This window comes from Kribbella sp. CCNWLW201 (assembly GCF_037203805.1).
In the GTDB taxonomy this organism is placed as follows: domain Bacteria; phylum Actinomycetota; class Actinomycetes; order Propionibacteriales; family Kribbellaceae; genus Kribbella.
The window spans coordinates 1,295,940-1,349,715 of the sequence record NZ_JBBCBQ010000001.1 but is presented as its reverse complement, the minus strand read 5'-3'; the positions used below and the strand labels follow the sequence as shown (position 1 = coordinate 1,349,715).

Annotated in this window: 65 protein-coding genes and 1 tRNA gene (2 of these 66 only partly in view); 32 read left to right on the top strand and 34 right to left on the bottom strand. The window is 65.5% G+C overall.

Annotation, left to right across the window (positions count from 1 at the left end):
- Both obgE and proB read left to right on the top strand, forming a co-directional pair.
- Positions 1-578 carry the final stretch of a GTPase ObgE gene (gene obgE / locus V9K99_RS06565; RefSeq protein ID WP_337323300.1) on the top strand. It extends 997 nt beyond the left edge of the window, so only the last 578 of its 1,575 coding nucleotides appear in the window; the start codon falls outside the window, past its left edge; it ends in the stop codon at positions 576-578.
- Between the two features lie 6 nt (positions 579-584).
- Entirely contained in the window at positions 585-1,700 is a 1,116-nt protein-coding gene (gene proB, locus V9K99_RS06560; RefSeq protein ID WP_337323301.1) for a glutamate 5-kinase, read from the top strand.
- On the opposite strand, the gene V9K99_RS06555 is transcribed toward proB, so the two are convergent.
- From V9K99_RS06555 to V9K99_RS06540, 4 genes are read right to left on the bottom strand one after another with little or no spacing between them, the layout of a single operon-like run.
- Positions 1,697-2,086, bottom strand: coding sequence for a universal stress protein (locus V9K99_RS06555; protein ID WP_337323302.1), 390 nt, complete (start codon positions 2,084-2,086; stop codon positions 1,697-1,699). The genes proB and V9K99_RS06555 overlap by 4 nt on opposite strands.
- A 2-nt stretch (positions 2,087-2,088) precedes the next feature.
- Positions 2,089-3,621 carry a tripartite tricarboxylate transporter permease gene (locus tag V9K99_RS06550; RefSeq protein ID WP_337323303.1) on the bottom strand — a complete coding sequence of 511 codons (1,533 nt, stop codon included), beginning with the start codon at positions 3,619-3,621 and terminating at the stop codon, positions 2,089-2,091.
- Positions 3,621-4,124 (bottom strand): tripartite tricarboxylate transporter TctB family protein, encoded by a 504-nt coding sequence (locus tag V9K99_RS06545; protein WP_337323304.1) that lies wholly within the window; start codon positions 4,122-4,124, stop codon positions 3,621-3,623. The genes V9K99_RS06550 and V9K99_RS06545 overlap by 1 nt, the downstream gene beginning before the upstream one ends.
- A complete protein-coding gene (locus V9K99_RS06540) occupies positions 4,124-5,128 on the bottom strand; it encodes a Bug family tripartite tricarboxylate transporter substrate binding protein (protein ID WP_337323305.1) in 1,005 nt (334 codons plus the stop codon). Before V9K99_RS06540 ends, V9K99_RS06545 begins: the two co-directional genes overlap by 1 nt.
- 149 nt (positions 5,129-5,277) lie before the next feature.
- Between V9K99_RS06540 and V9K99_RS06535 the strand changes: the two genes are divergently transcribed.
- Together V9K99_RS06535 and V9K99_RS06530 are read left to right on the top strand one after the other, a co-directional pair.
- Positions 5,278-6,894, top strand: a complete 1,617-nt coding sequence (locus V9K99_RS06535; protein WP_337323306.1) for a sensor histidine kinase — start codon at positions 5,278-5,280, stop codon at positions 6,892-6,894.
- Positions 6,891-7,574 (top strand): response regulator, encoded by a 684-nt coding sequence (locus tag V9K99_RS06530; protein WP_337323307.1) that lies wholly within the window; start codon positions 6,891-6,893, stop codon positions 7,572-7,574. The genes V9K99_RS06535 and V9K99_RS06530 overlap by 4 nt, the downstream gene beginning before the upstream one ends.
- Here V9K99_RS06530 and V9K99_RS06525 read toward each other — a convergent pair.
- Positions 7,571-8,227: a GntR family transcriptional regulator gene (locus V9K99_RS06525; RefSeq protein WP_337323308.1), complete on the bottom strand. Its 657-nt coding sequence runs from the start codon at positions 8,225-8,227 to the stop codon at positions 7,571-7,573. The two genes, V9K99_RS06530 and V9K99_RS06525, sit on opposite strands and share 4 nt — an antisense overlap.
- A gap of 80 nt (positions 8,228-8,307) precedes the next feature.
- Here V9K99_RS06525 and V9K99_RS06520 point away from each other — a divergent pair, with 80 nt between their 5' ends.
- From V9K99_RS06520 to V9K99_RS06500, 5 genes are read left to right on the top strand one after another with little or no spacing between them, the layout of a single operon-like run.
- Entirely contained in the window at positions 8,308-9,375 is a 1,068-nt protein-coding gene (locus V9K99_RS06520) for an Ldh family oxidoreductase (RefSeq protein WP_337323309.1), read from the top strand.
- Entirely contained in the window at positions 9,372-9,683 is a 312-nt protein-coding gene (locus V9K99_RS06515) for a putative quinol monooxygenase (RefSeq protein ID WP_337323310.1), read from the top strand. The genes V9K99_RS06520 and V9K99_RS06515 overlap by 4 nt, the downstream gene beginning before the upstream one ends.
- The gene (locus tag V9K99_RS06510) at positions 9,680-10,093 is read left to right on the top strand and encodes a cupin domain-containing protein (protein ID WP_337323311.1); all 414 of its coding nucleotides are present in this window, start codon (positions 9,680-9,682) and stop codon (positions 10,091-10,093) included. The genes V9K99_RS06515 and V9K99_RS06510 overlap by 4 nt, the downstream gene beginning before the upstream one ends.
- Positions 10,090-11,463: an aldehyde dehydrogenase family protein gene (locus V9K99_RS06505; RefSeq protein WP_337323312.1), complete on the top strand. Its 1,374-nt coding sequence runs from the start codon at positions 10,090-10,092 to the stop codon at positions 11,461-11,463. Before V9K99_RS06510 ends, V9K99_RS06505 begins: the two co-directional genes overlap by 4 nt.
- Positions 11,464-11,506: 43 nt before the next feature.
- On the top strand, positions 11,507-12,751 hold the full coding sequence (locus V9K99_RS06500; protein WP_337323313.1) for a glutamate-5-semialdehyde dehydrogenase: 1,245 nt from the start codon (positions 11,507-11,509) through the stop codon (positions 12,749-12,751).
- On the opposite strand, the gene V9K99_RS06495 is transcribed toward V9K99_RS06500, so the two are convergent.
- Entirely contained in the window at positions 12,748-13,317 is a 570-nt protein-coding gene (locus V9K99_RS06495) for a PadR family transcriptional regulator (RefSeq protein WP_337323314.1), read from the bottom strand. The two genes, V9K99_RS06500 and V9K99_RS06495, sit on opposite strands and share 4 nt — an antisense overlap.
- Before the next feature lie 66 nt (positions 13,318-13,383).
- Here V9K99_RS06495 and V9K99_RS06490 point away from each other — a divergent pair, with 66 nt between their 5' ends.
- Positions 13,384-14,259 (top strand): alpha/beta fold hydrolase, encoded by an 876-nt coding sequence (locus V9K99_RS06490; RefSeq protein ID WP_337323315.1) that lies wholly within the window; start codon positions 13,384-13,386, stop codon positions 14,257-14,259.
- Here the strand turns inward: V9K99_RS06490 and V9K99_RS06485 are convergent.
- Entirely contained in the window at positions 14,243-15,109 is an 867-nt protein-coding gene (locus V9K99_RS06485) for a winged helix-turn-helix transcriptional regulator (protein ID WP_337323316.1), read from the bottom strand. The genes V9K99_RS06490 and V9K99_RS06485 overlap by 17 nt on opposite strands.
- Before the next feature lie 83 nt (positions 15,110-15,192).
- On the opposite strand from V9K99_RS06485, the gene V9K99_RS06480 reads away from it, so the two are divergent.
- Positions 15,193-16,416: an MFS transporter gene (locus V9K99_RS06480; protein ID WP_337323400.1), complete on the top strand. Its 1,224-nt coding sequence runs from the start codon at positions 15,193-15,195 to the stop codon at positions 16,414-16,416.
- On the opposite strand, the gene V9K99_RS06475 is transcribed toward V9K99_RS06480, so the two are convergent.
- The gene (locus V9K99_RS06475) at positions 16,318-16,773 is read right to left on the bottom strand and encodes an Lrp/AsnC family transcriptional regulator (RefSeq protein WP_337323317.1); all 456 of its coding nucleotides are present in this window, start codon (positions 16,771-16,773) and stop codon (positions 16,318-16,320) included. The genes V9K99_RS06480 and V9K99_RS06475 overlap by 99 nt on opposite strands.
- Before the next feature lie 149 nt (positions 16,774-16,922).
- Here V9K99_RS06475 and V9K99_RS06470 point away from each other — a divergent pair, with 149 nt between their 5' ends.
- The 6 genes from V9K99_RS06470 (at position 16,923) to V9K99_RS06445 (ending at position 19,727) form a co-directional block, all read left to right on the top strand.
- Entirely contained in the window at positions 16,923-17,051 is a 129-nt protein-coding gene (locus V9K99_RS06470) for a hypothetical protein (protein ID WP_337323318.1), read from the top strand.
- Positions 17,052-17,106: 55 nt separating this feature from the next.
- Positions 17,107-17,265 (top strand): hypothetical protein, encoded by a 159-nt coding sequence (locus V9K99_RS06465; protein ID WP_337323319.1) that lies wholly within the window; start codon positions 17,107-17,109, stop codon positions 17,263-17,265.
- A gap of 5 nt (positions 17,266-17,270) precedes the next feature.
- Positions 17,271-17,894: a nicotinate-nucleotide adenylyltransferase gene (gene nadD, locus V9K99_RS06460; RefSeq protein WP_337323320.1), complete on the top strand. Its 624-nt coding sequence runs from the start codon at positions 17,271-17,273 to the stop codon at positions 17,892-17,894.
- A 10-nt stretch (positions 17,895-17,904) separates the two neighbouring features.
- Entirely contained in the window at positions 17,905-18,303 is a 399-nt protein-coding gene (gene rsfS / locus V9K99_RS06455; protein WP_337323321.1) for a ribosome silencing factor, read from the top strand.
- Entirely contained in the window at positions 18,300-18,947 is a 648-nt protein-coding gene (locus V9K99_RS06450; RefSeq protein WP_337323322.1) for a histidine phosphatase family protein, read from the top strand. Before rsfS ends, V9K99_RS06450 begins: the two co-directional genes overlap by 4 nt.
- Before the next feature lie 707 nt (positions 18,948-19,654).
- Positions 19,655-19,727, top strand: a tRNA-Ala gene (locus tag V9K99_RS06445).
- A 17-nt stretch (positions 19,728-19,744) separates the two neighbouring features.
- On the opposite strand, the gene V9K99_RS06440 is transcribed toward V9K99_RS06445, so the two are convergent.
- From V9K99_RS06440 to V9K99_RS06385, 12 genes are all read right to left on the bottom strand, one after another.
- Entirely contained in the window at positions 19,745-21,145 is a 1,401-nt protein-coding gene (locus V9K99_RS06440) for a tyrosine-type recombinase/integrase (RefSeq protein WP_337323323.1), read from the bottom strand.
- Positions 21,146-21,155: 10 nt separating this feature from the next.
- A complete protein-coding gene (locus V9K99_RS06435) occupies positions 21,156-21,458 on the bottom strand; it encodes a helix-turn-helix domain-containing protein (RefSeq protein ID WP_337323324.1) in 303 nt (100 codons plus the stop codon).
- Positions 21,459-21,487: 29 nt separating this feature from the next.
- Positions 21,488-23,050, bottom strand: a complete 1,563-nt coding sequence (locus tag V9K99_RS06430; protein WP_337323325.1) for a replication initiator — start codon at positions 23,048-23,050, stop codon at positions 21,488-21,490.
- Between the two features lie 64 nt (positions 23,051-23,114).
- Positions 23,115-23,537 carry a hypothetical protein gene (locus V9K99_RS06425; RefSeq protein WP_337323326.1) on the bottom strand — a complete coding sequence of 141 codons (423 nt, stop codon included), beginning with the start codon at positions 23,535-23,537 and terminating at the stop codon, positions 23,115-23,117.
- Positions 23,538-23,601: 64 nt separating this feature from the next.
- Positions 23,602-23,892, bottom strand: coding sequence for a hypothetical protein (locus tag V9K99_RS06420; RefSeq protein WP_337323327.1), 291 nt, complete (start codon positions 23,890-23,892; stop codon positions 23,602-23,604).
- A 91-nt stretch (positions 23,893-23,983) separates the two neighbouring features.
- A complete protein-coding gene (locus V9K99_RS06415; RefSeq protein ID WP_337323328.1) occupies positions 23,984-24,988 on the bottom strand; it encodes a hypothetical protein in 1,005 nt (334 codons plus the stop codon).
- Positions 24,988-25,254: a hypothetical protein gene (locus V9K99_RS06410; RefSeq protein ID WP_337323329.1), complete on the bottom strand. Its 267-nt coding sequence runs from the start codon at positions 25,252-25,254 to the stop codon at positions 24,988-24,990. The genes V9K99_RS06415 and V9K99_RS06410 overlap by 1 nt, the downstream gene beginning before the upstream one ends.
- On the bottom strand, positions 25,251-25,568 hold the full coding sequence (locus tag V9K99_RS06405; protein WP_337323330.1) for a hypothetical protein: 318 nt from the start codon (positions 25,566-25,568) through the stop codon (positions 25,251-25,253). Before V9K99_RS06405 ends, V9K99_RS06410 begins: the two co-directional genes overlap by 4 nt.
- Positions 25,569-25,758: 190 nt before the next feature.
- Entirely contained in the window at positions 25,759-26,601 is an 843-nt protein-coding gene (locus V9K99_RS06400) for an FtsK/SpoIIIE domain-containing protein (protein WP_337323331.1), read from the bottom strand.
- The gene (locus V9K99_RS06395; protein WP_337323332.1) at positions 26,594-27,421 is read right to left on the bottom strand and encodes a hypothetical protein; all 828 of its coding nucleotides are present in this window, start codon (positions 27,419-27,421) and stop codon (positions 26,594-26,596) included. The genes V9K99_RS06400 and V9K99_RS06395 overlap by 8 nt, the downstream gene beginning before the upstream one ends.
- 127 nt (positions 27,422-27,548) lie before the next feature.
- Positions 27,549-27,884 carry a hypothetical protein gene (locus V9K99_RS06390; RefSeq protein ID WP_337323333.1) on the bottom strand — a complete coding sequence of 112 codons (336 nt, stop codon included), beginning with the start codon at positions 27,882-27,884 and terminating at the stop codon, positions 27,549-27,551.
- A 60-nt stretch (positions 27,885-27,944) separates the two neighbouring features.
- Complete coding sequence (locus tag V9K99_RS06385; protein WP_337323334.1) at positions 27,945-28,262, bottom strand: hypothetical protein; 318 nt, start codon at positions 28,260-28,262, stop codon at positions 27,945-27,947.
- 127 nt (positions 28,263-28,389) lie between these two features.
- On the opposite strand from V9K99_RS06385, the gene V9K99_RS06380 reads away from it, so the two are divergent.
- Together V9K99_RS06380 and V9K99_RS06375 are read left to right on the top strand one after the other, a co-directional pair.
- Positions 28,390-29,166 carry a GntR family transcriptional regulator gene (locus tag V9K99_RS06380; protein ID WP_337323335.1) on the top strand — a complete coding sequence of 259 codons (777 nt, stop codon included), beginning with the start codon at positions 28,390-28,392 and terminating at the stop codon, positions 29,164-29,166.
- An 8-nt stretch (positions 29,167-29,174) separates the two neighbouring features.
- Positions 29,175-29,831, top strand: a complete 657-nt coding sequence (locus V9K99_RS06375; RefSeq protein ID WP_337323336.1) for a 2'-5' RNA ligase family protein — start codon at positions 29,175-29,177, stop codon at positions 29,829-29,831.
- A gap of 61 nt (positions 29,832-29,892) precedes the next feature.
- On the opposite strand, the gene V9K99_RS06370 is transcribed toward V9K99_RS06375, so the two are convergent.
- Entirely contained in the window at positions 29,893-30,525 is a 633-nt protein-coding gene (locus V9K99_RS06370) for a hypothetical protein (RefSeq protein ID WP_337323337.1), read from the bottom strand.
- A 221-nt stretch (positions 30,526-30,746) separates the two neighbouring features.
- The gene (locus V9K99_RS06365) at positions 30,747-31,898 is read right to left on the bottom strand and encodes a hypothetical protein (protein ID WP_337323338.1); all 1,152 of its coding nucleotides are present in this window, start codon (positions 31,896-31,898) and stop codon (positions 30,747-30,749) included.
- Between the two features lie 691 nt (positions 31,899-32,589).
- On the opposite strand from V9K99_RS06365, the gene V9K99_RS06360 reads away from it, so the two are divergent.
- A complete protein-coding gene (locus V9K99_RS06360) occupies positions 32,590-34,005 on the top strand; it encodes a HEPN domain-containing protein (RefSeq protein ID WP_337323339.1) in 1,416 nt (471 codons plus the stop codon).
- Between the two features lie 972 nt (positions 34,006-34,977).
- On the opposite strand, the gene V9K99_RS06355 is transcribed toward V9K99_RS06360, so the two are convergent.
- Together V9K99_RS06355 and V9K99_RS06350 are read right to left on the bottom strand one after the other, a co-directional pair.
- Complete coding sequence (locus V9K99_RS06355; RefSeq protein WP_337336371.1) at positions 34,978-35,838, bottom strand: phosphotransferase family protein; 861 nt, start codon at positions 35,836-35,838, stop codon at positions 34,978-34,980.
- 1,279 nt (positions 35,839-37,117) lie between these two features.
- Positions 37,118-37,573 carry a hypothetical protein gene (locus tag V9K99_RS06350; RefSeq protein ID WP_337323341.1) on the bottom strand — a complete coding sequence of 152 codons (456 nt, stop codon included), beginning with the start codon at positions 37,571-37,573 and terminating at the stop codon, positions 37,118-37,120.
- 732 nt (positions 37,574-38,305) lie between these two features.
- Here V9K99_RS06350 and V9K99_RS06345 point away from each other — a divergent pair.
- The 4 genes from V9K99_RS06345 to V9K99_RS06330 all read left to right on the top strand — a co-directional run bounded on the left by V9K99_RS06345 (position 38,306) and on the right by V9K99_RS06330 (position 40,424).
- A complete protein-coding gene (locus V9K99_RS06345; protein ID WP_337323342.1) occupies positions 38,306-38,551 on the top strand; it encodes a sigma factor in 246 nt (81 codons plus the stop codon).
- 11 nt (positions 38,552-38,562) lie between these two features.
- On the top strand, positions 38,563-38,715 hold the full coding sequence (locus tag V9K99_RS06340) for a sigma factor-like helix-turn-helix DNA-binding protein (RefSeq protein ID WP_337323343.1): 153 nt from the start codon (positions 38,563-38,565) through the stop codon (positions 38,713-38,715).
- Entirely contained in the window at positions 38,712-39,560 is an 849-nt protein-coding gene (locus V9K99_RS06335) for a PASTA domain-containing protein (RefSeq protein ID WP_337323344.1), read from the top strand. The genes V9K99_RS06340 and V9K99_RS06335 overlap by 4 nt, the downstream gene beginning before the upstream one ends.
- 369 nt (positions 39,561-39,929) lie before the next feature.
- The gene (locus tag V9K99_RS06330; protein WP_337323345.1) at positions 39,930-40,424 is read left to right on the top strand and encodes a hypothetical protein; all 495 of its coding nucleotides are present in this window, start codon (positions 39,930-39,932) and stop codon (positions 40,422-40,424) included.
- 3 nt (positions 40,425-40,427) lie between these two features.
- Here the strand turns inward: V9K99_RS06330 and V9K99_RS06325 are convergent, their stop codons facing one another.
- The 6 genes from V9K99_RS06325 to V9K99_RS06300 form a co-directional block, all read right to left on the bottom strand.
- Positions 40,428-41,048 (bottom strand): hypothetical protein, encoded by a 621-nt coding sequence (locus V9K99_RS06325; protein WP_337323346.1) that lies wholly within the window; start codon positions 41,046-41,048, stop codon positions 40,428-40,430.
- Positions 41,049-41,447: 399 nt separating this feature from the next.
- A complete protein-coding gene (locus tag V9K99_RS06320; protein WP_337323347.1) occupies positions 41,448-41,894 on the bottom strand; it encodes an Imm1 family immunity protein in 447 nt (148 codons plus the stop codon).
- 11 nt (positions 41,895-41,905) lie between these two features.
- Positions 41,906-42,760 carry a DddA-like double-stranded DNA deaminase toxin gene (locus tag V9K99_RS06315; protein ID WP_337323348.1) on the bottom strand — a complete coding sequence of 285 codons (855 nt, stop codon included), beginning with the start codon at positions 42,758-42,760 and terminating at the stop codon, positions 41,906-41,908.
- Between the two features lie 18 nt (positions 42,761-42,778).
- Positions 42,779-43,039 carry a hypothetical protein gene (locus V9K99_RS06310; RefSeq protein WP_337323349.1) on the bottom strand — a complete coding sequence of 87 codons (261 nt, stop codon included), beginning with the start codon at positions 43,037-43,039 and terminating at the stop codon, positions 42,779-42,781.
- Positions 43,040-43,266: 227 nt separating this feature from the next.
- Positions 43,267-43,695, bottom strand: coding sequence for a hypothetical protein (locus V9K99_RS06305; protein ID WP_337323350.1), 429 nt, complete (start codon positions 43,693-43,695; stop codon positions 43,267-43,269).
- Positions 43,679-43,867 (bottom strand): hypothetical protein, encoded by a 189-nt coding sequence (locus tag V9K99_RS06300; protein ID WP_337323351.1) that lies wholly within the window; start codon positions 43,865-43,867, stop codon positions 43,679-43,681. Before V9K99_RS06300 ends, V9K99_RS06305 begins: the two co-directional genes overlap by 17 nt.
- A gap of 188 nt (positions 43,868-44,055) precedes the next feature.
- Between V9K99_RS06300 and V9K99_RS06295 the strand changes: the two genes are divergently transcribed.
- The 3 genes from V9K99_RS06295 to V9K99_RS06285 are packed head-to-tail and all read left to right on the top strand — an operon-like array spanning position 44,056 to position 46,922.
- Positions 44,056-45,315, top strand: a complete 1,260-nt coding sequence (locus tag V9K99_RS06295) for a hypothetical protein (protein ID WP_337323352.1) — start codon at positions 44,056-44,058, stop codon at positions 45,313-45,315.
- Positions 45,312-45,767, top strand: a complete 456-nt coding sequence (locus tag V9K99_RS06290) for a GNAT family N-acetyltransferase (protein WP_337323353.1) — start codon at positions 45,312-45,314, stop codon at positions 45,765-45,767. Before V9K99_RS06295 ends, V9K99_RS06290 begins: the two co-directional genes overlap by 4 nt.
- Before the next feature lie 18 nt (positions 45,768-45,785).
- On the top strand, positions 45,786-46,922 hold the full coding sequence (locus tag V9K99_RS06285; RefSeq protein ID WP_337323354.1) for a hypothetical protein: 1,137 nt from the start codon (positions 45,786-45,788) through the stop codon (positions 46,920-46,922).
- Here the strand turns inward: V9K99_RS06285 and V9K99_RS06280 are convergent.
- Positions 46,893-47,303, bottom strand: coding sequence for an NUDIX hydrolase (locus tag V9K99_RS06280; protein WP_337323355.1), 411 nt, complete (start codon positions 47,301-47,303; stop codon positions 46,893-46,895). The genes V9K99_RS06285 and V9K99_RS06280 overlap by 30 nt on opposite strands.
- Before the next feature lie 717 nt (positions 47,304-48,020).
- On the opposite strand from V9K99_RS06280, the gene V9K99_RS06275 reads away from it, so the two are divergent.
- The gene (locus tag V9K99_RS06275) at positions 48,021-48,887 is read left to right on the top strand and encodes a phosphotransferase family protein (protein WP_337323356.1); all 867 of its coding nucleotides are present in this window, start codon (positions 48,021-48,023) and stop codon (positions 48,885-48,887) included.
- Between the two features lie 398 nt (positions 48,888-49,285).
- On the opposite strand, the gene V9K99_RS06270 is transcribed toward V9K99_RS06275, so the two are convergent.
- Positions 49,286-49,696, bottom strand: a complete 411-nt coding sequence (locus V9K99_RS06270; RefSeq protein WP_337323357.1) for a hypothetical protein — start codon at positions 49,694-49,696, stop codon at positions 49,286-49,288.
- A 414-nt stretch (positions 49,697-50,110) separates the two neighbouring features.
- On the opposite strand from V9K99_RS06270, the gene V9K99_RS06265 reads away from it, so the two are divergent.
- Entirely contained in the window at positions 50,111-50,413 is a 303-nt protein-coding gene (locus V9K99_RS06265) for a hypothetical protein (protein WP_337323358.1), read from the top strand.
- A 58-nt stretch (positions 50,414-50,471) separates the two neighbouring features.
- Here the strand turns inward: V9K99_RS06265 and V9K99_RS06260 are convergent, their stop codons facing one another.
- Positions 50,472-51,116, bottom strand: coding sequence for a GNAT family N-acetyltransferase (locus V9K99_RS06260; RefSeq protein ID WP_337323359.1), 645 nt, complete (start codon positions 51,114-51,116; stop codon positions 50,472-50,474).
- A gap of 224 nt (positions 51,117-51,340) precedes the next feature.
- On the opposite strand from V9K99_RS06260, the gene V9K99_RS06255 reads away from it, so the two are divergent.
- The 3 genes from V9K99_RS06255 to V9K99_RS06245 all read left to right on the top strand — a co-directional run bounded on the left by V9K99_RS06255 (position 51,341) and on the right by V9K99_RS06245 (position 53,384).
- Positions 51,341-51,670 carry a hypothetical protein gene (locus V9K99_RS06255; protein WP_337323360.1) on the top strand — a complete coding sequence of 110 codons (330 nt, stop codon included), beginning with the start codon at positions 51,341-51,343 and terminating at the stop codon, positions 51,668-51,670.
- 68 nt (positions 51,671-51,738) lie between these two features.
- Complete coding sequence (locus V9K99_RS06250; protein ID WP_337323361.1) at positions 51,739-52,746, top strand: hypothetical protein; 1,008 nt, start codon at positions 51,739-51,741, stop codon at positions 52,744-52,746.
- A gap of 122 nt (positions 52,747-52,868) precedes the next feature.
- Entirely contained in the window at positions 52,869-53,384 is a 516-nt protein-coding gene (locus tag V9K99_RS06245) for a CbrC family protein (protein ID WP_337323362.1), read from the top strand.
- A gap of 56 nt (positions 53,385-53,440) precedes the next feature.
- On the opposite strand, the gene V9K99_RS06240 is transcribed toward V9K99_RS06245, so the two are convergent.
- Positions 53,441-53,776: the final stretch of a glutathione synthase gene (locus V9K99_RS06240; RefSeq protein WP_337323363.1), read on the bottom strand. Its footprint extends 666 nt past the window's final position; the window shows 336 of its 1,002 coding nt (coding positions 667-1,002); its start codon lies beyond the right edge, outside the window — the gene reads right to left on this strand; the stop codon is at positions 53,441-53,443.

Here is a 53,776-nt window from a genome sequence, read left to right as displayed (position 1 = left end):
AGCGGCGGGCAGCGGCGGAGAAGCCTGAGACCACGCGGATCGTGATCCGGCCGCAGGTGCAGGGCGGGCCCGAGTTCAAGGTGAAGAAGCTGCCGGAGGACGGCGGCTGGCTGGTGCAGGGTGAGAAGCCCGAGCGCTGGGTCCGGCAGACCGACTTCGCGAACGCGGAGGCCACCGGCTACCTGGCCGACCGGCTGAACCGGCTCGGGGTGGAGAAGGAACTGCTGGAGCTGGGTGCGATGGAGGGCGACGCGGTTGTCATCGGCGACGGGCCGAACGCGATCGTGTTCGACTTCGCGCCCGAGGTCCAGGCCGGTGCGGAGATCCTGGCCCGGCGCGGCGAGGACCATCGGCTGGAGGAGATCCGTCCGGCCGAGAAGCGGCGCCGGCTCAAGGACACCGAGTACCACGAGCAGCGGGCGTCGACGGACCGGTCCGAGTACAAGCAAGGCTGGGTCGAGGACGAGGTGGACATGTCCCCGGCCGAGGCGAAGCGAGCTGCAGAGAAGGCCGAGAAGCTGGCGCGCAAGGAAGCGCGGGAGCTCGAGGCTCAGAAGGAACTCGACCAGAACGGTTGACCCTTGATGAAACATCGCGCGGAGGTCGTCAGGGCCTCGCGGATCGTGGTGAAGGTCGGTTCGTCGTCGCTGACCCAGCGCGGCAAGATCGACCTGGAACGGCTCCGGCTGCTCGTCGACGCCATCGCGGCGCGACGGGTGCAGGGTACCGAGGTCGTGCTCGTCTCCTCGGGGGCGATCGCGGCCGGCCTGGCCCCGATGGGCCTGCGCTCGCGACCGCGCGACCTGGCCACGCAGCAGGCGGCCGCGTCGGTCGGGCAGGGCCTGTTGATGGCGCGGTACAGCGACGCGTTCGCGGCCCACGGTCTGCGCGTCGGCCAGGTGTTGCTGACCGTCGACGACGTGACCCGGCGCAGCCACTACCGCAACGCGTACCGGACGTTCGCGCGGCTGCTCGAGTTGGGCGTCGTACCGATCGTGAACGAGAACGACACGGTGGCCACGACCGAGATCCGGTTCGGTGACAACGATCGGCTGGCCGCGCTGACGGGGCACCTGGTGCATGCCGAGTTGTTGCTGCTGCTGTCGGATGTCGACGGTCTGTACGACGGGGACCCGCGCAAACCGGGTACGTCGATGGTCGCGGACGTCCGTGGAGCCACGGATCTGGAGAGGCTCAAGATCGGCCGGACCGGCTCGTCGGGGGTCGGAACCGGCGGCATGCAGACGAAGGTCGAAGCGGCCGCAATCGCTACCGAGGCAGGGATTCCGGTCGTCCTGACGTCGGCCGCCCGGGTCGGTGAAGCACTGAAGGGATTGCCGGTCGGCACTCTCTTCCACCCGACCGGCCGTCGCCGCAAGACCCGCCTGCTCTGGCTCGCCCACGCGACTTCGGGCCAGGGCCGGCTCTGGCTCGACGAAGGCGCCGTACGCGCGGTGACAGAGCGCCGTACGTCGCTTCTTCCGGCTGGGATCTCGAAGGTCGAGGGCACCTTCTCGGCCGGGGATCCCGTCGACCTGGTGTCACCCGAGGGTGTCGTCGTCGCGCGCGGCCTGGTGAACTACGACGCCACCGAACTCCCTGACCTGCTGGGTCGATCGACCCGTGATCTGGCCAAGGAGCTCGGAGCCGCCTACGAACGTGAAGTCGTCCACCGAGACGACCTGGTTGTGCTCACCTAGGGCTTGACCGCAAGGACCGGGCAGTCGGCCTGGAGCAGGATGGTCTGGGCCTGGCTGCCGAGGAGGAGCTTGCCGACCGGGGTACGGCGGCGGAGGCCGATCACGATCAGCTCGGCGTTCAGTTCGTGCGCCAGCTTGAGGATCTGGTCGCCCGCGTCCTTGCTCTCGACGAGCTGGGTCAGCTCGTGCTCGACGCCGGATTCGGACAGCCGGTGCTCGACCGACTCCCACTCGGTCCCGGACGCGAACCGCTTGTCCACCAGCGACTCGCCGCGGCTGGAGTTCACCACCACCAGCCGTTGCCTGCGGAGCTTGGCCTCCTCGATCGCGCCCTCCAGCGCCGCGACGCCTTCGGGCGTCGGTACGTAGCCGACGATGATCGCCACGATCAGTCTCCTGTCTTGTCGGAGTGCTGGGGTACGGCCTCTTCCTTCGGTGTACGGCGCTTGCGGATCACGTCGACCAGTGGCGGAACCACCAGGACCAGCAGGATCACGACGTACACGATCTTGGAAAACCAGGTGTTGTAGAGCCCGCTGACGTCGCCGTCGCTGATCTGCAGGGCGCGCCGCATCTGCTCCTCGGCGGTCGGGCCGAGGATGATGCCGATGATCGCCGGCACCACCGGCAGACCGTAGCGACGCATCGCGAAGCCGAGCCCGCCGAAGACCAGCAGCAGCCACAGGTCGAAGGTGGACAGGTTCGCGGCGTAGGCGCCGATGCTGGCGAAGAACAGGATGCCGGCATACAGGTACGGCCGCGGGATCCGCAGCAGCTTGGCCCACATCGGGGCCAGCGGCAAGTTCAGCCCGAGCAGGATCGCGTTGCCGATGAACAGGCTGGCGACGAGGCCCCAGACCAGCTCGGGCTGCGTCTGCAGCAGCCGCGGACCGGGCTGGATCCCGTACCCCTGGAAGGCGCCGAGCATCACCGCGGCGGTCGCGGTGGTCGGGATCCCCAACGTGAGCAGGGGAACCAGACCGCCCGCGGCCGACGCGTTGTTCGTCGCCTCGGGACCGGCGACGCCCTCGATCGCACCCTTGCCGAACTCCTCGGGGTGCTTGCTCAGCTTCTTCTCGGTGACGTACGACAGGAACGTCGGGATCTCGGCACCGCCGGCCGGGATCGCGCCGAACGGGAAGCCGATCGCGGTACCGCGCAACCAGGGCTTCCAGGACCGGCCCCAGTCCGCCCGGCTCATCCGCGCGGCGCCGACCGGGATGATCTCTGCCGGGGTACGACGCAGGTGGGCGGCGATCCACAACGCCTCGCCGACCGCGAACAGGCCGACCGCGACCACGACCACATCGATGCCGTCGGCAAGTTCCGGCAGACCCAGCGTGAGCCGTTGCTGCCCCGAGGTCGGGTCGATCCCGACGATCCCGATCAGCAGCCCGATCCCGAGGGCGGCCAGGCCGCGGACCTTCGACGAGCCGAGCACGGTGGTGACGGCGATGAACGCCAGCACCATCACGGCGAAGTAGTCCGGCGCGCCCATCTTGATGGCCAGTCTGACCACCACGGGCGCCAGCAGGGCCAGGCCTAGTGTGCCGATCGTGCCGGCGACGAACGATCCGATCGCCGCAGTCGCCAGCGCCGCGGCGGCCCGGCCTCTTCGGGCCATCTTGTTGCCCTCGATCGCCGTGATCACCGAGGCGCTCTCACCTGGGGTGTTCAGCAGGATCGAGGTGGTCGAACCGCCGTACATGCCACCGTAGTAGATACCGGCGAACATGATGAAGGCCTGGGTCGGCTCCAGCGAGTAGGTCAGCGGCAGCAGCAGCGCGATCGTCATCGCCGGGCCGATACCGGGCAGCACGCCGATCGCCGTACCCAGCAGGACGCCGAGGAAGGCGTACATCAGGTTCGTCGGATGAGCCGCGGTGGCGAATCCGTTCATCAGTTCGGTGAACGCGTCCATCAGAGGATTCCCTTGAGGATGCCGACCGGCAGGGCGATGCCCAGCGCGAGGTTGAACAGGTACCAGGTGCCGACCGACAAGACGATCGAGATGATCGCGTTGCGGATCAGGTGCCGGCTGCCCAGCGCGAACGTGGTGCCGAAGAACAGCACCGCCCCGGACACCGGCCAGCCGAGCCGGTCGATCAGCAGGATGTTGGCCAGGAACGCCGCGACCAGCAGCCCGATGGTCTTCCAGTCACTGCCGTGACCGAGATCGATGTCCTCGCCGGCCTCCTGCTCGCCGCGACCGCCCCGGAGGACGTCGACGGCGAGCAGTACGGCGGTCAGGATCAGCAGCCCGCCGACGAACAGCGGAACCGTCTTGGCGTCGATCGGGCCCCGGGACTGGGCCTCGGGGAGCCGTAGTGCGTCGACCACGGCCCAGCCGCCCAGGACCAGGAGCCCGAGGGCCACTCCGAATTCGGAGCGGCCCTGCTTCGTGCTCGTGGACGTGGTGCTCATCAGACCTCGATACCGAGGTCCCGCAGCACGCCGGCGACCCGGTCGTTCTCCGAGTTCAGGAAGTTCTTGAACTCGTCACCGGTCTGGAATGCGTCGGTCCAGCCCTGGTCGGCCAGCGTCTGCTTCCACTGCGGCGAGTCATGCATCTTCGTCACCAGGTCGATGAACTGCTGCTTCTTCGCATCCGGCAGTTCCGGAGGCGCGACGATGCCACGCCAGTTGCTGAAGACCAGGTCGATGCCGAGGCTCTTCAGCGTCGGTGCGTCGATCCCCTCGACCGGGTTCGCCGTGGTGACCGCGAGGATCTTCACGTCACCGGTCTTGGCCTGCTCGGCGACCTCGCCGATACCGGTGGCCGCGAACGCCACCTTCTTGCCCAGTACCGCGGTCAGCAGTTCGCCGCCGCCGTCGTACGGCACGTAGTTGACGGACTTCGGCTCGAGGCCGACCGCCTTCGCCAGCAGCATCGGGGTCAGGTGGTCCGGGCCGCCCTGGTTCGACGCGCCGCCGACCGGCACCTTGCCCGGGTCGGCCTTCCAGGCCGTGACCAACTGGTCCAGGCTGGTGTACGGCGAGCCCTTCGGTACGACGATCGCCTCGGCCTCCTCGATCAGCTTGGCGATCGGGACGGTGTCCTGCAGGGTGGCCTTCGACTTGTTGGTGTAGACGGCCCCGACGACGCCGAGTCCCATCTGCATCAGGATGTCTTCCTTGCCCTTCTCGTTCACCAGCCGCTGCAGGCCGACGGTGCCGCCGGCACCCGCGGTGTTGAACACCTCGACGGTGTCGGTGAGCTTCGCGTCCTGCATCGCCTTCGCGGCGGCGCGGGCGGTGGTGTCGTAGCCGCTGCCGGGGGAGTTCGGCACGAGGATGCGCAGGCCCTTCACCGGCCCGGTGTCGGTGCCGCCCGAGGCGTTGTCGTCGGCGCTGACACCGCAGCCGGTGGCCGCGACGCCGAGTGCCAGGACGGCGGTGATACTGGTGAACCACGTCCGTGCTTTCACGGCGGTCTCCTTGGTCTGCAGGGGTCCGGTCGCCGTCAGCGTGCCGCGTGCCTGGTAGCGGTGTCACCGTTGTGAACGCAAACTCCGTTGTGTTCATTGTGCTCACGCCAAGGATGGCGCGATTCGGCCGTCGGCAGCACAATCAAGCCGTGACTGCGAGGTGGCGACCACGACTGGCCCGGCGTCGATGGACGCTGGCCGGGCGGATGCTGGCCATGCAGTTGCTGATCGTCTTCGTCGTACTGGTCGGCGTCGCCGCGGCCTCGGTGGCCCAGTCCAACGCGCGCTTCCGCGAGACCGAGGGCAGGCGTGCGCTCGCCATCGCCGACTACCTGGCCGTGACGTCGGGCGTGCGGGGTGCGGCGGCCACGAACGGTACCGATTTCCTCGGTCAGGCGCAGTCCCAGGTGGATTCCGTCCGGACGTACTCCGGTTCGACGTACGTCATGGTCGCGCTACGCGACGGGCGCGTCATCGCCTCCACCGATCCGTTGCCGAAGAACTCGGTCGTGCGGGTGCAGGCGACCGACGCGTTCCTCGGCCGCGGCTGGATTGGGCAGGACGAGACGACCGGTGCCGCGCTCGCCATGGCGCCGATCCTCAATCAGGTCACCGGGAAGACCGACGGCGTGGTGGCGGTCGGCCGACAGTACCCCTCCCTGATGGACAACCTGCGGGAGGCAGTACCCAATCTGCTGACGTATCTGGGCATCGCGAGCCTACTCGGCGTACTCGGGTCGTTGCTGCTGGCAAGAACCGTGAAACGCCAGACGCTCGGTCTGGAGCCACGCGAGATCACCGGCTTGGTGGAGCAGCGGGAAGCCCTGCTGCACGGCATCAAGGAAGGCGTGCTCGCGGTCGACCTGCACCGGCGGATCACCATGGTGAACGACCAGGCGGCCCACCTGCTCGGCATCCCGCTCGCCTCGGCCGGTCAGCAGCTGAGGGAGGTGGACGACACCGGCCGGTTGCTGGAGATCTTCGAGCGGCCCGAGCCGACCACCGACCAGATCCTGCCGCTGCACGGCCGCGTCCTCACCCTGAGCCGGATGCCGGTCCGCAGCCACGGCCGGCAGATCGGGTGGGTCGCCACCTTCCGCGACCGCACCGAGTTGCTCGAACTGCAGCGTGAGCTCGACCTGACCCGCAACACCACTGACACGCTGCGTGCGCAGGCACACGAGTTCAGCAACCGGATGCACATCGTCAGCGGGCTCGTCGAGCTGGGGGAGTACGAGGAGGTACTGCGCTACATCCAGCAGATCGCCGCCGACCAGACTGAGCTGACGGCCGGCGTCACCGCGCGGGTGGCTGATCCGGCCGTCGCAGCACTGCTGATCGCCAAGTCCTCGCAGGCAGTCGAGCGTGGGGTCGTCTTCGAGATCGAGCCCGGCAGTCTGCTGCCGCGGCTGGACGAGCGGCTCGCGACCGACGTCTCGACCGTGCTCGGCAACCTGGTCGACAACGCGCTCGACGCCGCCGCGGGAGCACCCGACCCGTTCGTCGCCGTCGAGGTGCTCGAGCGCGATGGCGTCGTACGGATTCAGGTCCGGGACTCGGGGCCAGGCGTGGACAGTGCGATGCAGCACAGGGTTTTCGCGCATGGTTTCAGTACGAAGAACGGCGAGTCCGGCGATCACGGGATCGGGCTGGCGCTGGTGCGGGTAATCTGCCGGAAGCGCGGCGGCGATGTCACCGTGCACAACGACGCAGGGGCGGTGTTCGTGGCGACCCTGCCGATGCTTGCTCCGGTGGTGCGGACATGATCCAGGTACTGGTCGTCGACGACGACTTCATGGTGGCGCGGCTGCACTCGAGCGTGGTCGCCCGGCAGCCAGGGTTCGAGGTGATAGGTGCCGCGCGCAACGGTGCCGAGGCGCTGGCCGCCGTACGCTCGTTGCGGCCCGACCTGGTCCTGCTCGACATCCATCTGCCGGACATGAGCGGTCTCGAAGTACTGCGGCGATTCCGCGAGTCGGCGGCCGACTATCCGGTCGATGTCATCGTCATCAGCGCGGCGCGTGACCTCGACAGCGTGCGTACGGCGTTGCGCGGCGGAGTCTTTCAGTACCTGGTCAAGCCGTTCGAGATCGAGTCGCTGCGCAGCAAGCTGACGGAGTACGCCGAACATCGCGAAGAGCTCCAGCGGTTGACCGATATCGACCAGGCGGAAGTCGACCGGGTGTTCCGCGCGCAGGGGAGCCGGGCTCCGTCCACCGCGCCGAAGGGGATCAGTCCGGAGACGACGGATCTCGTGGTCCAGGCGCTGGGAGATGCGCCGGACGACGGGATGTCCGCGAGCGACTGCGCAGCGGTGACCGGCCTGTCTCGCAGCAGCACGCGTCGCTATCTCGAACACCTGGTGACCATCGGCAAGGCGGAGATGCGGCCCAGGTACGGCGTGGCCGGCCGACCGGAGCGTCGATACCGGCTGCTCCGGCGCTAGGGGAGTCTTTCGCCGATCGCGGTCAGCGCGGTGTCGCGGGCGGTCAGGACGTGGGCCTCGGCGAGCTCACGGGCCCTTGCGGCGTCGCGGGTGATCAGCGCGTCGAGGATGCCGCGGTGTTCCTCCAGCGCGGCGGTCCGGCGCAGCTGCGACTGGTTCGTGAAGGCTCGGTACCGCGCCATCTGACCGTCGACCTGCTGGTGCAGCCTCGCGGCCCAACCGTGCCCCGCGATCTCGGCGATCTCGAGGTGGAAGTCGTGACCGGCGTTCATCGCGTCGTCGGCGAACTCGACCAAGCGCTCGTTCCGCGCCACCAGCCGGGTGAGCGCGGCCGCTGAGTCGTCGGTCATCCGCTCCGCCGCCTCCGCGGCCATCAGCCCCTCCAGCGCCGCCCGGACGGTGTAGAGCTCATCGATCTCCTGGGCCGAGAGCGACCGCACCACCATCCCGCCGGTCGGCAGCTGGTCCACCAGGTCCTCGGCGAGCAACAGGCGGAGGGCCTCACGCAGCGGGGTGCGGCTCACCTGCAGCTGCTGGGAGAGCTCCGGCTCGAACAGCCGCCGGCCCGGTGGCAGCTCCAACGAGAGGATCTGCCGCTTCAGCTCGGCGTACACGACTTGGCCGCCGGAGGCGCGCCGCAGTTTGTCCGTCATCTGGCCTCTCCCTTTGCATACTTGTATACAAGTATGCTTCCGTAGGTACCGTCATCGTAACCACCCGATCGGAGCAGCGGATGGCATCTGCCCAGCGGACCCGCCCGGAGGCGCTGCTGTCGTTCACCGAGGCCGTCCTGCGCGCCGAAGGTGTACCCGAGTCCGACGCACACCTCTTGGCCGACACTCTGGTGACCGCGGAGCTGTGGGGGCACGCGTCCCACGGCATGCTCCGGCTGCCCTGGTACGTCGCCCGCCTCCGCAGCGGCGCGATGGAACGGGTCACCCGGATCGAACGCGTCCGCGACACCGGTGCCCTGGTCGTGCTCGACGGTGGCAACGGCATCGGCCAGGTGATCACCGACCATGCGATCTCGCTGGGCGTCGACCGGGCTCGCGAGTACGGCGTGAGCGCGATCGGCGTCCGGAACTCGGGCCACTTCGGCACGGCGGCGTACTTCACCCGCAAGGCCGCCGCTCAGGGCTGCGTCGCCCTCCTCTGCACGAACGCCAGCCCGGCGATGGCGCCGTGGGGCGGCCGGCAGAAGAGCATCGGCACCAATCCCTGGTCGATCGCGGCGCCGGCCGGACGGCACGGGACCGTGGTGATGGATCTGGCCAACACGGCCGTTGCCCGCGGCAAGGTCTACCTCGCGGCCGAACGCGGAACCGAGATCCCCGAGGGCTGGGCGGCCGATGCCGAGGGCAACCCGACCACCGACCCGCGCCGCGCGATCGAGGGCCTGATCCTGCCGATGGCCGGGCCCAAGGGATACGTGATGTCGTTCATGTTCGACGTACTCGCCGGAGTTCTGACCGGCAGTGCCTTCGGCGCCGACGTGGCCGGGCCGTACCAGCCGGATGCGCCGAGCGGGGTCGGACACCTGTTGCTCACCATCGACATCGCGGCGATGGACGACCCGGCGTCGTACGCCGAACGCGTCGAAGCCCTGGTCGACGCGACCCGATCGGCCGAGACCGCAGCCTGGGCGGACCGGATCCTCGTTCCAGGCGAGTTGGAGGACCAGAACCTCGCCGAGCACACCGTCACCGGTATCACCCTGACCGCCACCACCTGGACCAGCCTGGTCACGCTCGGCGCCGAGACCCAGGTCGACCTACCGCCCACGGAGGAACTCGCCGCATGATCAGCCTCAGTGTTTCCCTGCAGGTGGTCCCTGGGCATCTCGACGACTTCGTCGAGGCGATCCGGACCAACGCCGAGCGGTCGTTCACCGACGAGCCGGGCTGCCTGTTCTTCGACGTCAGCCAGGACCTGGCCGACGATCACCACTTCACCCTGTATGAGCTGTACGCCGACGAGGCCGCGGTCGACGCCCACCGATCCGCACCGCACTTCAAGGTCTGGCGGGAAGCCGTCGCCGAGCACGTCGTCCCCGGCAGCCAGGTCAACACCCTGGCCGGCCGCCTCTTCCACTTCGAGGGCAAATCATGAACCTGCTGATCCGTCCTGGCGAGATCGTCCCGTTCGACCGCGGCAACGGGGTCGTCACCCTGCCGTACGTCGGCCGCTGGAACTCCGAGATCAACCGCATCACCACCGGGCAGACCGTCTTCGCCCCGGGCACCGGACTTCCGCTGCACAGCCACAACGTGGAGGAGTCGGTCCTGATCCTCGAAGGCGACGCGATCGCCGAGATCGACGGCGAGCAGTTCGACCTGGTCGCCGGTGACGCGACCTGGGTCCCGGCCGGCGTCCCGCACCGGTTCCTCAACCGCGGCGCGACTCCGATGCGGATCTACTGGGTGTACGGCGGGCGCGACGTCACCCGCACCATGACCGCGACGGGCGAGACCTTCGAGCACCTGTCGGAGAACGACCGTGGCGGGTTGAGCGCCCGATGATCACCACGATCAATCCCACTGACGGGACCACGCTGGCGACGTACGACGCGATGACTCCGGCTGAGCTCGAGCAGGTCGTCGTACAGGCTGCGCAGGCGGCCGCCTCGTGGGGATCAGTTCCGGTCGTCGCGCGCCTCGATGCACTGACTCGGCTGGCTCGCGAGCTTCGGGCCTCGTCTGAGGGCCTCGCGGGGCTGATCACGGCCGAGATGGGGAAGCCGATCGGTGAGGCTGAAGGCGAGGTCGAGAAGTCCGCGGTCACGGCCGAGTACTACGCGGCTCAGGGTGCCGCGATTCTTGCCGATGAGCCGGTAGCGATCGACGGTGTGCAGGCCTGGGTGTCGTACGAGCCGATCGGGCTGGTGCTCGCGGTGATGCCATGGAACTTCCCGGTCTGGCAGGTGTTGCGGTTCGCCGTACCGACCCTTGCCGCGGGCAACGGAGTGCTGCTGAAGCACTCGCCCAATGTGACCGGGTCCGCGCTGGCGATCGAGCAGGTGTTCCGGGACGCGGGGTTCCCCGAGCATCTGGTCCGCACGCTGGTGGTGGACGAGCCCGACGTACCGGCGACGATCGAGCGGCTGATCGTGGACGACCGGGTCGCGGCGGTCACGTTGACCGGCAGCAATCGCGCGGGTGCCGCGGTCGGAGCGGCCGCCGGGCGGGCGTCGAAGCGGTCCGTGCTCGAGCTGGGCGGCTCGGACGCATTCGTCGTACTCGCTGATGCGGATATCGAAGCGGCTGCCGCGGCGGCGGTCCGGGCCCGGTTCACGAACTCCGGGCAGAGTTGTGTGTGCGCGAAGCGGTTCATCGTCGAGGCGGCGGTGGCCGACGAGTTCATCGATCGGTTCGTCGTGGGCGTCAAGGGTCTCGTGATCGGCGATCCCACCGATCGTGGGGTCGCGGTCGGTCCGCTGGCTCGCGACGATCTGCGGGCCGCTCTCCAGCGGCAGGTGGACGCATCGGTTGCGGCCGGTGCGGTCCTGGCGACTGGTGGCGGGAGCATCGACGGGTCTGGGTACTTCTTCGAGCCCACGGTGTTGACCGGGACTGCTCCGGGGATGCCGGCGTTCGACGAGGAGACGTTCGGCCCAGTCGCCGCGGTGGCCGTGGCTCGCGATGCCGATCATGCGGCCGAGCTGGCCGATGCCACGCAGTACGGGCTCGGGTTGAGCATCTGGACCGGTGATCCTGGCCGAGGCGTGGAGCTCGCCCGGAGGATCACGTCCGGCGCGGTCTTCGTCAACGCAGTCGTGGCGTCTGATCCGCGGGTGCCCTTCGGCGGGACCAAGAAGAGCGGCTACGGGCGCGAACTGGCTGCTACCGGGCTTCGCGAGTTCACCAACACCCGCACCTACTGGGTGGCTTGAGACGGCTGAGCGGGCCGGCAGCGGCGCAGCCTACGATGGGAGGGTGAGCGAGATCATCGAGCTGGCCCGCCGGGCGCGCGAGGCGTCGTACGCGCTGGCGGAGGCCTCCCGGGCGACCAAGGACGCGGCGCTGCACGCGATGGCGGCGGCGTTGCGGGCCAACACGGACACGATCGTCGCGGCGAACGCGAAGGACGTGGCATCCGCGCGGGATGCCGGTACGCCGGAGTCCACGGTGGACCGGCTGGCGCTGAACCCGGACCGGGTGGACGCGATGGCCGCCGGTCTCGAGCAGCTCGCCGGGTTGACCGACCCGGTCGGTGAGGTCGTTCGCGGGTACACCCTGCCGAACGGGCTGGAGCTTCGTCAGGTCCGCGTGCCGTTCGGCGTGGTCGGGATCATCTACGAGGCCCGCCCGAACGTGACCGCCGACGCGGCCGGCATCTGCCTGAAGTCCGGCAACGCGGTCCTGCTGCGCGGTTCGTCCTCGGCTGCCGCTTCCAACGAAGCGATCATCGCCGTACTGCGGGAAGCCGTCACGTCAGCCGGGCTGCCTTCGGATGTGATCCAGGGCGTGCCGACCGATCGGGCCGCGGTGAAGGAGTTGATGCAGGCGCGCGGGCTGGTCGACGTACTGATCCCGCGGGGTGGTGCCGGGCTGATCCAGACCGTCGTGAGCGAGTCGAGCGTGCCGGTGATCGAGACCGGGGTCGGCAACTGCCACGTCTATGTCGACGCCGACGCGGATCTGGATCTCGCGCTCACGATCCTGCTGAACGCGAAGACCCAGCGTCCGAGCGTCTGCAACGCGGCCGAGTCCTTGCTGGTGCACTCCTCGGTCGCCGACGACTTCCTGTCCCGGGCGCTGCCGGCGCTGGCCGAGGCCGGCGTGACTGTCCACGGTGATCCGGCAGTGGTTGCCGCTGGCAATAACGTGGTCGCCGCGACGGATGAGGACTTCGGGATCGAGTACAACTCGCTCGACCTGTCGGCGGCGGTGGTCGACTCGCTGGAATCCGCCGTACAGCACATCCGGCGCTACAGCTCCGGTCACACCGACGCGATCATCACCCGCTCGCAGGCCGCGGCCCGCCGTTTCGTCGCCGCGGTCGACTCGGCGGCGGTGGTGGTCAACGCCAGCACGCGGTTCACCGACGGCGGGGAGTTCGGGTTCGGCGCGGAGATCGGCATCTCCACCCAGAAGCTGCACGCCCGCGGCCCGATGGGCCTGCCGGAGATGACGTCGACCAAGTACGTCGTCACCGGCGAGGGCCAGATCCGGACCTAGACCGGTCCCGGTTTCCAGGTCAGGGAGCCGCGCTGCAGATCGTCGACAATCGTGTCTATCCAGCGGACCTCGGCCTCGGCGACCGCTTTCTGATACTCGGTCTCGAGCAAAGCCCACCGGGGAATGTCGTGCTCCCCGGTCAGTTCGGCGTCGAACTCGGCGATCCGTTGCTTCACGCGTTCCCGTCGTTCCTCGAGAACCTCGCCCGCGGCCTCCGGCGTCAGCAGCATCACGAATGACAGCGCGGCCGGGAACTCCGGGAACTCGTTGCGCGGCGTGCTGAGCATCTCGGTGAGCCACTGCCGGCAGACGGTCCGCCCTTCCTCGGTCAGGTGGTACGTCGTCCGCTCGGGGTAGCGCTCGTCCCGCTCGGTCGACCCGACCGCGATCAGCCTGGCGTCCTCCAGTCGGTCGATCATCCGGTACAGGCTGGTGCGCTGGCCGACGTTGACGACCTGGTCCTTGCCCCACTGCTTGATCAGCCGCTGCATCCCGTACGGGTGCAGCGGCCCATTCTCGAGCAGGCCGAGGATCGCGAGTGCCAAGGGGGAGCGGCGAAGGGTCATGCCCGTCAGCTTACGTGTTTCCGAAACTAGTTGCAATGAAACTAGACCCTGTGTGACTATCGATTCATGATGACTACCGAACTGACGCAAGGTGCGGCGGAATCCCGCGACGGCACCCGGATCGGGTACTGGAAGACCGGGCGCGGTCCCGCTGTCGTCTTCGTGCACGGCAGCATGGAGTCGAGCCGCAGTCACACGTTGCTCGCTCAGGCGCTGGCCGACGACTTCACCGTCTACTTGATGGATCGGCGCGGGCGCGGGTTGTCCGGTCCGCATCGACCGGACCACTGCGTCCGTACCGAGGTGGAGGACGTCTCAGCCGTGCTGACGGAGGCCGGCGCTTCGGTGGCGTTCGGGGTGAGCGCTGGAGGAGCTGTTGTGATGGAGGCGGCGCGCACACTGCCGGTCCTTCGCAAGGTGGCGGTTTATGAGCCCGCGCTCGTCATGGAAGGCGAGAGTCACCGGGTCTGGTTGGCGCGCTTCGATGAGGAGATCGCCCGTGGGGACGTTGCCGGCGCGATGGTGACGAGCATGTTCGGGCTGCAATTGGCGCCGTCGTTCCTGAAGGTGTTGCCGCGGCGGGCGCTGAGGGGGATCACCGAGCGGATGCTGGTCAAGGAGGAGCGTCAGCTCGGCGCCGACGCGATCACCATGCGCAAGCTCGCGCCGACCATTCACCAGGAGGGTGCGCTGATCGCGGAGCTGGCCGGTCTCGACAAGTTCGGCGAGGTGCCCGCGGAGGTGCTGCTGATGGGTGGCAGCAAGGGGCTTGCAGCGCTCAAGCCGGGGCGGGACATCTTGGAGAAGGCGCTGCCGCACTGTCGGCGGATCGAGTTCGACGGGCTCGACCACGGTTCGTCGAGTGATCCGGGTGGGACCAATCCGCGCGGCAGTGCGAAGGCGGTCGGCCGGATCGCCGCGGAGGTCAAGGCCTTCTTGTGAGTGCCCATTCGACGGCTTCCGCGATGTCCGTCACGGGATACCGGACCGCTTGTACGAAGCGATCCGGCCCGATCACGAGCACGACCCGCTTCAACCGTTCGTACCCACCGGCCCGGAAGGTCGGCAGCCGGAGTGCGGCGGCCAGCTCCAGATCCAGGTCGGACAGCAGCGTGTGTGGTATCTCCTCGGCGGCCGCGAACGCTCGCTGTTCGTCCGGGCGCTGCGTGCTGACACCGCGCACCACGATCCGTTCGGCGGCGAACTCGTCGTACCGCGCGGCGAAGAGCCGGTTCTCCAGGGTGCAGCCGCTGGCGCCGGCGATCTCGCTCCAGCCGTCCGGCAGCGGGGTCGGTCGGCCGGTCGCCGGGTAGCCGAACAGCACGGTTGCCTTGGCGTCCGCGTCGACCACGTCGAGCGTCGTACCGGCTGTGGAGGGCAGTGCGATCTCGGGGACCCGGTGGCCGGTCAGCTGATGGATCCGGTGCGCGGGCGGTTCGTCGTCCTCGTTGGTGCCGGTGAGTGAGCCGTCGCCGAGGAGCCAGCGGTCGCCCCAGTCCTGGAGCGCGACCAGCACGGGCAGCAACGCGCGGCCGCGCGGGGTGAGGCGGTAGGTGTAGCGGGTCGGACGGTCCTGGTACGCCGATCGTTCGACGATCCCGCTGTCGATCAGGCCGGTCAGTCGCTCGGTCAGGACCTTGCGGGAGATGTGCAGCGACTCGGCGAGATGGTCGAAGCGATCGAGGCCGCGAGCCAGGTCGCGGACGATCAGCAGTTCCCAGCCGTCGCCGATCACGCCGAGGGACTGCGCGATCGCACAGTCCGCCTCGGGCTCGAAACTGCTCCGCCGCACTCTTCTGCCCCCAATCCCGGTTGCCACCACGCTAGCCGTGTTAGTAAGTTCCTATTGGGAACTCACTCTACCTGGGGGTGCGCATGTACTGGCGGCGGATCGCGGAACTGCCGGGGTGGCTCAAGGCGGTGATGATCGGTCAGTTGGTCAGCTCCGCGGGCGCACTCGCATGGATCTATCTGACGCTCTACCTGGTCGAGGACCGCGGGATGTCCGCGCAACAGGCCGGCTTCGCGGCTGCGGCGTACGGCGTCGGTCTGCTCGGCGGGAACCTCGGCGGTGGGTGGTTCGGGGACCGCTTCGGATTGCGAAGCGCCGCAGTGGCCAGTCAACTCCTGTGGGCCTTGGCGTGCATGGCGATGCCTGTTGTGTCTACGTCCGGTCTTGGGCTTGTCGCCGCGGTGGCTGGGCTCTTCGGGGGTGCGAGCAGGCCGAATCTCAGTGCGCTGGTCGCCACCGCGCTGCCGGATGAGCGTCGGCGGGAGGGGATCGCGTTGTCGCGTACGGCGAGCAACGCGGGCTTCACCATTGGACCTCCGCTCGGCGGGCTCCTGGCGGCGTACGACTTCTCGCTGGTCTTCGTGCTGGATGCGGTGTCGAGTCTGGTGCTTGCGGCGATCGTGTGGCGGTTCGTGCCTGCTGGTCGTCGTACCGTCGCTGTCGCGTCAACCGGGATGTGGCGTGCGCTGCTGCGGGACCGGTCGGTGTTGGTGCTGTTGGCAACGATCGTGGTGGTGGACACGGTGTATCGGCAGGTGTTCGCCACGATGCCGTTGCTGCTGCGCGATGCCGGGTCGCCTGCGGTCGCGTACGGCGTACTGATCGGGGTGAGCTCGGTGGTGATCGTGTGTTGCGAGGCGCCGCTCGCCGTACGGTTGCGCGGTCATCGTTCGACCCGGGTGATCGCGGTCGGATTCGCGTTGGTGGGGCCGGGGTTGGCGGCGCTGGGTGTCTGGCCTTCGCTGGTTGGGGCGACGGTTGCGATCGTGGTGATCACGGCGGGGGAGATGCTCTACAAGCCGACCGCGACCGCTCATGTGGCCGACGCGGCGCCGGTCGGGATGGTCGGCCGGTATTCGAGTTTGTACGCCGCCGCGTCGATCAGCGGGATGTTCCTCGCGCCGGCGCTTGGTGGATCTGCTTACGAGCACGCGCCGGGGTTGCTCTTTCCGGTCGCTGCCGCGCTCGCTCTTGCGGCAGGCGTCGTACTAGTCCTCGTCGGGGAGCGGCGCCGGGCGGCTCTCCCAGCGGGTCGAGAGGACGACCGTCGTCCGGGTGCGGACCACGCCGTTGACGCGGCGCAGTGAGCCCACGACGGCTTCGAGTTGGGTGACGTCGGGTACGCGGACCTTCACCACGAGTTCCTGATCGCCGGCCACGAACCAGCAGTCCTCGACCGCGGCGATCTCGCGGACCTGGTCGACGATGTCGTCGGTCTCCACGTCGTCGCGCTGGAACAACCCGATCAGGGCACTCGTGCCGAGGCCGACGTGCTCCGGCGCGACGACCGCGCGGTATCCGAGCAGTACGCCGCGTTCCTCGAGCCGGCGGACCCGTTCCTGGACGCTCGGGCCGGACAGGCCGACCACGCGACCGAGCTCGGCCCAGCTGGAACGGCCGTTCACCCGGAGTGCCTCGATCAGCTGCCGGTCGATTGCGTCCATCGGCGTCAACCTCCCCGTTCACCAAAGATTCGTAGGTCTGTGGCCTAGTCTACCTTTAATTCGTTTGTTCATGCGGTGCCTGCGACGTAGAATGTGTGGTGTCGGGATCGTCCGTCCCGAGCCCGTCGTACCAACCCAGTGAAGGAATCATGATCACCCCCGAAGTCGCCCGTGCCCATATCGACGAGCTGCACCGCGTCGCCGCGCAGTACCAGCGCGCCCACGCCGTACCGTCCGTCTGGCGCCGGCTGCTGACCCGTTACATCCGCCACAGCTGACCCATTTGTGCCCACCGGCGCCTGAGCCCGGTGGGCACGAGATAGGCTCTGCGTCATGCACACGCACCTTCTGCCGCTGTTGGCGGCTGCCGAAGAGGCCGGCTCCGAGGCCGCGCACATCTCGCCGTGGTGGTACGGCGGGTTCTCCCTGTTCGTGCTCGTCCTGCTGCTTCTTGTCACGCTCATCATGGGCAAGGGCCGGCCGCACAGCTGAGCGGCGTGAAGGCTGACGTGGCTTCGGTGGAGCGGGTACGGCGCATTGGCGTGATGGGCGGCACGTTCGACCCGATCCACCACGGCCACCTGGTCGCGGCCAGCGAGGTGCAGTCGTACTTCGACCTGGACGAGGTGATCTTCGTCCCGACCGGCCAGCCGTGGCAGAAGTCCGAGCGGAAGGTCTCGCCGGCCGAGGACCGCTATCTGATGACGGTCATCGCCACCGCGTCGAACCCGCGGTTCACGGTCAGCCGGGTCGACATCGACCGGCCGGGGCCGACGTACACGATCGACACCCTGCGCGACCTGTCCAGGCTGTACCCCGAAGCCGAGCTGTTCTTCATCACCGGCGCCGACGCGCTCGCCCAGATCCTGACCTGGCGCGACGTGGACGAGATGTTCAAACTGGCCCAGTTCGTCGGCTGTACCCGGCCCGGCACGGAGAGCCTCGAACTGCCGCTCGACAAACTGCCGATGGACCGGATCACCCTGCTCGAAGTGCCCGCACTGGCGATCTCGTCGACCGAGTGCCGTGAGCGGGTCGCGAAGGGGAATCCGACCTGGTATCTGGTGCCGGACGGCATCGTCCAGTACATCGCCAAGCGTGAGCTCTACACCAACCGTTAGAAGGAACTACATGCCAGCCAGCGAACGTGCCATCGAGCTGCTCACCGCGGCCGCCGAGGCGGCCCACGACAAGAAGGCGGAGAACGTCCTCGCCTTCGACGTCTCCGAGCAGCTCGCCATCACCGACGCCTTCCTGGTCGCGTCCGCCTCGAACGACCGCCAGGTCCGCGCCATCGTCGACGCGGTCGAGGAGAAGCTCCGGGTCGACTTCGACGCCAAGCCGGTCCGCCGCGAAGGCGCCCGCGAAGGCCGCTGGGTGCTGCTCGACTACCTCGAGATCGTCATCCACGTCCAGCACTCCGAGGAGCGCAGCTTCTACTCCCTCGAGCGGCTCTGGCGCGACTGCCCGACCATCGCCCTACCGTCGCCCGTCCCTGGTTCCGCCGCTCCTGGTTCCGCCGCCGAATGACCGCGGGACGACTGATCGTCTGGCGCCACGGCCGGACCGAGTGGAACCTGCAGGACAAGATCCAGGGCCAAGCCGATATTCCGTTGGATGACGTCGGTCTGGCACAGGCCCGCGAGGCCGCTGCGCGGTTGGCGTCTCTCGCACCCACCCGGCTGTTCGCCAGCGACCTTCAACGCGCCGCCGCGACCGCCGCCGAACTGGCCGCGCTGACCGGCCTCAAAATCGAGTACGACGAAGCCCTCCGCGAGATCGACGTCGACGACTGGGCCGGCATGACCATGGCCGAACTCGCCGCCATCCACCCCGAGGCCGCCGCCCGCATCAAAGCCGGCGAACCCCAACGCCGCGGCACCGCCGGCGAAACCGTCGAAGAAGTCGCCGCCCGCTTCTCCGAAGCCCTCGGCCGGGTCGCCACCCAAGGCACCTCCGAAGACACCATCGTCATCGCCACCCACGGCCTCGCCGCCCGCGTCGGCATCTGCCTCTTCCTCGGCATCCCCGACGCCCACTGGCCCGCCTTCGGCGGCCTCTCCAACTGCAACTGGGTCTCCCTCCTCCCCAGCCGCAACCACCGCTGGCGCATCGAAGAATGGAACGCCGGCTCCCTCCCCGAACCCGTAATGAGCGACGACCCCCAACGCTGACCCCGGACGCCCGCAAAGGACGCCGCTCCGCGGCGGCTGTTCCTTCGGCGCCTCCGGCGCAGCCGCGAGCCGGCTGCCGGCACACCGCCCTCGGCCAACAGCTGGGGAGAGCTACCGAGGGCCAAACGACGCCGCTGCGCGGCGGCTGTTCTTCTGTCCGCCTCCGGCGGCTGCCGCGAACCGCTCTCCGGCGCACCGCGTTCGGCGGAGAACAAGCTTGTGGGAGCAGCCCCAAAGGACACCGCTCCGCGGCGACAGCCCTTCTGGCGCCTCCGGGCGCGCCGCGAACCGTGGCCAGGCGTACTCCTCTAAGGGGGACCACCGTCTACGGCGACCCCGGGGCAGAAGGGCACCGCCTCGCGGCGACAGTTTCCGGCGCGCGACCCCAGGGGTGCTGTCCGGCGCACTGTCTCAGCGGACGGCTGGACAGCCTCTGCAGGCCGGAGGACACAGCGCTCGGCCGCGGACCTACTCCTCCGTCCGCCTCTGACAGCGCCGCGGATGGGCGTCCGGCGAGCTGTGATCGGGTCGGTCTACGGGGGCCGCGTGCGAGGGGAGTGGGCGGGCTGGCAGACGGTGACTGACGGCAACGTTGCGCCTCGTGGACGGTCCTCCGGCCGCCTTGGGCGGATACTGTCGAGAGGGTCCCACCCGATTTTTCTTTGACGCCAGGTATCCGCTAAACTTCCGGAGTCGCAAGACACCGCGGGGCTTTGGCGCAGTTGGTAGCGCGCTTCCATGGCATGGAAGAGGTCAGGGGTTCGAATCCCCTAAGCTCCACCCAGAGAGTTCGCAGGTCAGGAGGCATTTCGGCCTCCTGACAGGTCCCCTTCAGGTGCTCCCATGGGAGCGATTTGGGAGCGAACATCGACTCCCACCACCTTGGCCGCGAGCTTCTCGGCCTCCAGGCGAGCCTGCTCGACGGTGTCCTTGATCACGGGCACCCAAGTGAGCAGCTTCTCCTGCTCGGCATCGTCCAGGGCGAGGACGGAGGTCACGAAGCGAACCTCTAACGCCTCTAGAATCTGGCGCTCCATCTCGGGCGTCACGTGGTCGTAAACGCGTCCCATACCCTTCATCTTGTGGCCGAGTCGTGCACGTCGGGCGACCTCCACGATGCCGTCCTCGGTCAACCAGGTGGAGTGCGTGTGCCGACCTTCGTGGAAGGTGAAGCCAGGCAGGATCGCCGGGACATGCAGCTTCGATGCGGAGTTGTCCGCGTCGACGCCGTCCCACGCCGGTCGCCAAAACCGCTGCCGGAAGTTCGACCGGTACCAGGGCTTGCCGTGCAATGAAGTGAACACAATCGAAAATCCGGCTGGTCTGGTCGCGAGAAGCAGCTCGTACATCATCGCGAGAGTGGGTGGAAGTTGAACCCAACGCTCACCGGCCGGGGACTTCGTACGGGCGTTCCGCTTAACCCGTCGAGGGCGACGGGCTCCGGGGTCGAAACTTGGCGCCACTCGGTCCGTAACGTCAGCACCGCTCTTGAGCAACCGGCCGTCGACTTCCTTGAGCGGTTCGAACACTGCGATGGCTTGCCTCAACGCGTCGTACTCCGCAGGAGTTTGGCCGGCCAACTCGCCCCATCGTCCACCGGTGTAGCCGTCGAGAAGACCTAGCATCAGTCCGCTCAAGCCGAGCTCGTTCTCGTAGAGTCGCATGCTCGCTCGGAGTAGTTGGAGTGGCGTTGCGACGTACTTCTCCGACTCCCATTCGCCGTTGGTCACCCGAATGCCCGAGCACGGGTTTGCCGGAATCACTCTAGCTCGCACGGCCGCGGTCATGATCGTTGAGAAGCACCCGAAGTATGAGGCGACGGAAGACTCTTCGTAGTCGGTGTGAAGTTGGGTTACCCAGGTCTCAATATCGAAGTGACTGTTGAAGATGCCGATCATGGGCCAGTCACCCCACTTCGGGATGAGTTGCCGATCGAGATACCGCCGATACTTGGCACTGGTGTTGGGTGCGAGTCGTGGTCCGACTGACGCGATCCACTGCTCAGCGAAGTCGCGGAAGAGCATCTCTGCCACACGCGGATCAATCCACGTGTTGTGGCGAATCCGTGACTCCTCATCGCTCGCGGCTTGGAGCGCTGCCTTCTTGGTAGTGAATCCTTCCGAGACAGAGCCTACGGTGCCGTCGGGGCGTTGATAGCGCCCACGCCACCACTTCCCGCGCTTCTCTGCATATGCCACTGTTCATCTCCTATGCGACTCGCGCAGACCGTGACCGCAGCGGTCCGTTGACCGGCTTCTTGGCTGTCATGCGCAGGATCTCTTTCACGTCGTCGGCATCGAATCGGTAGTGCTTGCCGAAACGGTGATGGGGCAACAATCCGGCAGCGAGCTGATCCTTGATCGTTCGAGCCGGGATCTTCAGGACGACAGCCAGGTCATCGACCGTGAGTAGCTCCTCTACGCCGACCGTGGGCCTGACCTCAAGACGAGCAATCGCATCTGCGAGAAGCCGCATCGACTGAGACAGACCGTCATCTTCCTGCACTGCCATCGGTACCTCCCTTCATTGACGCTTACGTGTCAGTCGTTGTTGCTTTCGGCAATGAGTTCCTTGATGAGTCGTCGGTGTTCGCGGGCTTTGGCGGCGGCGGTGTTGGCGAGGAGTGCGTCGCCGATGGTTCGCCAGCCGGTGTTGGCGTAGGTGAAGTTGCCGACGATGAGGGTGGTTTCGGTGTCGCCGGTGTGTTCGGCGGTGCGGTGGCGTTCGCGTCGCCAGTTCGCGCGTGCCTCGCGGAGTGCTTTGAGGGTGGTGGAGTATTGGCGGGATTTGGTGGAGAAGTGGCCGCCGAAGCCGAGCATGTGTGCCCAGCGCTGCAATCGCCGGTAGGACAGCCGTCCGGAGTTCTTGGCGGCCTCGGCCTGGTCGAGGTCGGAGCCGGGGCGTCCGAGTCGCCAGCAGGCGTCGACCAGTCGGCCGGCGTGGGTGTGTTCGGTGGCGTAGCGGTTGATGGTGGCGTTGGTGAGGCGTGCGGATGAGTGGCCGGTGGCTTCGGCGCCTTTGGTGGCGTACTTGGCGAGGTATCCGGCGACGGCGGTTTCGGTGATGGCGCCGTCGACGGCTTGGCGGACGGGCCGTATGTCGAGTTGGCTGCCCCACTCGATGAGCCAGCCGTCGGGGTTGTCGGGGTGTGGCAGCGACCGGAAACGGGTGGTGGTGGCGGCGCGGCGGATGGCGTCGGCGAGCATGGTGAAGGTCGCTGCGCAGGCCGGAGGTTCGAGGACGGTCGGGTCGAGCGGGTTGACGCCATCGAGGCGCATCAGCGCGTGGAAGTGCGCGACTCCCCTGGCCTGCATTTCGGCGACCTTGCCGTAGGACAGTTTGACGGTGGCGCCGTGCTGTTTGGCTTCGGTGCGGAGGATGTCTTTGGCGCGGTCCATGGTGCGCCGCCACAGTTCACCGGACAGGGCGTTCCACACGACCTGGTGGTCGTGGTCGTAGCAGTCCAGGCACAGGGGTGTGCCGAGGACCTTCTCACCGTCGCGGTGGGTGGTGTGGCAGCGCAGGTCGATGCCGTGCGGGCAGGGGTCGGGGTTGCGGCGGGGTCGGCAGGGCCGGTTGCGGAGTTGCCCGTCGCGGCCTCGGAGGGTGCGGGTGCCGTGGACGGGGCCGAAGGTGGGTGCGGTGAAGGTGACGAACGCGGACGGGTGCTGGACTACCGATGCGGGGATGCCTTTGCCGCCTTGGAGTCCGGCGAGGACGAGTTGGTAGGTGTCGCCTCGGTAGGTCTCGGCGCAGGAGGGGCAGACGGCGGCGCGGCGGTTGCCGCAGGCTTTGTAGATGACGCCGTCTGGCATGTCGTCGGTGTGCCGGGTGGAGATGATTCGCCCGGTGCGTTCGGACACGAGATGCGCTTCGCCGCGGAGTTGGATGGGGCGGACGCAGCCGCCGGCCGATTGGGTGTGGTCGAGCCAGGCGGTGTAGTCGGCGGTGGTGGCGGCGCGGTGGATGGCTTCTTCGAGCCCTGAGGCGGGGTTGTAGCGCTTGCCGGGGTCGAGGGTGGGGCGATGGGTCGGGATCACGATGAGCGGGTCTTGGAGGCCGCTCACGGCGTCCACGGCAGTGGGGGTGTCGGTGTGGGTCATGAGTGGCCTCCTCTCGATGGATCCGGAGTGGTTGGGGGCGGAAAGATCTGCGGCCCGGTGTTGGTTAGCTGAGGCGGGCGGGTGCCTTGATGCCGTGGCGGGTCGCGTAGCTGGGCTGGATGAGTCCGAGCCAGGGGTGGTCGATGAGTTGGCCGAGGGTTTCGCAGTCGTGGTGGATGGCTGCGACGAGTTCGGTCATGTTGTCGGTCCCGGCGGCGCGGACGCCGAGGACGTGGTAGCTGAAGCGCAGGCACGCCTGAGCGTGGTCGCGCCTGGTCATGCAGGCGGGGTCGGTGACACGTGACCAGACACCGCCGGGTGACCAGGCTCCGTCCTCGTCGCTCCATGCGTCGGGAGGGGTTTGGTCGTCGGGGTGGCCTGCGGTGAATGCCTGTCGCAGTCCGTCGACAAGGACGGTGAGGGCGCCGGCGGGCAGCAGCGTGCTGGTGTAGGTGCTGAGGTTGGTGTGCTGAGTGGTGGTGTTCATGGATGGCTTGCCTTTCTGTGGTGGTGGGCAACGACCCGGGATTGGGTTCGTTGACGCGTAGGTGTCAAGCGATGGCGGGTGGGGCGGGTTCGAGTTCGGGGGTGCCGAACAGGTGGTAGCCGCAGCCGATGCAGTAGCGGCCGACGACGCGGTACGGGTGGGGGTTGGTGGCGGGGTTGATCTGGACGATGAGGGCGTAGTCGTCGCCGGGTTCGAGGACGGTGGGGCACCAGTCGTGTCCGCCGAGGTGTTCGGCGGCGACCCAGTCGCACAGGAAGGTGCTGTCGGCAACTTCGTGGTGAGCGGTGATGTTGGCGTAGGCGTTGATGTCGACAGCGGTGTCGGTGTTGGTCATTGCTGGTGTCCCTTCGGTGGTTGGGTGTTCGGTGTTCGCCCTCGACCCCGGTGATTTCTCGCCGGGGACGGGAGCCAGCGTCGAACCGGTGTTACTCGTCGGGTTCGAAGGTGGAGTCGCAGACGCCGCAGGTGATCTCGCCTTCTGCGAGGACTGCTTTGGCGACGCGGATGCGGCGGGGGCACTGGCATGCGCAGGCCACCGCGTTGTTGTTGGTCTTCTTGGCCTGGCCCCCGGTCATTTCGGGGTGGCGGTAGGCGATGAGCGCCTTCTTCAGGTCAGTGATGGCGTTCTTGTAGGTGGTCGCTGTTTCCTTGCGGAGCGTGCAGGGCGACCAGCCGATGCGGGGATCTTTGGTGGCGTCGAGGCCGAGCTCGGAAGCGAGTTCGGCGAACTTCTGGTTGTGCCACCGGCCCTGGCGGCTGGTGTCCTTGATCGCGCGGGCATCAGCCAGGGCGTGTGCTGCTTCGTGCAGCAGGGTGGTGAAGACCTCTTCGACGGGTCGTTTGAGTCCTTCGCCGGAGATGAGGACTTCGGCCAGGCGCTGTTCGCCGTGTTGCCACCGGGTCGGTGCGAAGTGCCCGTACTTGGCGTATTTGGTGGCGGTGCCGGAGCCGACGATGATGACGACGGCGGGAACTTCTTGGTGGTTGGCGCGGATCGCTGCCCACGCGGTTTCGAGGGCTAGAACGAGTTCCGCGGTGGTGTACTCGGTTCGACGCTTACGTGTCATCCGAGCCATAGGTGACCCAGTCCGGGTCGTCGTGGTGACAGGCTTCTTCTTCGCCCGCTTGATCGTGACCTGAACAGCAGGGTGACTACCGCCGGTGCTGAGTTCCTTGAGTTTGTTGCGGACGGCAATCAGTGACGCGTACCCGGTAGCTCTGCCGCCTTCAGTGGCACGGACCTGGTCCATGCGGTTCTGGACCGAGGCGAGCGCGGCGGTGGGTGCGCCGTTGTAGACGGCGGTGGTTTTAGACACGGTCCAGCCGGTTATGCCGGACAGTGCGGTGGTGTTGTGGTTGGTCAGACCGGTGAGCTTGGTTGTCGTGGCGGGCTTGGCCGCAACCAGGGGTGTCAGGGCGTCGGTCGTCATCAGTCGTCTCCGATCCAGGTGGAGCGGAAGTGTTCGATTCGTGTCTTGATGTCGAAGACTTCGCCGAACACCTTGAGCGCGGCGGCATACGCCGGGTCGTTGACGACGACGTCTTCGTCGGTGGTGCCGAGTCGCTGTTCGGCTTGTTCGCAAATGGAGTCGCAGTAGTCGAGTACGTCGCTGAAGACCGCGTACATCGCGCGATCGAGTTGTCGGTAGCGCGTCGCCCGACGTGCGGCGGTGGCCTTGGTGGTGGTGTGGGTCATGGCTGTCCTCCGGTCCAGTCGTCGGGGACGTAGAGCGTGTCTTGGGTCCAGGCGGCGTTGTCGGTTGCGTGCTGGATTTGGTGTTCCTCCAGGAGTGCGCGGGCTTCGTAGAGTGCGTCGATCAGGTGGCTGATCGCGGTGACGGAGCCGGTGACGAGTTCGATCTCGATCGGTGTCCCGCCGAGGTCGATGACGACCTGTGGCGTCTGGCCGTTGCAGACGAGGTTGATGCCGGCCACTGAGTGGTCGGTGAAGTCGTAGCCGACGATGATGCGGTCTTCGCGTTCGCCGCCTGAGGCGTCGTAGTAGGTCATGACGCGCTCCTGTCGATGTAGGCGAGTTGCCAAGAGCCGTTGTGGGCCTGGCGATTGCGCGTTGCCGACCAGCACACGCCGCAGCGGTGCGGGTGGGTTGGTGAGGACACGAAGGCTCCGCAGTCGTGGAGCCAGCCGGTCGGGAGATCGAGGATCGTGATGCCGTCGGCTGGGATGGGTTTGATGGTGATCATGCGGCCCTCCGGAGGTGGACGGCTCGGCGTACGAGCGTGGTGACGTGGAGGTCGGTGAGGAAGGCTGTCTTGATGCGGCGGGGGATGCCGCCTTCGGCCAGGAGGAGCCCGATGCCGATGGTGTCGGGTGAGATGTCCTTGGCCGAGTGGCCTTCTTTGGCCCAGCCGGTTCCGAGGATGATGTCGGAGCTGGACTCTGTGGTGCAGCGGAACGCGAGCCGGTAGGAGAACAGGTCGCGCAGTGAGGTCGGGACGATGTCTGCCGATGGCCGCTGGGTGGCGGCGACGACGATGATTCCTGCGGCTCGGCCACGGGCGACGAGGTCGCGGACGAGGGTCTTGAACTCGTCTTGTTGTTCTTTGGTGCCGACCGTGACGGTGAAGAAGGCGAGTTCGTCGATGGCCAGCAGCGTGGCGCGGAACCCGTCTTTGTTGGTGACCTTCTTGCGGCCGGTTTGGGCCAAGTGCAGGTAGCGCCGGTCCATCTCGGCTTGCAGGCTCCGCAGGACACGCAGGGCCTTGTGCATGTCGTTGGCGACGAACTCTTTCGCCACTGGGGCGTACGGGAGGAGTTCGACGAGTTTGCCGTCGATCAGGACGAGATCGACGTCGGTGGACAGTGCGGCGTGGGAGACGATGTTGCCCAGGGCCACGGATTTGCCGGAGCCGGGTTCGCCGCCGAGCAGGATGTTGCGGTACATGAGCGTCACGTAGACGCCTTGGCCGCGTGTATCGAGGCCCAGGTAGATCGGGTCGTAGATCGACAGTGCCCCGCGTGGGGCAGGGGTGTCCCCCGGTTTGCGCCGGGGGAACACCTGTTTCGGTGTGAAGCTAGACATAGTCGGACACGTCTTCTCCGTTTGCGCCCAAGATCACCGTGTGGTTGTCGTTCACGGCAGCCGTGGTCTTGGTCTTCGATGTCTTGGTGGTGCGGCCCTCGCCGGTGTCGGTTTTGGCCGGCGGTTGAGTGGTGGGGTCGCTGGGGGCGTTCTCCGGGGTGATGAAGGCCAGGAGAGCGTCGTCGGCAACGGCTGCTTCGGGCATGCCGCTGGTGTCGTCGAGCAGTGGCGAGGTGATGTGGGTCTTCGCCAGGGGGTCGCGCCGGTCGATGTCGACCCGGATGAGCGCGGCGTTGCGGTCGGTGCGGCCGATTTGTGCTTTGCGTGCCCAGCACGCGGAGGCGATGGTTTCGGCCTTGTTTTCCAGGTCTTCGGCCGATAGGCCGGGACGCATCCACAGCCACACGGCTTCTCCGGTCTTGGTGGAGAAGCAGCCGATGATGAACGGCAGGTTCCCCGAGTAGTTCAGGGTCCTCATCTCGGTCAGGCACGCGCGGATGCGGTGCCGGGTGATCACGCACCACACGCGGTTGCGCAGGAACCGGCGTACCGGCCGGACAGCGAGCACCACGGGAACGGGTGCGGCCATGACGAGCAGAGCCGGGACCGGCTCGAAGTACAGCCCGCCGGGGCTGGTGAGGTGGTGGAAGACGATCACCAAGGCGGTGATGCAGGCGATTTCCCAGCGCCAGCGCCAGATCGACAGCGCGATGATGACCGGCAGGGACTGCGACGGCCGGATGATGGTCTCGACGGTGCTGGTGGCGCCGCGTCCGCGGCGTACTCGACCGGCCGAGCGGTTGCGGGTAGATTTGGGCATGACAAGACCTCCCGATCAGGGGGTTGAGTCAGGAAAGACACGAAGCCAGGACGGTTTCTCAGGCCTGTGACCCGGCTTCGTGTCTCGTTTCCAGGGAGCGGCCCTTTCGAGGGCCGTTCTTGGTTTTCTAGCGGTGGTTCATCGGCGTTGACACGTAGGTGTCAGCCGGGGTGGCTTCAGTCGAAGCCGACTGCCAGACCGCGTACGCGTAGTCGCGTGCGGCGTACAGATCGAGGCGGCGGTTCGATGCCTCGCGGTACAGGTCGATCAGTTGCCAGAACGCCTCCGAGGCGTAGACGGCAACGGCATCGTTGCTGATCGCAACGACTGGTTCAGCCCGGTTCAGGCTGCTGGCGATGCTCTGGTCGAAGTAGACCAGCACCAGTTCGATCTCGACGATTTCGTTGCACTTGGCCACGTACTCGGCCCGTGCCTGATTCGCTGTGACGGTTCGATCATCCATCGGATGCGACATGACTACCCCCTAGCTGAGCAGTGCACGAATCACGGGATCAGTGGAGAACTACTTGCTCGAACCCGTCGCGGCGTTGAGGGTCTTGGCCCGGTACGCGACACCGTTCCGCCCGTTGGTGGCCCACGGCATGGCCTCCAGCTCGACCGGCGCGACAACAGCGCCAACGTTGACCTTCGGCATGGCATTGCCCGCCAGAGTCACGTTGATCACCTCGCCGCCCGTCTCGTCGAGCGCCATCACCTGAACCGACCAGAGCAGCTCGTTGGTGTTCCGGTCAGCCTTCTGCCGGCCGTTCTGATCCTTCTTCTCCTCCACACCCTTGGTGACCGTGAACGTCTTGCCCGTGGTGTCGATGGTCAGCTTCATGGGAACACTCCTTGTCAGTCATCTTGTCCTCAGGTCCTATAGAGGACTGTTAGGTGACACTGACCATAGGACTCCCGTACTCTAGAAGTCAACACCTCTATAGGAGTTCACCTAAATGACATCTGGTATGGCCGCCGGACGCGGCCCGAAGTACCACCGCATCGCCGATGCGCTGCGTGCCGACATTCAGAACGGCAAGCTGCAGCCTGGCGATCGACTGCCCGCGGAGACGGCTCTTACTGCACGCTTCGACGTGAGCCTCCCTACTCTCCGCCAAGCCGTTGGCGTCCTCCGCGCCGAAGGCCTCATCGAGTCCCGCCATGGCGTCGGCACGTTCGTCAAGGATGGCCGGCGGCGGCAGAGACGATCGCGCAACCGCTATGGACGCGCCCGCGGCGACAAGCGGCTTCTGTCGTCCGACTTCGAACACCGGATCGTGTTCGCCGGTCGGCAACCGGTTCCGCAGCACATCGCCGAGGCGATGAACATCGCGCCGGGCACGGAGGTAGTCGTACGACGCCGAAACCTCTACGACAAGGTCGACGGTCGTCCAGAAGAGGTTGGTGCCAGCTACATCCCGGTCGCGATCGCCGGAGGCACCTACCTCGAGGAGCCGACAGTTGTACCGAAGGCACTGTTTCTCTGCGTCGAAGACCTCAGCGGCAAGCTATACGCCCAGGCCCGCGACGCGTGGGTATCTCGACTGCCAACGGCTGAGGAGAGCGACATCCTCAACCTGGCTCCCGGCATGCCGGTCCTCCATGTCATCCACACCGCCCGTAGTGCAGACGGAGACGTCCTCGAAGTATCCGAGTCAGTTTGGCCGGCCGATCGCGTGATGCTCATCGATGAGTACGAGATCACCGCAGAAGCCGAGCAGCCAAACGCACAGTCGGAAATTTAGGAGGACCAATGGCAGACAAACCAGAGTGGATGTGGCGCCACGCAACCGAACTCCGCGACCACTGGTGGTGGCGCCCGGGTTGGGGGATCGGGGCACGCTTTTATGCCTTCCATCTCGCCGTTGGCCAGTGCGACGAACTAGCGAGTCTGGTTGCCTGGTGTCAGAAGGCGATCGAAGGTATGCCTGGACTAGATCCGATCCCTCGGGAATGGCTCCACATAACGATGCAGGGTCTTGCGTTCGTGGACGACATCTCCCCCGAGGACCTTGCGTCCGTGGTGAAGACGACCCGCGCAACGCTGGCGCAGATCCAACCCTTCTCGTTGACCTTCAATCGACCACTCCTGCGACCCGAGGCCCTCGTGTTAGTGCCCGAGTCGGTTCAGCCCCTTGACAACCTGAGGAACGCGGTTCGACTGGCGATCGAGAAGGCTCTAGGCCCGGGCGCCGTCGATCTAGGTCCTGCGGATTTTCAACCACACGTGAGCTTCGCCTACGTCAATGCCGATCAGTCAGCCGCGAACGTTCTGGCAAGACTCACCGGCGTTGACAGCACTCCCACCGAGCTCTGCGTCGATGCAGTGCCGCTCATCGAGATGCACCGAGACAACCGGATGTACGAGTGGCGCGAGCTCGACACGTTGCGACTAGGCGCCGCCACATGAAGAAGCGACAACCACCGAGGTCCGTCCTGGCGATAAACCCAGGCGCAGCCGAGCGCCTTGCCTACTCATCCGGGATCCCCACACCGGGCACGACCTCTTCGAGCTCGACCCCCACAACCACGCCAGAGTCAACCTCGGCATCACCATGGTCCCCTTCCGCGACAACGACGGGTCGGCGATCTTCTCCCTGTTCTTTGTACCGACGACGAGGTCGGAATGCTCGAAAGAGCGGCACAACTGACTGCGCCAATATATGTATCGCCATGCGTGGATGAGACACCAGTTGACCGTGCAACACGACGCTTTCGATGCTGGGTGGCATGGCCGACGCAGAGTCTTCTATAACAAACTCGGTTCTCGCCTCACGCTCGCCACTTACCAGGATAAGCGCCTTCCGGGCATGGATAGTTTCTCCTACAAGAACGCTATCGCGAGGCAACAAGCCTTCCCTGATTAGCTCGAGATATCGCGTACCTACATCGGCGGCGTTCTCGATTTCTCGCGTCACGCAGTCTTGTGCTGCGAACAGGACGGCGCCCGAGCTAGCGAAACTAACGACGGCACCGGCACTCGCTTGCGGAATGGATCGCGCCTCGGGAATAACCTGACCAGGCTGCTTGTAAACGAATTGCGTCTCCTTGGAGAGATACTGGATCGACATAGGATCGCTCGACTCTGAAATCGAGAAACCCACCCCGTAACTCGCTAGATCCGTGAGCGGAACGAATGTAGAGTCTCGCAGTCGACCTATTTGGCCGGTTCTGATCTCCATCGGCGGAAATGTTGCGAAATGTCCGGTTGCCTCGTGCATAAACCGCGAATAGGTTTCGAATGGTCCCCGGCGACTCATGGATACTCCTCATCCGCAATCCAATTGCAATTCATCCCGCCGCCTCGCCATTGGCGGGAAGATCCCTAGCCTGATCGGTAGATCCGATTCCAAAAATCTAGTGGGAGGCCAGCGCCGACAACGGTATCGTTCTCTCGCATACTTTCGAGAAGCGAGTTCCGAAAGCGCGAACGCACCTCGGCAGAATTCTGCACTCTGACCCATCGATCACGATTGTCTTTGCCGTAGTGATCTTTGATGACGACGCCGTGCTTGGCAGCTTCAGCGCGTATCTCTCTATCCCATCGTCCATCCATTGTCGCTGCGAGATAGACAGAGTTCATTATCTGAGCCAGAAGCTTCTTGCCATCGGCAGACGACGGATCTGGGGACGTCTCAGGATAGTATTTCGACAGCCGTCGAGCGTCCGACACCAAGTCATCATATTCTTTCAGTCCGTACTTGTCGAGCAGAGACGATAATGCCGCAAGAACATTTCTGACTCGATTTGCATCAGTCACTTTGTTAGCCGCGATCTGCATAGCGGAGATTTGCATATCTGCCAATCGGGCTTCGACCTCAGCGGCAAAGTGAAGACATCCGCCTGACGTTGTTCGATCCAGCACATCGGCTGGCGTCAAGCAATTCGTGTCTGGAAGCGCCACCCTGTGGCCATCGTTCCGACAGTAATCATTTGGACCTAAGCTCGCGGGCTCCCCGAGTCCACCGTCACACATGTGACGCCAGAGACCATCGATGCTGGACCAGAGTCCAAGCCCCTTGACATCACCCATCCACCAACTTCGGAGTGGTCGGACAGAGTCGTCCAGGCTGTCCATCAGGAGGACCAAGTCGGCCCCCTGCTTCCTCCGCTGCTCTGCCTCAATCGTTTGATCATGTCGCTGCGTCGTGCGAACAGAGTTTTCGGCGGTCCACAGAACGACCCACAGCGATATGAATGTGGCACCCAATGCGGTCAGGCTGGTGGGGAAGGCGGTAATCGATCCCTCAGCCCAAAGGCCCGACCGCTTGTCCGTGGCAATTCGACCCCCAATCCACACATGTGTGAACGCAACGGCGATAACACTCAGCGCAACTGCGAGCAAGGGCGGTGTTAACGAGCGTCGCAGGCCTAGGCCCCGCCGGAAGCCCAGAGACGTGAGCGCCGTAACGATGATGACAATGACGCCAGCGACTGCGACGATCGCGAGCCACGTCATTCCTTCGGAAGGCGTCATAGTGCTCAGTATTCGCCAGCGTCCGCGTGGGTCCAAGGCTTCGCAGCTAATGTATCCGAGGAGCGCGAGTCCGTGCCTTGCAGCCGGAGTCACGGGCGATCTCGGTCTGTGGCCGCCCGTCGACATCACGTGTGTAGACGGCTGCCAATCGTCGCCTAATGCGAGCTCCAAACACCGCGCAGGGGGCGTAGGGTGCGTAGGATTGCCTGACAAGTTTCTCTACGTCTTCAAGACGGGCCCCTCCAGGGCCCGAAAGCGCGCCGCCACCACAGGGCGGGACGCCTGCCCGCCACTCCGCTTCGCTGCGTTCTGGGCGCGTCCCTTGGCTTGGCGCGCACGTGCCAACAGGGTGCCGGGTCGAAGACAGCAGAACTCGCCATCAACGATCGACACCCTGTCGTCGTAGTGCTCCCCGGAACGGCCGGCTACCCGCCCGGGTGGTCGACGTTGCCTCCCGTCTGACCGTGGGCTCCCGCATCGCCCCGCTAGCAATCATGGAGAGGTGCGGTCCGGCCCGGCACGCGTCAAGGGCGCCTCCGGCGTCGCAAGCGATCGAGCAAGCTCGACCCTTGACCCCCACCGCACCGAACCTGAGGTCGGCAGCTATCGGGGCGATGCGGGGAACTGCCCCGCGCTTAACAGGTAATCGTCAACCCTGGCTAGCACTGCCGACAGCTGGCATCCTGACGCGGTGGAGCACTTTTCCGTCGAAGGTAGCTGGTGGTTGCCCGAGCGCACTGATCGCCGCGTCAGCGGGACATTGAACTTCACAGCGGACGGCCTGGAGTTGGTTCTTTATGAACAGCTACGGGAATTTCCGATGCCGCAGGAAGACGAAGTCACAACTTTTGGACCACCGGAGTGGTCCACTACGCCGCTGGTTCACGGTCGCACGCGTGACTGGAAGGACGTCACCTTATTTGATGTTGAGGGAGCGCCTTTCGAAGGTCCGGTCCCGTTTGAGGTCCGAGAAAGCTATCGCGTGAAACTTGCCATCATCGGCTATCACGCAGATGCGGACGCGTTCTCCGGTGCATACATAGAGTTCGATAGGTTGAATTCTTGGGCAGATCCGCCCTCCATAGTTGGAGAGCCGTGGTCGACAGCGTCCGCCGATGTAAATCTCAGTCCGACTGAACTGGCCGAATCAATTATCGATGGCGACTCGATCAAACTGAAATCAGGAGTAGTCGGGAAGGTTGGAAACGCGAACGTCCATTTGGATCAGTACTCCAACTTCGTGGTTGAGTTTGGTGCGCCATTAAGCGGTGAATCGATCGTAGAAACTCGAGTGCGTCCCCTCCAGGACCTGCTCATCTTCTCTCTCGGACGAACCGTGAAGTTGACTTCGCTCAAACTGAAGCCAGTGAACGCCGACTCGGACCAGGCCTATTGTGATGCCTATTTCAATACCATCCAGCCATCCGAGGCCCGCGGATCGACGATCCAAGCATCACCTCGGAGCTATTCTGAGCCAACGCTCCTCTTTGTTGGCGACTCTCCGATTGCAATTGGCGAGCTGATAACACGATGGTTCGCGCTTTGGGATGAATTGCGAGACGTGCTCGTACTCCTCCACGCTCCCTACTATGCGCCGTTCATGTATAGCGAAAATCGATTTGCCTCAGTGTTCCAAAGTGCGGAGGCTCTGCATAAGAAGCGGATGGCTTCAAAAGAACTAGATGACGATAGCCATAAAGCGCGAGTCAAGGCCGTTGTAGATGCCGCCAAGCAAGCAAACGTGGACACCGATATCGTCGCGTGGGCTGAGCGGGTTCTTCAAGCGCGGAACGACAAGCCGCTCCGGCAACGGATCGAGGAGTTGGTCAGGTCGACGGGTGCCATTGGCGAGACCATCCTTAATGCGAACCCGAAATTTGCATCGAACGCAACATATGCTCGGACTGGCGTTTCCCACCCCCGCAGCCTCGCGGGCAAGGAGGAGAATGTTGAACGATTTTGGCATGGAGCGGTGCTGAGTTGGGTTGTACGTGCTCGACTTCTCATGGACCTCGAGGTTCCGCTCCCCGAAGTCGAGGAACGGATACTTCAACGAGCCCAATTCCGACACGCAATTGATCAAATACGCACTACGACCGAGGAATGACTCTACTTGCCGAAATCCTCTCCGGAGGACCGCGCAGCGTCTTGAACAGACCTGCTCGGCCACGAGTCGACGGGTCGCAGATGGCCGGCCAAGAACCAGGCTTCGACCGAGCGGGCGACTCGATGATCCGGTACGTAAACAACGCGGGCGGACCAGTCGCCGGAGTTTGCGCGACGCCACTCCAGGATGAGCCCTGGCCATGGTCCACGTTCGCGCGCCGTGCGCAGTACCCAACAGTGCCGCATCGTGAAGTCCGGCGGCTCCTCGCGTGGGTAACGACGATTGCTGCCCATGATGAGAACTATAGAACAGGTGTTCGACTCCAAGTTGACACCTACGTGTCACTGACGGGCTGTGGATAACTCGCGACGCCCGGTGGCCCAGGGTGCCAAGCTGGCGGCTAGGTCCGGCGCGGCCACCGACCCAGATCCTCGCCCGAGCCATAGCGAGCAACGGGAGGAGAGGCTTCGGCAGGCCACCGGACCGGCTACCACAATAGGAGGATTTTGGGAGCCAGGCACGCGCAAGAACGGTCTCAAAGCGGATCCAACTCGCAACAACGAGGAACGCGGGAACGCCTTGTAAGTAAGGGGATAGGCACCATCCCACGTAGATCATCATTGCGCCCCCCGCCCATGGCATGGAAGAGGTCAGGGGTTCGAATCCCCTAAGCTCCACCGCAGGTCAGAGGCCCTTTCCCGGCTAGGGAGAGGGCCTCTGTTCATGACCTGAGTGTCTAACTGAGTGACTATCGGTTCTGAGGCAACAGTCCGTCCATCGCTTCGGCTCCCTCGGTGGGCACCGGCCGGAGTTGGTGCCGGTAGACGGTCTCCGTCACCTGAGTGCTCTTGTGGCCGACGAGTAGCGAGATCTCTCGATGTTTAGGCCGCTCTCGCTGAGCAGTGACACGAAGCTGTGCCGCATCTCGCGAGGCGTCCAGTCGGCACTTTGATCTCTAATGGCGGCAGAGGCTCAGAGACGGTCGATCGCGGCGCGCAGGAACGCGTCCCGGCGTGCGGTCACCGCTGCTGTGTCGAGCGGCCACCCCCGGTCGTCGTAGCCGGGCCAGCCGTCGAGGACGGTGGGTGTGTTGAGCGCGGCCACCGCGTCCCAGTACGCCACGTCTGTCGCTCGCGTGCCGGCTTCGCGCTCCCATCCTTCCAGGACGGGATCCGGGTCTGCCCCGTACGTGATCGCCATCTGGAAGCGGAACCCGCCGAGATCGACTCCGGGATTCCCGGCGCCGGAGTCCTTCCAGTCGATCATGGCGAGAAAGGTGTCGCCGTCCCACCTCGTGTTGCCCCACCACACGTCACCATGGACGAAGCCGGTCGGGCCGTCGGGACGCCCGTGCTCCCGTACGCAGTCGTCCGCCCACAGCAGCAGCGGGGTCGGCAGCGGCTCGTTCACCCATTCCCGCACCCACCTGGCCGACACGCCGGACCACTCGCACAGCGCTTCAACGACCGCGCCCTTCTCCTCGTCCGGGCAGGCGCGGTACAGCGCGGCCCAGCGGCGGCTCCGCGCGCGGTCGTCAGCTGAGGTCGGGCGGTGGCGCAGCGGAAGGTCGGGACGCGGATCGAGCGGGATCTTGTGTACCTGCGCGAGCGCGGCTCCAGCGGCGTGCAACTGCGCCAACGACACCCGAGCCGGTAGCCGACTGCTGCCGGGCACGGCCGTCTCCAGCGTGGCTGGTGCCCCTTCGACGCGGCCGTCGAGATCGGCGGCGAGCAGCCGTGGAGCCGGCAGTAGGTGCTCCTCGGCATACCGCAGCGCGGCCGCAGCGGTCACGATCTGCTCCGATCCGATCCGGCCGGCGACCCGCAAGACCACGTCCCGCGTACGGCCCGACTGATCGACACACAAGAGCCACGGACCACGGCCAACATTCAGGCTCTTGACGGAAAGCACGCTTGCGTCCGCACCGAGGGCACGACATACCCAGGCCAGTGCAGCGTCGCTTGGAGAGTGAGTCATCTTCGAAGGTCCCTTCGACAGCGGATGGGTGCGAAGGGGAGCGGAGGAAAGACCGAGCGTTCCAAACGGCGTGCTCGACCCTACCCGCCCACCATGAGCCTGCTTGAGCTCCACGCACACGTCAAGCGCGTTGTGCGACGACGGCGGCATGGTGAGCTTGAGAACCTGGAACGGCAGATCGCAGAGCGGCAGGCGCGCAGGCGAGCTGGTCGCGGAGTTTGCCGCTCATCACCCCGGTTCACATCGAGCTCTGGCGCGGTGTGCTCGCGATCATCATCGGCGTGCTGGGCACTGCGATGTTCTCGATCGGCTGTGCGCTGAAGATGCGGAACTCGTAGATCCGGTGTCACGCTCGGAGACCCTGGCCACCGAATCAACCGCCTTCGAGGCGGGCGAGCGAGTGACTAACTGAGTGACAACCGCCGTGCCTTCGGTCGGACCGCTACGGACTCCGGCGGACTCATCTCGGATCCAGCTACAGCGGCCAAAGTGAGCATGGTGTGAATGGCATGGAAGAGGTCAGGGGTTCGAATCCCCTAAGCTCACACCCTAAGCTCCACCAGCAGTAACCGCAGGTCAGGAGGCACATCCGCCCCTGACCTGTTTTCGTTGATGCGCGCCATGGGAGCGAAGATCCACTCCCACCACCTTGGCTGCCAGCATCTCGGCTTCCGAACGAGCCTCGCCACCGGAGGGCAGGCCGCCTGCCCTCCGCTCCGCTTCGCTGCGCTCCTGGCGCAGCCCTTGGCTTGGCGCGCACGTGCCAACAGGGTGCCGGGTCGAAGACAGCAGAACTCGCCATCAATGCTCGACACCCTGTCACCGTGGTACTCGCCGGAAGGGCCGGCTACCCACCGACCGCGGTTGATGCATGCTGCCGTCTGACCGTGGGCTTCCGCATCGTCCCGCTAGCAATCATGGAGAAATGCGGTCCGGCCCGGCACGCGTCAAGGGCGCCTCCGGCGCCGCAAGCGATCGAGCAAGCTTGACCCTTGATGACCCGCACCGCTCCGAACCTAGGGTCGGCAGCGATCGGGTGATGCGGAGGACTGGACGCGCGGTTGACACGTAAGCGTCAACTACCCCTCTTCGCGCAGAAAGTGCTGCACCACAGCGTCAAAGGTTCGGGCACAGACTAGTCGCCGGAGTGTCCCCAGAACGTGATCTCAGCGGGATTGTCGTGCTCGTCATACAGAACGGCGCAGCGACCAACCCAACGGGCTCGAGGCAGCTTGTCATCAAGCTCGGCAGTATCAGTTCGGGTTGGTCGATCCGTACCGATTGCAGCTCGAACCTCATCGGTGGTAGCCGGAACGATCGTGCCCTGGTCGTACCAGTCTCGCGGCCGGTCTGGGTCGACCACTCGGAAGACATCAAGGATGGAGTGCGTCCCCTCCTCGCGAACGTACTCGTCTTCGAACAGGTCCTCCAGTCGCGCCGGCCGGGGTAAGCGGCTGGCAGGCGAGAGATACTCGCTGTCCCCGTACCACCAGTACTTGCCAGTGGAGAACACCTGCTGCCGCAGGTCCTGCAGAGCTTGGTTGAGATCCTCCTGGTAAGGAACGAAGTATCTCCACTCTGACGCACCCATACACGACTCCCTGCTAGTTCGACGGCGACCTGGGCAACGCAGCGCGACACTACATGCCAAGCGGTACAGCCCGTGGCGGCGCCGCGCAGACTCGTACGTGTCAATCGTTCGCTGTGGATAACCTCGCTCAGCGCGCCTTCGATCAGTGCCAGGCTGAGGATCAGGTCCGGCGGGGCCACCGATCCAGACCCTGGCCCGAGCCGCAACGTGCAACGGGAGGAGCGGCGTCGGCAGGCAACCGGACCACCTACCGCAGTGGGAGGATGTGGGAGCGAACCACAGGTAACAATGGTCTCGAAGCGGGTGCAATTCGCAACAACCAGAACGGCGAGAGCGCCTTGTAGGTAAGGGGATGAGCATCGCCCCGCGTAGGCCATCAATGCGACCCCCGCCCATAGCATGGAAGAGGCAGGGGTTCGAATCCTCTAAGCTCCACCGCAGGTCAGAGGCCGGTTCCCATCAGGGAAACCGGCCTCTTGTATAACCGCCACCCGGGAGGCAAATCGGGTGGCGTAGCTAGGCATCGGCCTAGAGGTTTCCTGAGGTATGTGTCGCCGCGCTGCGCGAGCACCAGGAGCAGCGCGAAATCGCACGCGCGACAGTGGGAAGGCATCACGACTGGTGTCCTGCCCGGCTGAAGCCTGGCGGCAACAGATGGACACTTGGCGGGTGTGGTTTGGGTGCTGTCAGCCTGTCTATACGGGTGAGGGGCTCCTGAGGGGCAGGGGAGAGATGGCCGAGGACCTCGTGCAGACGACCCTCGAACGATGGCTGGTGAAGTGGGGCAAGGTGCGGGAGGCCGACGACCGGGACGCCTACGTGCACCGAGTCTTGATCAACGTCTTCGTTTCCGCACGGCGCCGCCGCTGGACCGGCGAGAAGCCAGTATCGGATCTTCCCGATCGGGCCGGCCGTGATGAGACCACCGGCGTTGACGACACCGACGCGATGATGCGTGCGCTTGACCAGCTGGCATAGACCAGCGCACCGTGGTGGTGCTGCGCTACTACACCCACCTGACCGACCCGCAGATCGCCTCCGTGCTCGGCGTCGCGGTCGGAACAGTGAAGAGCCGACTGTCCCGAGCGGTGAAGGCCCTAGAGGAGGACCCAGGCCTGGCAGAACTGCGAGGAACACGATGATCGAATCCAAGCTGACCGAACTCCTCGAACGCGCTGGGGAGCGGACAAACGTCGTACCACCACCGATCGAAGCAATCCGCGCAGGCGCTGCGCGCCGCCGCCGTCGTCGTGCAGCGACACTCTCGGCTGTTGGCCTGGCAGCCGCGGTAGTGACGGTGGGCGGGACGATGCTGCTCGCGGGCGGCCCGAGCTTCACGAACCCCGCGCCGCCGGCCGCCTCGACACCTCCGGTGCCCACCGCGACGCGACTGGTGGGCATCGGGCACGCCGCCATCACTGTGCCCACGCAATGGGCCACGAACCAACTCCACTGCGGGACGCCGCAGAAGGACACAGTCATCATCGACGCCGGCGCCCAGGGCCTCTGTCAGACGCCTTACCCCGACGGTGTCGAGAGTGTGCATGTCGCCAGTCTCACGCGAATCGACTTCCGTGCCGACGAGACCTTCCAGATCGACGGCGTGCGAGCCGAACGTCAGCGGACACGCTGCACGGGCGACAACCGCGTCACGGTCTGTTCAGGCACGGTGTTCATTCCGTCGATGAACGTATCGTTCCGAGCGGAGTCCAGTACATCCTCAGGTGAGGTCGACCCCATCCTCGAGCGGATCATGATCGTTCCAGACAAGGTCGGTGTCCCAGACCCCCTGTTCAGCGAATCGAATCCAGCCGCCCGTTTCGGCGAGGAATACGCGAACAGGCTCACCGCACTGGGCCTGAAACCCAACATCCAGACCAGGAAATCCCCTGGCTACATACCCCGTACCATCCTGGCCGTTTCCCCATCGCCAGGCACGATGCTGACGCCTGGAGCAACGGTATTGATCACTATTGCCCAACCTTGAGTCATGCAGCATGCAGCTCGCCGGACGTGGTCCAGTCATAATCCTGGGCGGGTGAGGATCCGGGGGGAGGCAAACTGGGAGGCGATCGGGACATCCGTCTACAGATCGTGGCAGACGTTGATAGGCGCCTCGGCCACCGTAGGCTCGGCCCATGTGGTGGGCTGAAATCCATGGCATGGGAGAGGTTAGGGGATTCGAATCCCCTAAGCTCCACAACCCGACGACGCAATCACGTGGTTTCTTCTCAACGTCGTCGGACTCCCCGCGTTAGTCGTAAGCGCAGCCGCTCTGGTCTTATGCGCATTGTCGTGGCTGTCCGCCGCGCGCACCGTGGGGCGGCGCGGTAGTCAGGTGGTCAGAGGCGCTGGCATGTTTGTACAAGCCAGGCGAGGAACTCAGCTCGTCGGCCTTGTCGTCGTTCAGGCATCGTTAGTGGCCCTGAGCTATGTGATCGGTCAGGTCTTCCTGGCTATGGCGCCGAAGCGATCAGGGCCACCCGCTGGTCTCGCCTATCTGCGAGCGACCCGCGGTTACGACCACTGGACCGAAGGGTCGCTGGTGGTGGTACAGGTCGCGGTTGCTCTGGTCCTCCTGACAAACCTTGTCTGCTTGGTCAAAGACCCGGATGAAACGCCTCTGCCCGTGCTGAGCGTGCTCGTCGGCGGATTCGGGGCGTTGCTGTGTGTGCCAGGCATCGTCTGCCTGCTCCTGGCCTTGACGGACAATCCTGACTGCACGTTTGGTGTGGTCGCTGCCATCGGACTGCTTGTGGCACTGCTCGTCGGATGGGCGTTTCTGTTCGCCTGGTCTGGCAGCCTCGCTCGGCGGTTGGTGGTCGATGTGGCCGCTGCGCGAGTGCGATGAGTCCTATTCGCTCGATCGCCTGGGGCCAGCCGGACGGAGGCCGCGGTCGGTCATCTGAACGCGCATGCGTGGTCGAGCGCCTTTCTGGCGCTCGACGCCGGCCTGATCAAGCGCCTTGCTGAGGCTGCTGGTGTACAGCCGCCAGTCGTAGGCCACGTCAAGGATCGTCGCCGGCTCCCGCGTGTTCGGATGAACGATCACCTCATCAAGACGCTCTGGCTCGATACCTTCGGCTTCAAGATCGGCTGCCAGTTCCATGTCACTTGGGCCAAGTCCTGCTTCCATCCACCTGCGGACGGCGTCAGGGGTAAAGCTGTAGCTACGCCACGAAAGGACGTACTGTCGCGCCAACTCGCGATCGTCATGGTCGGGCTCGGGCTCGAATGTCAGCAGAGCCTGGTACATCGCGTGGTCTTCAATGCTGGACTGCAAGACCCACAGCACCTCAGCATCATCGGCAGCACCGGCCGCCGAGGAGTCGGTGGGCTGTCCAAGGGCGCGACGCATTGCGTCGAGCTCGTCGGCATCATGTTCTCCCGACATGGCGGCTTCGCCTCTCATGCAGAACTGACCGGTCGACGACAACGCTAGACGGATCGCCCGACAATCCGTCACGCCACCCACAGCGCATGTCCCAACTTCTGGTTGAGGAACTAGATCACGCGAGCCAAGGGACGCGCCCAGTGCACTTCCTCCGCCCCAGCCCGCAAGCTCGTTGTGGCCGGAGACGGCTGGCTAGCGGAGGTGGCGTACCAGGCTGCGCTCCATGAGCATGGCCGCCGATCTATGCCCGCCGCAACGGCCATCTGCAAACCTGTGGATAGCCCGGTGGCCTGTATGCGGTAACGATGCATGCGGTTCAAACGGCTGACTCGGGACAGGCATCGCGTCGACCCGTAGCGTGGGAACCACCTCCCGGCGCGTGGATTCGTCTCATCCCTCCAGAGGCCCCACGCGGGACCCGTCGCCTGGTGTGCGGGGCGCTCGTTCATCCTTGAAAGCCGGTACGAAGGGGGTATGTGCTCAGCGCACACCTTCCGGCCACTCGGTCCACTCAAAGCCAGTCGGCCGCGATCCGTTGCTCTCGACGAACTCCCGCACCGCCTGGCGTATCTGCTCGATGCTGACCTCGGAGTCCTGGGGCCAGCCTTCGTCATGGTGCATGTAGTTGTAGAAGACTTCTTCACGTTCGCTCGTCCTGCCCTGCACGTAAGTGACGTCTTTGGTGTCGCCGCCGGCGTACCGGATGCCTCCGGCTTCGGCCTCGGCAAACCATGCGATCCGCAGCTCATGGTCGGGGTAGTCCGGGTTGACCCGAGCTCTCGTGTCGGCGTATAGCGCGGCGACCGAGTTGTCGAAGTCCTCGCTCGTCAGTCCGTCGATCAGGGCGTCGACGTCCTGCGGCGTCTCCAAGATCACCGGGTCGTCTCCGTGGCCGTGCTTGAAGTAGGCCTTGATCCTGATGCTCATGACTGCTCCATTCACTCGCTCGGTGGGAGGGGATAGGTCCGCTTGAAGCCAGCGGGTCCGAAGATGGTGAGGGTTGCTCCGGGTGGAAGGATATCCCTCAGCAGTTCGCCGCAGCTCCATTCACCCTCGCAGGGAATGTTGTTGATGACGATAGATTCGTGTGTGAGACCGTTTCGCCGCATAAACATACCGAATTTGGTTTCGACATGCGACGGTGACATAATCTCGCCCGTTTCCGGGCCGATATTTCGCTCCCTTAAGAACTCCCGAATTCTGGCGCTTTCATCGTCTTCACCACTGACGATATCTTGCTCCGCGCCGTCGAGATCGATCCACTTGCCTCGGGTCTTCGGTCGCGAGATGCCGGACTTCGTTCGGTCTGGCAGCTTTTGGAACAGTCGCCAGGCGTCTTTATGCGTGAGGCGCGGAAACGGTTGTTCTTCCTCTGGGCTCCCGTCATCGCCGGCTCCCGCGGCCTTGTCTCGCTTGTCTGCTCCGGGCTCCTCCTCTTGCTCGTCGCGCCGGCGATCCGCGGGCGGTGTGCTGCCACCTGGGCCGAGCGGCCGTTCACTTGTCGAGCCTCCGCTTGGCTCGGTGGTTCGGATGCCGCTGACCATCTGCTGGACCCATTGGATACCTGGCTGGCGTGCTTGAGTGAGGAAGTGTGCTGCTTCCTCGCAGCGGCGGGCAGCTTCGTCCAGCTGCATCGCCGCCATGCGGGCACTCGGGTTGTTGCTGGTGCTGCCAACCCGTCCCGCGGCCTCGCGGTACTTCTGTGCCCGCTCGTGCAGGTAGGGCACGATGCGCTCGATCTGGTTCAGCGCGTCGAGCAGTTGTTGTGCAACGCGTTGCAGCTCCGAAGGCATCCTTGCCGCCTCGGCCGGCTAGATCTGGTCGGCGTAGCTGCGGCATCCGGCCTCGGCGATCTGCAACGACTGGACGGCCTGGTCGACCGACTTCGCGGCCGCCTCGAGCATGGTCGCGATGTCCTGGTCAGCCCGCGTTGCTGTGCCGCGGATCAGTGCCTGCACCTGCTCGCTGGACTGCTCGAAGCGCTGCTTGAACCCGGCCAGGCTGGCCGCCCCCTGCCGCGACTGATCGGCCAGGTCGTGCAACTGCATCTTGAGCTGTTCGACTTGGGACATATCTGCCTCACTTCCGAGAAGGTCGGTGCGTCAGAAGGTTGGAACGGCTGGCGCAGAACGGACTCGCTCACGCGTTCCGCGCCAGCCGGCTTGTTAGGTCCCTGCCTGAGCCGTCAGGGGATCCAGGGGTCGGGGAACTCAGACAGGGACGATTAAGGCGGAGCCGTGCTAGGGCGGCGGACTGGGACCGCCCTGCGAGGGTGTTGGAGCGACACCGGCTCCGCCGTTCACGGGGTGAGCACCAACACGCGTGCACCGGTGGCCCGCTGGAACGAGGCGCGGATGTCTGTTGGCAAACCGAGTCCGGTGAAGTGGAGCAGGCTCGGCAGCACCACCGCGGTGACCTCGTAGCGGTTGACCGACTCGATGAGGGCCTCGAAGGCCGCTGGCCAGGATTCAGGCTTCTCGACGTAGGTATGCCCCATGGCGAAGCGTTCTGCCTGGGCGAAGTCGGCCATCTGCTGTTCCAGCTCAGTGACTTGACTGTCGACCACGAGCAGGTCGCGGCGCAGGTAGCCGAGCAGCAACGGCTTGGTGAAGTCCTCGGCGAAGCCGCTCAGACCTCGTCCCGCCAGCGGCGAAAGGCGTCGTTGAGTTGCTCCCACAGCCGAGCCCACCAGCGTCGACGCCGCTGTCCCCTCACCGGCGGTCGGCATCTGGGATCACCGCCGGCTCGTTGGTCACGCGGAGGCTGGCGAAGCGCCGACGCATCGCGGCCTCGAATCGCGCCGCGAACGCCGGTTCGCCGACGTGCTCGACGATCTTGTGTTCGCCGAACCAGACGCAGACGCGACGGTCAGGCACGCGGTGCTCCACGGTCATGGTCATTCGCCCCGCACCTCCTCGGCGATGTCGCGCAGCATGAACCCGTATAGCACGGCAGCGAGGATGAATAGGGCGGTCATTTCGCGGCCTTTCCACTGCTGATCTGCGACTTCTCGACGACTTTGTCTGTCACACCACTTAGGCTGACCGACAAGATCACCGGTACATAAGGTGACGGGAGGTGACTACAGGTGACTCATCAAGGTGACGGGATTGGCCGCGAGTCAGCCCTGCAGCACGCCCGACACCAGCGCGGCTGGACCCAGGCGGCCGCCATGCGGCGCTTCGAGGCAGTCGTGCGAGAGCAGGGTGAGCAGTGTCCGACCGGAGCCTCGCTGAAACGGATGTTCGCCTACTGGGAGAGTGGTGAGCGGGCGGTCACCGTGCCCGCCTATCAACGGGCGTTCGTGATGATGTATGGCCAGCCTGCTGAGAGCCTCGGCTTCGCAGGGCAGACGGTCGCCGCGGCGCAGGAGCAGACACCGCAAGATGACCTCGAGACTCTTCGCCGTGACCTGGATCGGGTCCTGAGCGACGGCGCACCGAGCGAAGCCGTGCTGGACGACTGGGAGCAGCTCGTCCAGCGCTACGGCCGCGCCACTCGCGACCGACCAGCGTCACTCCTGCTGGGCGACTTGAGCGACGACCTCGGGGAGCTGCAAGCCGCGCTGACAGATTGCCGTTCGACAGTCAGCAGGCGCCGGTTGACGCGCGTGGTGGCGCAAATGTCCGGTCTGCTGCTATTGACGCTCGTCAAACTCGACGACCGAGCCGCATTTCGTCGCTGGGCTCGGACCGCACGCATCGCTTCGGCCGAGGCTGGTGACTCGATGACGCAATCGTGGATGCTGGCCCAGGAAGCCTATGGTCACTTCTACAGCAACGACCTCTCGGAGGCGATTGCTGTCGCGGAGCAGGCGCAGCTGGCTTCCAGCGCCCGGGGCGGAGTCGGCACGCCACTGGCAGCGGCATTGGAAGCTCGTGCTTACGCCGCGACTGGCGACCAGCAGGCCACGGCGGCCGCGCTGGGGCGCGCGGAGGAGTTCGTCTCCCATTTGAATGGCGACGCGTTGTTGCCCTCGGCGTTTGGCTACAACGAAGCCCAGCTGTCCTTCCATGCAGGCAGCGCTTACACCAGACTCCGGGATCTGCCGGCTGCCTTTGCCGCGCAGGAACGCGCCCTTGAACTCTGTGCGCCAGGTGACTACACCGATCGCGCCCTGACACGTCTCGACCGGGCGGTCTGCTTCGCCATTGACGGCGAAGTCACGGTCGCGGCCCAGGAAGTCGCCGGGACACTCCTCAGCCTCGACGAAGATCAGCGACGCGGCATCATTGACGGGCGCGCTCGCGAGGTCATCGGCGGGATGTCTGAGAAGCAGCGGCAGTTGCCCGTCGTGCGCGAGTTGCACGATCTTGTTCGACCGACTCGAGAGGAACACCTCCTGTGATTGTGGTTCGCCCAGCCACCGCCGACGACATCACCTCGCTGCTGGTGCTGACTGAGGAAATGGATCGCTTCTACGGTGCCACCGACTTCGAGGGCCCTGACCTCCGCCGTCGGCAGCTCCACAACGCGCTGTTCGGCGACCACCCGGCGGCGCGGGCGTTGCTGGCCTTTGACGACAAGCTGGCGGTCGGCTTCGCGACCTATTCGTTCCTGTGGCCAGCGGTCGGACTGACGAGGTCCCTGTACCTCAAGGAGCTGTACGTCTCCGATGCCCAGCAGCGACGGGGTGCTGGACGGACCCTAATGGAGGCGCTGTTCGACGTGGCGCGCCAGCACGAGTGCAGCCGCGTCGAATGGACGACTGACAGCGACAATTCCGCGGCTCAGGCGTTCTACAAGACCTTTGGCGTGGAGCCGAAGGACAGCAAGCTGTTCTACCGACTCGAGCCATAGGACGTCTGGAGACATCGCATGGCGGGGGATGGCACAGCCGAGGCGGAGGCACCTGCACCACTGCGTCGAGCACGTCTCAGCGTTGGCTTCACGCAGGCCGAGGCGATGCGCCGCTTCATCGCAGTCGTCGAAGACTTGGGTGAGCGCTCGCCAACCGGCGCTTCGCTGAAACGAATGTTCGCCTACTGGGAGAACGGCGAGCGTGCCGTCGGAGTCGAGACATACCGTCGCGCCTTAGCAGCCATCTATCGAGCACCGTATGAGGTGCTCGGCTTCGTGCCCGACGACGAGACGGGGCGGGTAGCCGCGCTCCGCGAGGCTGACTCATCGCCGGACATCGATGGCGAGTTGGTCGGTCTGTTCGAGTCGCAGACTCAGAATCTGCGCTTGCTCGATCGCCGCCTCGGCACGACGGCGCTGATCCAGCAGACTGAGCTGCACGTTCGCCAAATGCAGGAGGTGCTGGACCGCGCAGTTGGTGGCCACCGCGCGGAGCTGGCTGCCGCACTCGCGGCAGCCGCCGGCCTAGCCGGTTGGCAAGCGCTCGACCAGGGGGAAGTACAACGGGCGTGGCGGCTCCACGAAACCGCCCGCACTGCAGCACGCGAATCTGGCAACGCCGCGGTACTGGCGCATGTCACGGCACAAAGCGCCTACGTCTTGCTCGATGCCCACCAGAACCATCTGGCGCTCAACCTCATCCAGTCGGCTCGTCGCGAGCTCGGCACGAAGGCGCCAGATCTCCTTCTGAGCTGGCTGGCGGCTGCCGAGGCCGAAGCTGCGGCTGCGACCGGCGACCGCGCTCATACCGAGCGACAACTCGACTGGGCGCAGGCCCGACTCGACGGCGACGGCGCGGCCGAGCTTCCCTTCTTGATGCTCGATGACGGCCACCTGGCACGCTGGCGCGGGCACTGCCTCGCCCGACTCGGTCGGCGTGAAGCCATTCAAGACCTAACTGCGGCTCTTGCCAACGCTGGCGACTCGGTACGAGCGGCCACCGGCCTCTACGTCGACCTGGCGCACGCCCATCACGTCGCTGGGCAGACTAGTGAGGCGGAGGCGCACCTCCGGAGAGCCACGCACATGGCTGACCAGTTCGGATCGCGGCGCCAGCAGAACCGGTTACGCGCCCTGCGTGCGGCCCAACGCTAGGTAGTGCAGTAGCCCGACCAGCGTGCCCGAGTTTCGGATGTCACCTTTGGCGATCAAGGCAGGGACCTGGGGGAGGGGCACCCATTGGAAGCGGCCCTCATTTAGCTCTGTTGGATCACCGACGTGTCGGGCATCTGTCGCCAGGTAAACGTGGTGCGGTGAGGTGACCATGCCGATCATCGGCTCGAAGCTGACCAGATGCTCGATGGATGCTGCCTGGTAGCCGGTCTCCTCGATTAGTTCGCGAGCGATCGTCTCCGCGGGCTCCTCACCTTCATCGACGAGGCCACCGGGGAGCTCCCAGTTCCAGACGTCGGAGACGAAGCGGTGCCGCCAGCTCATCAGCACCGCCGCCCGGTCCGGATCGAGCAGCACCGCCATGGCCGCCGCTGGCATCCTCACAACATGGTGACGTGGGTTGTGCTCGCCAGATGGCAACAACACGTCAGCGTGAGCCAACTGGATCCACTTACTGTCATAGAACGGCGTGACGCTGCGGACCTCCCACACTCCCTCTGAGCTGGGTCGGGGGATCTCTGACGACGACTCAGGTGTACTCACACTGCGACCCTATGTCGTATCGACCACGGTACGCAGCGTCGCGTCGCGCTCACTCGCGGCCGCCGACCCCACGACGGTACCGCCTGCTTCTTCGGGGTTATCGGACTGTGCGTGGCGATCCTCAACACGATCGTGTCCCTGGGTGGCTCGCTGCTCCACCTCCTGATCATCTCGGTCTCCTGAGCCGCGCCGCCTGGCACGGCAGGCGGACTTCGTGAGGTTGAGCGCGAGGCGGGCGGCGACCGCAGGATCATGCGCGAGTTGTTGTCAAGATAACGAGGTCCCCTGAAGCGCACATACGCTGGACGTCGGCGTGATCGTCGTACGTGCAGGCAGTTAAGACCCGCCCCAACGCGGCGGCATGGCGACCAGGAAGCTGAAGGGGTCGACGCGAGCGATGGGGCTTCGTGTTGGTTGCTTCCCGCACTGAGCGTCGTACCTCGGTTGGTGGCGGCCTGGGTGGATCGGCGTGTGGTACTGCAGACCCGCCGGAAATTGGGGGGACCGGGCAAGGTCGCGAATGTAGCGTGGCGCGTCATGGAGATGTCTGAGGTCACGCGTGCGATTGCGGCTGCTACTTCGGTTGCCGTGTCGCTCGATCTGCCAGTCGACGACGCAGTTGTTCTTCACAACTCGAACAAGCTGGCGTTGCGGCTGACGCCATGTGACGTCTTTGCCCGGGTCGCCCCAGTGGGGCAAGAGGTTGCGCAGCTCGAGGTTGAGCTCGCTCAACGGCTCGCCGAGGTCGGATGTCCGGTGGGCGCCTTGGAGCCTCGGGTGGATCCGCTTGTTTACAGGCGCGATGGCTTCGCAGTGACGCTGTGGATCTACTACGAGCCCGTGACACCGCACGTCTCACCAGCCGACTACGCCAAGGCGCTGGAGCGGCTGCACGCCGGCATGCGTACGGTTGATGTGGCGATCCCGCGGTTCACGGATCGAATCGCGGAGGCGGAAGAGATCGTTGTCAACCCGGATCTCTCGCCGGAGCTCGCCGACGCAGACCGCGTGTTCCTCGGCGGCAGACTAGGAAGCCTGCGACGGGCGATCGAGGACCGCGGCGCCGTGGAGCAGCTGCTCCACGGCGAGCCGCATCCAGGCAATGTGCTCAGCACGACGGATGGCCCGTCGTTCATCGACTTCGAGACGTGCTGCCGTGGACCCGTCGAGTTCGATCTCGCCCATGTTCCCGTGGCGGTCTGCGAGCACTATCCGAACGTTGACCAAGGACTGCTGGACGACTGCCGGCAGCTCGTTCTCGCGATGGTCGCAGCGTGGCGCTGGGACATTGGCGACCAGTTTCCCAACGGGAGGCGATTCGGAGACGAGCTCCTGCGCTCGCTGCGCGAGGGTCCTCCCTGGCCGACACTCGACACGATGAGCAAACGATTGGACGGTCTGTAGGAATCCACAGCTCCCTCGGCTACCGCAGGACCGCCGAACACGAGGCACAGAACAAGATCACGAATGTAGCCTGACCAAGTCATCAGCCCTGTCTGTCGAAGCGGGGCACCCCCAGGGCCATCTTCTTCGCCCCTGTTCATAGCACCGGCCGCAACTCGTGTCGATAGACCTTCTCCGTCACGACCGTGCTGACGTGTCCTGCCAGCGCTGCGATGTCCTCGATCGCACTCCCTGACTCGACAGCAGCGACACGAAGCTGTGCCGCTGCTCTCGAGGCTCCAGGCCTCAGCCGAGAGTTCTGCCGCCTTCGCCACCTTCCGGAACGCCCGCCGTACGTTGGCCGCGTCGAGTTGCGTACCCACTTCCGATGCGAACACCAGGTTGTGTTCGCATCGGCCTCAGGCCATGGAGCCCGGGTCGTGGTCGCGCTCGTTGGCTGGGCGCTGAGCGGCTTGTTGTCCACGGAATGCGTCTCGGATCACTCCAGCGAACGTGAATGGCAGGGTGGCGGCGATCACCAGAGCCGTGACGGGAACCGTCCACGGAAGCGAGGTGCTGGGCTTGATCACTAGGACGCCACCAACGAAGAGTGCGGTGAACAGGACAAAGAACGTGGTGTCGATGATGCGCCGCTTGGTCGAGCGCTTGGGCGACTGCGGGTGCCGAGCCTCCTGGTAGATGACCAGCCCGCTGATGAGCGCGGAGACGGCGGGGTAGTAGGCCGCTCGCGGGCCATCGAGGATCAGGCCGACGAGGGCCACAACCGCGAAGGCGATTGCCGCGACTGCGTGGATCTTGGGACTGGTCACACGCGAATGCTCGCGCCTCGGGGTCGGCGTTGTCCATCGCGGGCCTCTCACCGTGGACTCCGGATACTGCGAGTCGCGTCCGGCGCGCCTTGATCCAAAGAGGTCAACTCGGTACGGCCGGCGGGCGGAGCCATCTCATGGGGGGCAAATTGGAGGCAACGACCGCGCACCGTGCCGGACACGAATGGACGTCAGCGGACCCAATTGAAAGATCGTCGAAGAGGTCAGGGGCCGCGCGCGGATCTGCAGGGTTGCGGACACTGGCGGTGGAGATCACCCCCTGCGTCTGATGACGTCAGGTCAAGGGCAGGAGGGCGTGACAGGCCTCGACGTTGTGGAGGTGGATGTCGGGTTTAGGTTCAACAACGAGCGTACGTAGGCTCGGCGTTGTCTGAGAGGAGACTGGTAGGAGCGATGGCTTCCTTTGGTCGTAACGTGTTCGTCATTGCTCCTTGCCGTACCTACCGATACATGAAGTCAGCAGGTGGCAGCGTCCCGTACGGTGCAATGCTCGGCTACCTCGCTCTTGCTGCAGTCGGCGGCGGCGTGGGTGCGTTGGTTGCCCTTGTGATGCGCGGCCACCCGGTGACGGCGTTTTGGACAGGCGCAGGTGTCGGCATTGGACTCGGGATCTGCTGGATTGTCTATACATGCATCGTTGTCCTGGCATTACGTCTTGCCGGTCGCGACTATTCAGAAATTCTGAAGAAGCGCTGAGGACGTTGTTCACTCGGACGGTCGAGTAGGCTGCGCTCGGGCTCAGTCGTGAGTGACGTCAGGACAAGGGCAGGAAGGCGTGGCAGGCCTCGATGTTGTGGACGTGGATGTCGGTCCTGCGGCGCTGTTCCCAGTCGGCTCGGGTGAGTCGCCATCGGTTGAGCAGGGCGGGATTGCCTTGCCTTGTTGCCCATTCGGACCCGTTGGGTTGGTAGCCGAGACGTCGCGAGATCGCGTTGGAGCCGTGGTTGTCCACGAAGGCGTCGCTGCTTGCTTCCTTCGCCCCGAGGCCGTCGAACGCCAGGTGCAGGATCGCTGCCCGCATCTCGTGCCCGAGGCCGCGGCCACGCTGATCGACGGACAGCCAGGAGAAGGTCGTGACCGTTCCGAGAGTGGAGAAGTCCACTCCCGTCACTGTCTGCTCCCCGACAGGCCGGCCGTCGACCATGACCACGAAGTAGAGCCGCCAAGCATCAGGTTCGACCGTGCCGCGGCGCCGCCAGATCGCCCGAAGCCACTTGGCGACCCGCAGGTCGGGATCGGTCTCGTAGAACGACATCGGGTCGTCGTACGGTGGGGGATCGGCATGGGTCTTGCCCGCGCGCACGACATCCGCGAGCTCATCCAGCAGCTCATCTGTGGCGCTGCGCAGCTCGAGCGCTGGTGTGCTGACGCGCACATCGAGGAGCGGATAGTTCTTCATCTACGGTCACTCTGCTCTCACGGTCGCGGGCGAGGCGGTCATACGCGTACGGCGGACGTCGCTGGAGCCCGCGAACTTCTGAAGTCGATCGAGCCGCACATCGCCACGCCTCCGATGAGGGATCAAACCCCATCAGACAACAACGGTGCACGCGATTTTTCATCATGACCCGCATACTGACAGTGAACCCTTCGAGGGAAGGTTCTCGACAGAGGATCGACACAGTGGACAATCTGCTTGGCCCTGGAGCCTTTCTCGCGTTCATGGCTGCGGTGATCTGGTACGCACAGATACTGACCCGCGCCAAGCGTGACCAAGACGCAGCCGAACCACTACGCGACTGGAGGACGGCGCCTCCCGCCCTGGATCTCGGCAAAACGGGTAACGCGGTTTCTTTTATGTGGGTGACCGGCTTTTGCCTCGTCCTCGCGGGCCTATTGATCGGCTCGTTGTTCGGACGTCCAACAGCCGGCGTCGCTACAGGGTGCGTGGTGACCGTGGCAACCTGGTTAGTCGCCGCGATCTGGCTACTGACGCATCGCAGGCCGTCCTGACAGTTAGGTAGCGGGCTGGGGTTCCAAAGTCGGTGGCTTGGGGCGGTCGCATCGCTCATGCTGTGAGCGTGGAGTACAGCTATCCATCACCCGAGCACCGGCTCTACGACGCTGCCGCACGGTGGTACCCCGAACCACACTGGGGCGAGCCCAAGCGGCTGATTGACGCCGCTGTTCAGTGTTTGGTGGACGGATTGGACTCGCCCCACCTCCGCATGCTCGCGGGTGCGTCGCCGTCCGACAGTCGGGAGGAGATCAAGGAGCTGCTGGAAGCGACGCTGGACGAACTCAACATCCCCCGGCCCGGCGAACTATCGGCGTGGGAACAGGTGGTCGCCGACGGCCGGACCCTGTCCCGCCGGCCCACCGGAACCATCCGGTTCGATGTCCGCGCGGCGCACGAGTCGGTCGGCGGTCACGAACTCCTTGTCTACGTCAACGATGTCGAGATGACCCGGATCGGTGCGGGAATGGGGATGGATCCCTTCGAGATCCTCATCCCCGTCAACCGGCTCATCGCGACGCCGGACCCTGCGCAGGTGCCGATCGCGCGGTGCGAATGCGGCACGTACGGCTGTGGCTCCACGGATGTGACCATCGTGCGTGACGGAGATGCGGTTCATTGGGAATGGCTCTACGAAGTCCCGATCGATTATGGGTTCACCTTTCACGCCGAGCAGTACGACGCTGAAGTTGCCCGCATCGGCGCTGACCACAGTTGGGAGCGCCCCGAGGACACCACGGCTCGACTGGTGCTGGAGCAGATCGATCGCACGCACCTGGACAGGTATGGCCTCACCGTGAGTTGGGCGGCGAAGGACTATGCGAACCCAGACCTATTCCAGGTCGCACTGTTCACCGGCAATGACGACTACGACTCGGCCGAAGCCGGCTACCAGGTGTTCCTCCGCTTCCCGCGTCATGGCCGCAGCCCCGCACAAGTCGCTGCGGAGGTGGTCGAGGAGCTTCAGCGTGCACCACGCGAGTGGAGCGCGACCTGGCACGCGATCAAGCCTGGAGTAGACCAGGCGCCGCCAATGGCGGGCCGTCGCTGGCAGCACGAACGCATCGGCTGAATCGACGCTCATGGGTAGTCGGATTCGACGCAGCATCAACCGGGTGCCCACTAGTGAGACGACGTGGCGCGTCGCTGACGGGCTGGTTGTGTTGGCGTGCGTCGATCCGCGATGCTTCCGGCATGGCCGACCTACTGCCGCAGTTCCGGTACCACCCCGACCCGGTCGCCACGGGGTCTGTCGTTGAATCTGCAGAGGTGTGTGAGCTGTGCGGCAAGGCTCGCGGGTTCGTGTACGCAGGCCCGGTGTACGCCGTCGAGAAGGTCGAGTTTCTGTGTCCGTGGTGCATTGCGGATGGGAGCGCCGCCGATCGGTTCGATGCGGACTTCACGACGACGGATGGCGCGCCGAGTGACGTACCGGCGGCGGTGCTGGAGGAGATCGTGTGTCGGACTCCGGGCTTCGCGGGGTGGCAGCAGGAACGCTGGATGTTCCACTGCGCCGACGGCGCGGAGTTCCTTGGTCGAGCCGGCTGGGGAGAGGTGTCAGCGTTGCCCGGCGCGGCGGAGTCGCTCCGCCTGGACGGAGGCCTGGACGACGCGATGCTGCGGAACCTCAGTGCGGACGGAGACCTGACGGGTTATCTCTTCCGGTGTCGCCATTGCGGGCTCGGGCTCGCGTACGCGGACTGCACGTGATGCAGTCCGCGCCTGCCTGTGGCCAGCGGTGACCGCGTTACGAGGACGGTGGCGGGTCAGGGCTTTGAGTTTGTGCGGTGTTCGAGGGATTCGATGATGGTGGGGCAGACGTCGATGTCGTAGAGTCTTTCGACGCTCTGCATGCCGCCGGGGCTCTCGGCGTTGATCTCCACCACCTTGCCGCGGATTACGTCGATGCCGACGAAGTACATGCCGTCGGCCACGAGTTTGTTGCTCATCGCATCGATGATGCCGCGTTCCACGTCACTGATCTCGAGAGGGATCGAGCGTCCACCCTTGCTGATGTTGGCCCGCGGGTCGTTTCCCATGGGCACTCGCCGGAACGCGGCCGGTCTCCCGTCGCACTCGAGAAGCTGTCCCTCGAGCAGGAA

Excerpts from the sequence above, each read along its gene's own strand:
- V9K99_RS06525 (WP_337323308.1), bottom strand. The coding sequence starts at position 8,227 with ATGACGGACAAACTGCGGCGCGCCTCCGGCGGCCAAGTCGTGTACGCC.
- V9K99_RS06345 (WP_337323342.1), top strand. The coding sequence starts at position 38,306 with ATGGCCGAGGACCTCGTGCAGACGACCCTCGAACGATGGCTGGTGAAG.
- V9K99_RS06275 (WP_337323356.1), top strand. The coding sequence starts at position 48,021 with ATGGAGATGTCTGAGGTCACGCGTGCGATTGCGGCTGCTACTTCGGTT.
- V9K99_RS06305 (WP_337323350.1), bottom strand. The coding sequence starts at position 43,695 with ATGCCGACCGCCGGTGAGGGGACAGCGGCGTCGACGCTGGTGGGCTCG.
- V9K99_RS06245 (WP_337323362.1), top strand. The coding sequence starts at position 52,869 with ATGGCCGACCTACTGCCGCAGTTCCGGTACCACCCCGACCCGGTCGCC.
- V9K99_RS06465 (WP_337323319.1), top strand. The coding sequence starts at position 17,107 with ATGCACACGCACCTTCTGCCGCTGTTGGCGGCTGCCGAAGAGGCCGGC.
- V9K99_RS06395 (WP_337323332.1), bottom strand. The coding sequence starts at position 27,421 with ATGCCCAAATCTACCCGCAACCGCTCGGCCGGTCGAGTACGCCGCGGA.
- V9K99_RS06260 (WP_337323359.1), bottom strand. The coding sequence starts at position 51,116 with ATGAAGAACTATCCGCTCCTCGATGTGCGCGTCAGCACACCAGCGCTC.
- V9K99_RS06490 (WP_337323315.1), top strand. The coding sequence starts at position 13,384 with ATGATGACTACCGAACTGACGCAAGGTGCGGCGGAATCCCGCGACGGC.
- V9K99_RS06470 (WP_337323318.1), top strand. The coding sequence starts at position 16,923 with ATGATCACCCCCGAAGTCGCCCGTGCCCATATCGACGAGCTGCACCGC.
- V9K99_RS06330 (WP_337323345.1), top strand. The coding sequence starts at position 39,930 with ATGTTTGTACAAGCCAGGCGAGGAACTCAGCTCGTCGGCCTTGTCGTC.
- proB (WP_337323301.1), top strand. The coding sequence starts at position 585 with ATGAAACATCGCGCGGAGGTCGTCAGGGCCTCGCGGATCGTGGTGAAG.
- V9K99_RS06265 (WP_337323358.1), top strand. The coding sequence starts at position 50,111 with ATGGCTTCCTTTGGTCGTAACGTGTTCGTCATTGCTCCTTGCCGTACC.
- V9K99_RS06310 (WP_337323349.1), bottom strand. The coding sequence starts at position 43,039 with ATGTCCCAAGTCGAACAGCTCAAGATGCAGTTGCACGACCTGGCCGAT.
- V9K99_RS06280 (WP_337323355.1), bottom strand. The coding sequence starts at position 47,303 with ATGGCGGTGCTGCTCGATCCGGACCGGGCGGCGGTGCTGATGAGCTGG.
- V9K99_RS06285 (WP_337323354.1), top strand. The coding sequence starts at position 45,786 with ATGGCGGGGGATGGCACAGCCGAGGCGGAGGCACCTGCACCACTGCGT.
- V9K99_RS06390 (WP_337323333.1), bottom strand. The coding sequence starts at position 27,884 with ATGGATGATCGAACCGTCACAGCGAATCAGGCACGGGCCGAGTACGTG.
- V9K99_RS06300 (WP_337323351.1), bottom strand. The coding sequence starts at position 43,867 with ATGACCATGACCGTGGAGCACCGCGTGCCTGACCGTCGCGTCTGCGTC.
- V9K99_RS06475 (WP_337323317.1), bottom strand. The coding sequence starts at position 16,773 with ATGGACGCAATCGACCGGCAGCTGATCGAGGCACTCCGGGTGAACGGC.
- V9K99_RS06350 (WP_337323341.1), bottom strand. The coding sequence starts at position 37,573 with ATGGGTGCGTCAGAGTGGAGATACTTCGTTCCTTACCAGGAGGATCTC.
- V9K99_RS06405 (WP_337323330.1), bottom strand. The coding sequence starts at position 25,568 with ATGACCTACTACGACGCCTCAGGCGGCGAACGCGAAGACCGCATCATC.
- V9K99_RS06550 (WP_337323303.1), bottom strand. The coding sequence starts at position 3,621 with ATGGACGCGTTCACCGAACTGATGAACGGATTCGCCACCGCGGCTCAT.
- V9K99_RS06320 (WP_337323347.1), bottom strand. The coding sequence starts at position 41,894 with ATGAGCATCAGGATCAAGGCCTACTTCAAGCACGGCCACGGAGACGAC.
- V9K99_RS06450 (WP_337323322.1), top strand. The coding sequence starts at position 18,300 with ATGACCGCGGGACGACTGATCGTCTGGCGCCACGGCCGGACCGAGTGG.
- V9K99_RS06545 (WP_337323304.1), bottom strand. The coding sequence starts at position 4,124 with ATGAGCACCACGTCCACGAGCACGAAGCAGGGCCGCTCCGAATTCGGA.
- V9K99_RS06365 (WP_337323338.1), bottom strand. The coding sequence starts at position 31,898 with ATGACGCCTTCCGAAGGAATGACGTGGCTCGCGATCGTCGCAGTCGCT.
- V9K99_RS06480 (WP_337323400.1), top strand. The coding sequence starts at position 15,193 with ATGTACTGGCGGCGGATCGCGGAACTGCCGGGGTGGCTCAAGGCGGTG.
- rsfS (WP_337323321.1), top strand. The coding sequence starts at position 17,905 with ATGCCAGCCAGCGAACGTGCCATCGAGCTGCTCACCGCGGCCGCCGAG.
- V9K99_RS06420 (WP_337323327.1), bottom strand. The coding sequence starts at position 23,892 with ATGACCAACACCGACACCGCTGTCGACATCAACGCCTACGCCAACATC.
- V9K99_RS06410 (WP_337323329.1), bottom strand. The coding sequence starts at position 25,254 with ATGACCCACACCACCACCAAGGCCACCGCCGCACGTCGGGCGACGCGC.
- V9K99_RS06520 (WP_337323309.1), top strand. The coding sequence starts at position 8,308 with ATGGCATCTGCCCAGCGGACCCGCCCGGAGGCGCTGCTGTCGTTCACC.
- V9K99_RS06375 (WP_337323336.1), top strand. The coding sequence starts at position 29,175 with ATGGCAGACAAACCAGAGTGGATGTGGCGCCACGCAACCGAACTCCGC.
- V9K99_RS06415 (WP_337323328.1), bottom strand. The coding sequence starts at position 24,988 with ATGACGACCGACGCCCTGACACCCCTGGTTGCGGCCAAGCCCGCCACG.
- V9K99_RS06495 (WP_337323314.1), bottom strand. The coding sequence starts at position 13,317 with ATGACCCTTCGCCGCTCCCCCTTGGCACTCGCGATCCTCGGCCTGCTC.
- V9K99_RS06425 (WP_337323326.1), bottom strand. The coding sequence starts at position 23,537 with ATGAACACCACCACTCAGCACACCAACCTCAGCACCTACACCAGCACG.
- V9K99_RS06515 (WP_337323310.1), top strand. The coding sequence starts at position 9,372 with ATGATCAGCCTCAGTGTTTCCCTGCAGGTGGTCCCTGGGCATCTCGAC.
- V9K99_RS06335 (WP_337323344.1), top strand. The coding sequence starts at position 38,712 with ATGATCGAATCCAAGCTGACCGAACTCCTCGAACGCGCTGGGGAGCGG.
- V9K99_RS06435 (WP_337323324.1), bottom strand. The coding sequence starts at position 21,458 with ATGGCAGTGCAGGAAGATGACGGTCTGTCTCAGTCGATGCGGCTTCTC.
- V9K99_RS06430 (WP_337323325.1), bottom strand. The coding sequence starts at position 23,050 with ATGACCCACACCGACACCCCCACTGCCGTGGACGCCGTGAGCGGCCTC.
- V9K99_RS06385 (WP_337323334.1), bottom strand. The coding sequence starts at position 28,262 with ATGAAGCTGACCATCGACACCACGGGCAAGACGTTCACGGTCACCAAG.
- V9K99_RS06380 (WP_337323335.1), top strand. The coding sequence starts at position 28,390 with ATGGCCGCCGGACGCGGCCCGAAGTACCACCGCATCGCCGATGCGCTG.
- V9K99_RS06530 (WP_337323307.1), top strand. The coding sequence starts at position 6,891 with ATGATCCAGGTACTGGTCGTCGACGACGACTTCATGGTGGCGCGGCTG.
- V9K99_RS06505 (WP_337323312.1), top strand. The coding sequence starts at position 10,090 with ATGATCACCACGATCAATCCCACTGACGGGACCACGCTGGCGACGTAC.
- V9K99_RS06400 (WP_337323331.1), bottom strand. The coding sequence starts at position 26,601 with ATGTCTAGCTTCACACCGAAACAGGTGTTCCCCCGGCGCAAACCGGGG.
- V9K99_RS06510 (WP_337323311.1), top strand. The coding sequence starts at position 9,680 with ATGAACCTGCTGATCCGTCCTGGCGAGATCGTCCCGTTCGACCGCGGC.
- V9K99_RS06315 (WP_337323348.1), bottom strand. The coding sequence starts at position 42,760 with ATGCCTTCGGAGCTGCAACGCGTTGCACAACAACTGCTCGACGCGCTG.